At 64.9% G+C, this 45782-nt stretch carries 45 protein-coding genes, 1 tRNA gene and 1 pseudogene (1 of these 47 running past the window's edge); 14 read left to right on the top strand and 33 right to left on the bottom strand.

Going from position 1 to position 45782, the window contains the following annotated elements:
• The first annotated feature begins 184 nt into the window (after positions 1–184).
• From AC1DQQ_RS00490 to AC1DQQ_RS00475, 4 genes are read left to right on the top strand one after another with little or no spacing between them, the layout of a single operon-like run.
• A complete protein-coding gene (locus tag AC1DQQ_RS00490) occupies positions 185–1300 on the top strand; it encodes an ABC transporter permease (RefSeq protein WP_478027603.1) in 1116 nt (371 codons plus the stop codon).
• Complete coding sequence (locus tag AC1DQQ_RS00485; protein ID WP_478027602.1) at positions 1300–2103, top strand: ABC transporter ATP-binding protein; 804 nt, start codon at positions 1300–1302, stop codon at positions 2101–2103. The genes AC1DQQ_RS00490 and AC1DQQ_RS00485 overlap by 1 nt, the downstream gene beginning before the upstream one ends.
• The gene (locus AC1DQQ_RS00480; RefSeq protein WP_478027601.1) at positions 2103–3053 is read left to right on the top strand and encodes an MlaD family protein; all 951 of its coding nucleotides are present in this window, start codon (positions 2103–2105) and stop codon (positions 3051–3053) included. The genes AC1DQQ_RS00485 and AC1DQQ_RS00480 overlap by 1 nt, the downstream gene beginning before the upstream one ends.
• Position 3054: 1 nt before the next feature.
• On the top strand, positions 3055–3636 hold the full coding sequence (locus AC1DQQ_RS00475) for an ABC-type transport auxiliary lipoprotein family protein (protein WP_478039788.1): 582 nt from the start codon (positions 3055–3057) through the stop codon (positions 3634–3636).
• A gap of 176 nt (positions 3637–3812) precedes the next feature.
• Here the strand turns inward: AC1DQQ_RS00475 and AC1DQQ_RS00470 are convergent, their stop codons facing one another.
• Positions 3813–4229: a DUF2147 domain-containing protein gene (locus AC1DQQ_RS00470; RefSeq protein ID WP_478027600.1), complete on the bottom strand. Its 417-nt coding sequence runs from the start codon at positions 4227–4229 to the stop codon at positions 3813–3815.
• 131 nt (positions 4230–4360) lie between these two features.
• Positions 4361–5257, bottom strand: a complete 897-nt coding sequence (locus AC1DQQ_RS00465) for a peptidylprolyl isomerase (protein ID WP_478043963.1) — start codon at positions 5255–5257, stop codon at positions 4361–4363.
• Positions 5258–5345: 88 nt separating this feature from the next.
• On the opposite strand from AC1DQQ_RS00465, the gene AC1DQQ_RS00460 reads away from it, so the two are divergent.
• Positions 5346–5436, top strand: a tRNA-Ser gene (locus AC1DQQ_RS00460).
• A gap of 55 nt (positions 5437–5491) precedes the next feature.
• Here the strand turns inward: AC1DQQ_RS00460 and AC1DQQ_RS00455 are convergent.
• Together AC1DQQ_RS00455 and AC1DQQ_RS00450 are read right to left on the bottom strand one after the other, a co-directional pair.
• Positions 5492–6460, bottom strand: a complete 969-nt coding sequence (locus AC1DQQ_RS00455; protein ID WP_478043962.1) for a quinone oxidoreductase family protein — start codon at positions 6458–6460, stop codon at positions 5492–5494.
• A 45-nt stretch (positions 6461–6505) separates the two neighbouring features.
• Positions 6506–7045 carry a TetR/AcrR family transcriptional regulator gene (locus tag AC1DQQ_RS00450; protein ID WP_478043961.1) on the bottom strand — a complete coding sequence of 180 codons (540 nt, stop codon included), beginning with the start codon at positions 7043–7045 and terminating at the stop codon, positions 6506–6508.
• Positions 7046–7124: 79 nt separating this feature from the next.
• On the opposite strand from AC1DQQ_RS00450, the gene AC1DQQ_RS00445 reads away from it, so the two are divergent.
• On the top strand, positions 7125–8387 hold the full coding sequence (locus tag AC1DQQ_RS00445; protein WP_478043960.1) for an MFS transporter: 1263 nt from the start codon (positions 7125–7127) through the stop codon (positions 8385–8387).
• 13 nt (positions 8388–8400) lie between these two features.
• Here AC1DQQ_RS00445 and AC1DQQ_RS00440 read toward each other — a convergent pair whose 3' ends face one another.
• Positions 8401–8847, bottom strand: coding sequence for a DUF1348 family protein (locus AC1DQQ_RS00440; protein WP_478027595.1), 447 nt, complete (start codon positions 8845–8847; stop codon positions 8401–8403).
• 183 nt (positions 8848–9030) lie between these two features.
• Between AC1DQQ_RS00440 and AC1DQQ_RS00435 the strand changes: the two genes are divergently transcribed.
• Both AC1DQQ_RS00435 and AC1DQQ_RS00430 read left to right on the top strand, forming a co-directional pair.
• Complete coding sequence (locus AC1DQQ_RS00435; RefSeq protein ID WP_478043959.1) at positions 9031–10077, top strand: alpha/beta fold hydrolase; 1047 nt, start codon at positions 9031–9033, stop codon at positions 10075–10077.
• 46 nt (positions 10078–10123) lie between these two features.
• Positions 10124–10657, top strand: a complete 534-nt coding sequence (locus AC1DQQ_RS00430) for a cytochrome P460 family protein (protein WP_478027593.1) — start codon at positions 10124–10126, stop codon at positions 10655–10657.
• 156 nt (positions 10658–10813) lie between these two features.
• Here the strand turns inward: AC1DQQ_RS00430 and AC1DQQ_RS00425 are convergent, their stop codons facing one another.
• The 3 genes from AC1DQQ_RS00425 to AC1DQQ_RS00415 are packed head-to-tail and all read right to left on the bottom strand — an operon-like array spanning position 10814 to position 13324.
• On the bottom strand, positions 10814–11590 hold the full coding sequence (locus AC1DQQ_RS00425; protein ID WP_478043957.1) for an alpha/beta fold hydrolase: 777 nt from the start codon (positions 11588–11590) through the stop codon (positions 10814–10816).
• Between the two features lie 23 nt (positions 11591–11613).
• Entirely contained in the window at positions 11614–12027 is a 414-nt protein-coding gene (locus AC1DQQ_RS00420) for an organic hydroperoxide resistance protein (protein WP_478027591.1), read from the bottom strand.
• A gap of 28 nt (positions 12028–12055) precedes the next feature.
• Positions 12056–13324 (bottom strand): epoxide hydrolase family protein, encoded by a 1269-nt coding sequence (locus AC1DQQ_RS00415; protein WP_478043955.1) that lies wholly within the window; start codon positions 13322–13324, stop codon positions 12056–12058.
• 197 nt (positions 13325–13521) lie between these two features.
• Here AC1DQQ_RS00415 and AC1DQQ_RS00410 point away from each other — a divergent pair, with 197 nt between their 5' ends.
• From AC1DQQ_RS00410 to AC1DQQ_RS00400, 3 genes are all read left to right on the top strand, one after another.
• Positions 13522–14631, top strand: a complete 1110-nt coding sequence (locus tag AC1DQQ_RS00410) for a redoxin domain-containing protein (protein WP_478043954.1) — start codon at positions 13522–13524, stop codon at positions 14629–14631.
• A 13-nt stretch (positions 14632–14644) separates the two neighbouring features.
• Positions 14645–15487: an SDR family NAD(P)-dependent oxidoreductase gene (locus tag AC1DQQ_RS00405; RefSeq protein WP_478027588.1), complete on the top strand. Its 843-nt coding sequence runs from the start codon at positions 14645–14647 to the stop codon at positions 15485–15487.
• A 73-nt stretch (positions 15488–15560) separates the two neighbouring features.
• Complete coding sequence (locus AC1DQQ_RS00400; protein WP_478043953.1) at positions 15561–18383, top strand: ATP-binding protein; 2823 nt, start codon at positions 15561–15563, stop codon at positions 18381–18383.
• Between the two features lie 351 nt (positions 18384–18734).
• On the opposite strand, the gene AC1DQQ_RS00395 is transcribed toward AC1DQQ_RS00400, so the two are convergent.
• The 13 genes from AC1DQQ_RS00395 to AC1DQQ_RS00335 are packed head-to-tail and all read right to left on the bottom strand — an operon-like array spanning position 18735 to position 32589.
• Positions 18735–19163 (bottom strand): nuclear transport factor 2 family protein, encoded by a 429-nt coding sequence (locus AC1DQQ_RS00395; protein WP_478043952.1) that lies wholly within the window; start codon positions 19161–19163, stop codon positions 18735–18737.
• A 36-nt stretch (positions 19164–19199) separates the two neighbouring features.
• Positions 19200–20894, bottom strand: coding sequence for an acyl-CoA dehydrogenase family protein (locus tag AC1DQQ_RS00390; RefSeq protein WP_478043951.1), 1695 nt, complete (start codon positions 20892–20894; stop codon positions 19200–19202).
• A complete protein-coding gene (locus AC1DQQ_RS00385) occupies positions 20894–21403 on the bottom strand; it encodes a DUF3237 domain-containing protein (RefSeq protein ID WP_478043950.1) in 510 nt (169 codons plus the stop codon). Before AC1DQQ_RS00385 ends, AC1DQQ_RS00390 begins: the two co-directional genes overlap by 1 nt.
• A 15-nt stretch (positions 21404–21418) precedes the next feature.
• Positions 21419–22183 (bottom strand): SDR family oxidoreductase, encoded by a 765-nt coding sequence (locus tag AC1DQQ_RS00380; protein ID WP_478043949.1) that lies wholly within the window; start codon positions 22181–22183, stop codon positions 21419–21421.
• Positions 22170–22565, bottom strand: a complete 396-nt coding sequence (locus AC1DQQ_RS00375) for a nuclear transport factor 2 family protein (protein WP_478043948.1) — start codon at positions 22563–22565, stop codon at positions 22170–22172. Before AC1DQQ_RS00375 ends, AC1DQQ_RS00380 begins: the two co-directional genes overlap by 14 nt.
• A 29-nt stretch (positions 22566–22594) precedes the next feature.
• Positions 22595–23527 (bottom strand): NAD(P)H-binding protein, encoded by a 933-nt coding sequence (locus tag AC1DQQ_RS00370; protein WP_478043947.1) that lies wholly within the window; start codon positions 23525–23527, stop codon positions 22595–22597.
• A 24-nt stretch (positions 23528–23551) separates the two neighbouring features.
• On the bottom strand, positions 23552–25018 hold the full coding sequence (locus tag AC1DQQ_RS00365) for a carotenoid oxygenase family protein (RefSeq protein WP_478039758.1): 1467 nt from the start codon (positions 25016–25018) through the stop codon (positions 23552–23554).
• The gene (locus tag AC1DQQ_RS00360) at positions 25015–25890 is read right to left on the bottom strand and encodes an NAD(P)-dependent oxidoreductase (protein ID WP_478039757.1); all 876 of its coding nucleotides are present in this window, start codon (positions 25888–25890) and stop codon (positions 25015–25017) included. The genes AC1DQQ_RS00365 and AC1DQQ_RS00360 overlap by 4 nt, the downstream gene beginning before the upstream one ends.
• Complete coding sequence (locus tag AC1DQQ_RS00355) at positions 25887–26270, bottom strand: carboxymuconolactone decarboxylase family protein (protein WP_478039755.1); 384 nt, start codon at positions 26268–26270, stop codon at positions 25887–25889. The genes AC1DQQ_RS00360 and AC1DQQ_RS00355 overlap by 4 nt, the downstream gene beginning before the upstream one ends.
• Before the next feature lie 35 nt (positions 26271–26305).
• Positions 26306–27805 (bottom strand): aldehyde dehydrogenase, encoded by a 1500-nt coding sequence (locus tag AC1DQQ_RS00350; RefSeq protein ID WP_478043946.1) that lies wholly within the window; start codon positions 27803–27805, stop codon positions 26306–26308.
• Positions 27775–30225 carry a TonB-dependent receptor gene (locus AC1DQQ_RS00345; protein ID WP_478043945.1) on the bottom strand — a complete coding sequence of 817 codons (2451 nt, stop codon included), beginning with the start codon at positions 30223–30225 and terminating at the stop codon, positions 27775–27777. Before AC1DQQ_RS00345 ends, AC1DQQ_RS00350 begins: the two co-directional genes overlap by 31 nt.
• A 35-nt stretch (positions 30226–30260) precedes the next feature.
• Positions 30261–31862, bottom strand: a complete 1602-nt coding sequence (locus tag AC1DQQ_RS00340; RefSeq protein ID WP_478043943.1) for a GMC family oxidoreductase — start codon at positions 31860–31862, stop codon at positions 30261–30263.
• 37 nt (positions 31863–31899) lie between these two features.
• A complete protein-coding gene (locus AC1DQQ_RS00335; protein WP_478039749.1) occupies positions 31900–32589 on the bottom strand; it encodes a nuclear transport factor 2 family protein in 690 nt (229 codons plus the stop codon).
• 303 nt (positions 32590–32892) lie between these two features.
• On the opposite strand from AC1DQQ_RS00335, the gene AC1DQQ_RS00330 reads away from it, so the two are divergent.
• A complete protein-coding gene (locus tag AC1DQQ_RS00330; RefSeq protein ID WP_478039747.1) occupies positions 32893–33876 on the top strand; it encodes a LysR family transcriptional regulator in 984 nt (327 codons plus the stop codon).
• Positions 33877–34068: 192 nt separating this feature from the next.
• Here the strand turns inward: AC1DQQ_RS00330 and AC1DQQ_RS00325 are convergent, their stop codons facing one another.
• The 8 genes from AC1DQQ_RS00325 to AC1DQQ_RS00290 all read right to left on the bottom strand — a co-directional run bounded on the left by AC1DQQ_RS00325 (position 34069) and on the right by AC1DQQ_RS00290 (position 40031).
• Positions 34069–34239, bottom strand: coding sequence for a hypothetical protein (locus tag AC1DQQ_RS00325; RefSeq protein ID WP_478043942.1), 171 nt, complete (start codon positions 34237–34239; stop codon positions 34069–34071).
• Positions 34240–34334: 95 nt separating this feature from the next.
• Positions 34335–34742, bottom strand: coding sequence for a cupin domain-containing protein (locus AC1DQQ_RS00320; RefSeq protein WP_478027585.1), 408 nt, complete (start codon positions 34740–34742; stop codon positions 34335–34337).
• A gap of 204 nt (positions 34743–34946) precedes the next feature.
• On the bottom strand, positions 34947–35936 hold the full coding sequence (locus AC1DQQ_RS00315) for a Dyp-type peroxidase (RefSeq protein ID WP_478043941.1): 990 nt from the start codon (positions 35934–35936) through the stop codon (positions 34947–34949).
• Between the two features lie 108 nt (positions 35937–36044).
• Positions 36045–36830: an alpha/beta fold hydrolase gene (locus tag AC1DQQ_RS00310; protein ID WP_478043939.1), complete on the bottom strand. Its 786-nt coding sequence runs from the start codon at positions 36828–36830 to the stop codon at positions 36045–36047.
• Positions 36831–36970: 140 nt separating this feature from the next.
• Positions 36971–37744, bottom strand: a complete 774-nt coding sequence (locus AC1DQQ_RS00305) for an SDR family oxidoreductase (RefSeq protein WP_478043937.1) — start codon at positions 37742–37744, stop codon at positions 36971–36973.
• Positions 37741–38328, bottom strand: coding sequence for a glutathione S-transferase N-terminal domain-containing protein (locus AC1DQQ_RS00300; RefSeq protein WP_478043935.1), 588 nt, complete (start codon positions 38326–38328; stop codon positions 37741–37743). Before AC1DQQ_RS00300 ends, AC1DQQ_RS00305 begins: the two co-directional genes overlap by 4 nt.
• Positions 38325–39140: a sensor histidine kinase gene (locus tag AC1DQQ_RS00295; RefSeq protein ID WP_478027580.1), complete on the bottom strand. Its 816-nt coding sequence runs from the start codon at positions 39138–39140 to the stop codon at positions 38325–38327. The genes AC1DQQ_RS00300 and AC1DQQ_RS00295 overlap by 4 nt, the downstream gene beginning before the upstream one ends.
• 132 nt (positions 39141–39272) lie before the next feature.
• A complete protein-coding gene (locus AC1DQQ_RS00290; protein WP_478027579.1) occupies positions 39273–40031 on the bottom strand; it encodes an SDR family oxidoreductase in 759 nt (252 codons plus the stop codon).
• 430 nt (positions 40032–40461) lie between these two features.
• Here AC1DQQ_RS00290 and AC1DQQ_RS00285 point away from each other — a divergent pair.
• A pseudogene (locus AC1DQQ_RS00285) lies at positions 40462–41181 on the top strand (alpha/beta fold hydrolase); the annotation flags it as partial.
• 41 nt (positions 41182–41222) lie between these two features.
• Here the strand turns inward: AC1DQQ_RS00285 and AC1DQQ_RS00280 are convergent.
• The 4 genes from AC1DQQ_RS00280 to AC1DQQ_RS00265 form a co-directional block, all read right to left on the bottom strand.
• Entirely contained in the window at positions 41223–42848 is a 1626-nt protein-coding gene (locus AC1DQQ_RS00280; protein WP_478043933.1) for a sensor histidine kinase, read from the bottom strand.
• Positions 42842–43207 (bottom strand): response regulator transcription factor, encoded by a 366-nt coding sequence (locus AC1DQQ_RS00275; protein ID WP_478043931.1) that lies wholly within the window; start codon positions 43205–43207, stop codon positions 42842–42844. Before AC1DQQ_RS00275 ends, AC1DQQ_RS00280 begins: the two co-directional genes overlap by 7 nt.
• A gap of 82 nt (positions 43208–43289) precedes the next feature.
• On the bottom strand, positions 43290–43952 hold the full coding sequence (locus tag AC1DQQ_RS00270; RefSeq protein WP_478027575.1) for a response regulator transcription factor: 663 nt from the start codon (positions 43950–43952) through the stop codon (positions 43290–43292).
• A gap of 78 nt (positions 43953–44030) precedes the next feature.
• Entirely contained in the window at positions 44031–44417 is a 387-nt protein-coding gene (locus AC1DQQ_RS00265) for a hypothetical protein (protein WP_478039730.1), read from the bottom strand.
• Between the two features lie 167 nt (positions 44418–44584).
• Between AC1DQQ_RS00265 and AC1DQQ_RS00260 the strand changes: the two genes are divergently transcribed.
• Positions 44585–45782: the beginning of a sensor histidine kinase gene (locus AC1DQQ_RS00260; RefSeq protein WP_478043929.1), read on the top strand. 1916 nt of this gene lie beyond the right edge of the window; the window shows 1198 of its 3114 coding nt (coding positions 1–1198); the start codon lies at positions 44585–44587; its stop codon lies beyond the right edge, outside the window.

Below are 45782 nucleotides of genomic sequence, written 5' to 3'. Positions count from 1 at the left end.
CGGCATCCCACTCTATGTACCCCGCTCCATATATATACGCGTTGAAACGGTTTGGGGCACAGACCGATGCGGCGCGGTATAACAGCAAGCCGATCGACAAGCCGCGCACTATGGAACGACGCCGAACCAACATGCGCCACAAGTTATTGCCGATCCAATCGTAATCGCCCATGGATATAGGCGGATGAGCGCTCCAGCTGCCTTTACCGACGATTCTGCCGGCGGCACCCTCCGCTTCACCGGCAGTCTGTCGCTCGCGAATCTCGGCGATTTGCCCGAACGGCTGGCAACCTATGACGGCAAGGTCGAGCATATCGACCTGACCGGGATCGAGCGGCTCGATACGATCGGCGCGTGGACGATCCATCGGCTGGCGCAACGCACGGGCGCGGACATCAAGGGCCTGGACGCCGACGCCCAGCATCTGTTCGACCAGGTTCAGGCTGCCGACCAGCCGGTCGTGATCCGAGCCCAGCATGCCCCCGCTTTCTATCGCGTGCTGGGGGAAATCGGCGAAGCGACGATCCAGACGTTCAAGACGATGGTCGGCCTGCTCGGTTTCCTGGGTGCAACGACTTTGGCGTTCGGCGCGATCATCAAGAGCATCTTCGTGCCCCCGCGCCGCTTCCGCTTCAACGCGACGGTGCAGCGGTTCGAGGTGGTTGGCGTCTCGGCGCTCGGCATCATCGGCCTGATGAGTTTCCTGATCGGCATCGTCATTGCGCAGCAAGGCGCGGTACAGCTGCGTCAGTTCGGCGCCGAGGTCTATACGATCAACCTCGTCGGGCGCCTGTCGATGCGCGAGCTCGGCGTGTTGATGACCGCGATCATGGTGGCCGGGCGATCGGGATCGTCGTTCGCCGCACAGATCGGCACGATGAAGCTGACCGAGGAAATCGACGCGATGCGAACGATCGGCGTCTCGCCGATGGAGGCACTGGTCGTACCGCGCGTGATCGCGGCGGTGGTGATGATGCCGTTGCTCGGCTTCTATTCGGCGCTCATCGCAATGATGGGTGGCTGCCTGTTGTGCTGGATCGCGCTCGGCATCCCACCGGTCACCTATATCCAGCGCATCCGCGAAGTGGTGCCGATCAGCGACGTCTATGTCGGGATGATCAAGGCCCCGGTGTTCGGGGCGATCATCGCCATCGCCGGGTGTTTCCAGGGCATGTTGGTCGAGGCCGATGCCGAGCAGGTCGGCCTGCGCACCACCGCCGCGGTGGTCCAGGGTATCTTCCTGGTGATCGTGCTCGACGCGTTCTTCGCGGTATTCTTCTCGTCGGTCGGATGGATTTGATGGCGGACGACGACATCGTCATCCGCGTCCGCGGCTTGAAGAACAGTTTTGGCGAGCAGGTCGTGCACGAAGGGCTCGACCTCGACGTCCGGCGCGGCGAGATATTGGGCGTGGTCGGCGGATCAGGCACCGGCAAGTCGGTGCTGATGCGGTCGATCATCGGGCTGCAGGTGCCCGATGAAGGCGAGATCACCGTGTTCGGCGAACCGACGATCGACCTCGAGGAATATGAGGCGATGGAGATCCGCAAGCGTTGGGGCGTGCTGTTCCAAGGCGGGGCGCTGTTCTCGACGCTGACCGTCGCCGAGAATGTCCAGGTGCCGATCAAGGAATTCTACCCGGGCCTCGATCCCGCGCTGCTCGACGAGATCGCGTCGTATAAAGTGGTGATGACCGGCCTGCCCGCTGACGCCGGGCCCAAATATCCGGCCGAGCTGTCGGGCGGCATGCGCAAGCGCGCCGGCCTGGCGCGCGCGCTGGCGCTCGATCCCGAATTGCTGTTCCTCGACGAGCCGACCGCGGGGCTCGATCCGATCGGCGCCGCGGCGTTCGACGAGCTGACCTTGTCGTTGCAGCGCACGATGGGGCTGACCGTGTTCCTGATCACGCACGATCTCGACTCGCTTTATGCGATCTGCGACCGTGTCGCGGTGCTCGCCGACAAGAAAGTGATCGCGGTCGGCACGATCGACGAGCTGATCGCGTTGGATCACCCGTGGATCGAGGAATATTTCAAAGGCCCCCGCGGCCGCGCCGCGGTCGCGACGCAGGAAGCGGGCATGGGCAAGGCAGGGGCTGACTGATGGAAACGCGTTCCAATCATGTGCTGGTCGGCGGGGTCGTATTGATCCTGCTCGCCGTGCTCGCCTTGTTCATGGTGTGGATCTCGCGCTTCGGCGCCGAGGGCAAGCGCGAATACGACATCCTGTTCAAGCAATCGGTCGACGGCCTGGCCAAGGGCTCGGCGGTCAATTTCTCGGGCGTGCCGATCGGCCAGGTCAAGGACATCAAGCTCGACGCCAAGTCCCCCGAATTCGTCCGCGTGCGCGTGTCGGTCGACGACAAGACGCCGATCCTGCTCGGCACCACCGCCGCGATCCAGGGCAGCTTCACCGGTCCCTCGACCGTCCAGCTGGACGGCGCGCAGGCCGGCCGTCCGCTGATCGATTGCTCGAACAGCGCGTGCCCGTTGGGCGTGCCGCTGATCCCGGCCAAACCCGGCGGGCTCGGCGCGCTCCTGTCCAACGCGCCGCAATTGCTCGAGCGGCTGACGACGCTGACCGAGCGGTTGACCGCCTTGCTCAGCGACCGCAACCAGGCATCGATCGCCGGCATCCTCGACAACACCAACAAGCTCAGCAAGGCGCTGTCGGATCGCGGGCCGGAAATCGCCGCGACGCTGGCCGAGACGCGGATCGCGATCCAGAAGGCGGGCGTGGCGTCGCAGCAGATCGGCGATCTCGCCGCGACGACCAACGGCCTGTTGTCCAACGACGTCAAGCCAGCCGTCGGCAACCTCAACAAGGCGGTGGCGTCGGCGCAGAAGTCGATGGAGACGCTCGACGCCGCGATCGGCGATGCCCGGCCCGGCCTGCAGAGCTTCTCCAAACAGACCATTCCCGAGCTCGGCCAGCTGATCCACGATCTGCGCCAGATGTCGCAGTCGCTGTCCTCGGTGGCCGACAAGATCGATCGCGGCGGCGCCGGATCGATCGTCGGCAGTCCCAAGCTCCCCGATTACAAGGGCAAGTGAGATGACCAAGCGCCTTCTTCCCCTGCTCCTCGCCTTGCCGCTTGCGGGCTGTCTCAGCTTTGGCGGCAAGCCGCCCAAGGTGCTGCTGACGATCAACTCGACGGCAGCCTTACCCGTCGGATCGACGCAGAATTCGGCGAGCGCCAAGACCGTGACCATCCAGGTGCCGGTGGTGCCGCAATCGCTGGCGGTCGCGCGTGTGCCGGTGCAGACCGGCGACCAGCTCGCTTATGTCACCGACGTCGCCTGGGTCGAGGCGCCGCAGCGGCTGTTCGCCCGGCTGATGTCCGACACGATCGCCGCCAAGACCGGCCGCGTCGTGCTGACCCCGGCGCAATCGTTCAGCGACCCCGGCGCGCGCCTGTCGGGCGAGCTGCGCAATTTCGGGATCGACGGCAGCACGCACGAGGCAGTGGTGACGTTCGAGGGCTCGCTGATCCGGAGCGATGCGAGCAAGGTCGAGAAGAAGAAGTTCGAGGCGCGTGTGCCGGTAGCCCAGATCGACGCCAATTCGGTCGGCCCGGCGCTCAACCAGGCCGCCAATCAAGTCGCCGGCGAAGTCGCCGATTGGGTCGGTAGCTGAACTCTGTTCCCGCGACTCTAAAGCCCTCTCCCGCTTGCGGGAGAGGGTTTGGGTGAGGGTCTTCTTTCTTCTTCCGAGCGGTAAGAGTTCAAGAAGAAGAAAGAAGACCCTCACCCTCCCGCCGCCTCCGGCGGCGGGCCCCCCCCTCTCCCGCACGCGGGAGAGGGGATTCAAGTTCAGCGCGCGGCCATTGCGCCCGGGCTCGCGACGCGGCGCCAGATCTGCGCCTTGCAGAACAGCCCGCCCAGGATGCAGCCCTTGATGTTGAGCGTCTGCGCATCGACCATCGTGATCGTCGAATAGAAAGCCGATTGCATATCGGGGACATAGACCTGCCCGGCCCAATGCGCGCGATCGGTCGCGCGATAGCTGCGCAACAGTTCGGTGCCGATCAGCTGGTTCACGCCCTTCTTGCGCGCATCATCCTGCGCCTTGGGGCTTGCCCAGACGATCCAGCCGCAGATCTTGTCGCCGCACGACCCGGTGCGCACCTGGACCGTTCCCTTGGGATTGGCCCATACGCCATCGACCGATGGCGCCACTGGCGGGGTCTGGCCGGCAAGCGCCAGCGCCATGGTAAGCAGCGACAACATAGTGATTTCCCGATTTTCCCGCCTGACCCGGGCATTTCAAACTAATCGCGATATGGGGCGGCAATGCCGCGCCACTAGCGTGGACCATGGCAAGAATTCGTATGTATGCCTCAAGCCTTGCGATGCGCCGGTCAGGTCTTGCGACGTACTGGGACGGGCACGTTGCAGATATCCGCTCCGCCCGCGGGCACGGTGAAGAATGGCGGCTCGCGATTTTCGCGGGCGTGGAGATAGCGCGCGAAATCGCGGCTAGCGGGGGAGAGATATTCGAAATGCGGGCGCTCGCCCGCCGGCAAGGCGCTCGCCAGCCGTGCGCTGACGATCGGCGTCGGTTTCTGGCCATCGCCATAGAAGCCGAGCTTGCCGGTGCCGCGCTCGAGCGAGGACAGAGCGTCGAACCCCTCGATCACGCGCCCGACCAAAGCGATGTTGCGATCGAGCGCGCGCGGCGCATGGCCGATCACCGCGTAGAGTTCGGCGCTGCTGCCGACCGAGGGCGCGAGATCGCGGCCGACGCCGACCATGGCATAGCAATGCGTCAGCCAGCTGCGCTTGCCGTCGGACGCCGCCGGCCAGCCATCGGCGGTGAACCCGGCGAGCGAGGCGAAGCTGTCGGGCCGCGTCATGCGCACCACCGGCAAGCCCCCTGCCCGCGTATATTCGCTGGGCCCGCCATCGGCGACGCCATCGGGCAGCTTCTTCTTCTCGGTGACGTCGCCCCATTGCGCGACGTAATTGTCCTGGATGCGATAGACGCTGGTGTCGTCCCACCAGCGGCGATTGGCGAGGATCCGCATCCGCGCGACGTGCTGGGGCGCGAAAGCGGGCGCGAGCTGGATGATCACCTTGCGCCCGTTGGCCAGCGTGAAGATCAGAATGTCGTCATCCGCGATCGTTCGCCACGACGCGGCCGGCGCCTTGTTGGCGATCTCGGTCGGCGAGAGCGGCGGCGTGGCCGCGGGTTTTTTCGGGGTGTCGGCGGCGGGTTGGCCGGCGAGCGCGAGAGCGAGCGAGAGCAGGATCGGCATGACCGGAAGCTGCCACACCCCCGCCCGATCCGGCAAGCGCTTGCGTGGACGCGCGGGTATCTCTAGGGGCGACGCTTCCCGGCAATGCGGAGCGGTGGCCGAGTGGTCGAAGGCGCTCGCCTGGAAAGTGAGTATACGTCAAAAGCGTATCGAGGGTTCGAATCCCTCCCGCTCCGCCAGCCGGTCTGCTCTACCACGGAACGCCGCCATGCCCGAGCCGTGAGTGGGGCCCGCTCAAGGCATGAGCAGCAACTTGCCCGTTGTCGCACGGCTTTCCATCGCTTCATGCGCCTTCGCCGCATCCGACAGGCCGAACTCGGTCGCGGCGGCCACCCGCAACTTGCCTTGGCGAACCCAGTCGAACAAGCGGCTCGTGTGGGCACGCAACAATTCGGGCGTGGGAATGTGATCGAAGAACACCGCATAACCGAGCTTGATGCTGCGCGGCAGGCTCATGAGATCGATCCGGCCGGGGCCGCCGAGCACCGGGCCGAACCAGCACAGGGTCCCCGAGCGTCGCAAGGAAGCCAACGAGCCGTCAAAAGTCGTGGGGCCCGAACCGTCATAGACGACGTGCACGCCTTCGCCGCCGGTCAGCCGGAGCACCTCGGCAGCGAAATCGCCCTCGGCATCGACCACCACGTGATCCGCGCCCGCGGCCTTTGCCGCCTCGATCTTGGCATTACTCGAAACCCGGCCGATCACCGTGCCGCCGCGCAGCTTGATGATCTGGGTGAGTAATTGTCCCAATCCGCCCGCGGCCGCATGCACCAACGCGACATCGCCCGGCTGGACGGGATAAAAATCGGTCGCGAAGTGGCTGGCGGTCAAACCCTGCATCATCAGCGACGCAGCGGTGCGGTCGTCGATATCGTCGGGCACCGGCACGACCGAGCTGGCGGGAATGGCGATCCGCTCGACATAACTGCCCGGCGCATAGACCCAGGCAACGCGCTGTCCGATCGAGAGGTCCGTCACTCCCTCGCCTAGTGCAATTACACGCCCCGCGCCCTCGACGCCCAGCGCGCGCGGCAGCGGCGTCTCGTGCCACGCCATTCCCTGGCGCACACCCACGTCCATGAAATTGACCCCGCTCGCGGCGACCTCAACCAGCACCTCGCCGGGCCCCGCGACGGGGTTGGGCAGGTCCACCATCTCCAGTACTTCGGTCCCGCCGATCGCGGTCATCACTATGGTCTTCATATCGGACTCCTTGTTGAATGATCGTTCCAAAATTGGGCAAAAAAATCAGCGCAAGGCGCGCATCGCGAGATCGACCAAAGCGGGCAGATGTCCATCGGCGCCCGACCGTGCGGCGAGACGGATGCTGGCAATCGTCGTCACCAGGAAGGCCGCGAGTTGATCGAGATCGAGGTCAGCCGCAATGTCTCCCTGGTCCCTAGCCTTCACGAGTGCGTTCCTTACAGAGCGGGCCAGGATGTCGCCCGAAGCCTCGCGAATCTTCACCAGATCCGGTCGGGTGCAACCGAACTCGACGGTCGAGCCGAGACCGAGGCACCCTCTCCCCGCGTCCGCCACCACGCGATCAAGCATTGCGCGGATTGCGTCGACGCCCCTTTCGCGGCTCGCCAGCACCTCGCCGTGCGCGCGCACTTCCTGCTGCGAATAGTGACGGACCGCCGCCAGATAGACGCCCCATTTATCGCCAAACGTGTCGTAGAGGCTTTGCCGACCGATCCCCATCGCATCGACCAGCATCTGCGCGGACGCGCCCTCGAAACCATGCTCGCGGAACACCTCCACCGCAGCCTCCACAGCGGTATCCACGTCGAATTCCTTGGGGCGTGCCATGCCCATGAATTAATGTACTGGAACGATCGTTCAAGATGTGCTTGGGGAAATTCCAATGATTTTTCTGGCGCCCCGCATCCCGATGATCACCCCGAGCTGGTATCGCGATCTCGACCCGAATGGCCGGCGCGCGTTTCGCAGCACCTATGCCGGGTTCAGCATGGATGCGATGAACATCCAGCTCTATGCGTTCATTCTGCCGGTGCTGCTGACGCTCTGGCACCTCTCCCCTTCGGCCGGGGGATTGCTCGCGAGCGTCACGCTTGTCTCTTCGGCCGCCGGCGGCTGGCTGGCGGGCCTGCTCTCCGATCGGCTTGGTCGAGTGCGGTTGCTGCGGATCACCATTCTTTGCATGGCCGCCTCCACCATATTGTGCGGAATGGCACAGAATTACGAGCAGTTGCTCGTCGCCCGAATGCTTCAGGGTCTCGGTTTTGGTGCCGAATGGGCGGTCGGCGTGGTGTTCATGGGTGAGATCGCCGCAGCGGCGACGCGCGGTCGATTGGTTGGAACCGCGCAGAGCGCCTGGGCAATCGGCTGGGGCCTCGCGACCGCGACATCCGCGATCGCTATCGCCCTGCTCCCGCCGGAATTGGGCTGGCGCGCGACCTTTTTCGTGAGCTTGCCGCCCGCCGTCGCGATCTTTCTCGCCCGCATGCAACTCCGTGAATCCGCCACCTTTCTCGCCAGCGCCGGCGCCGATCGCTGGCATCGGATCTTCTCGCTCGAATTGGGCGGCAACACTGCCCGGGGTTCTCTGCTCGCGATCGGGACGCATGGCGGCTATTGGGCGCTGGCGACTTGGTGGCCGACAATGCTCAAGCTCGAACGCGGCATGACGACGGCCGAGACAGCCATCCACATGGCGATGCTCGTCGGCGGATCGCTCGCCGGCTATATGCTCGGCGCCACGCTCAGCGACCGGATCGGACGCCGAGCGACACTCGCGATCTTCGCGCTGGGCGGGATCGGGACGGTGCTGATCGCGACCGAACTGCCGGTGTCCGACGCCGCGCTGCTCGCGCTCGGCGTCCCGCTGGGGCTGTTCGCGATGGGCCTCTACAGCGCGATCGGGCCGGCGTTGAATGAGCTCTACCCGACGCGCTTGCGTGGATCGGGACTCGGCTTCTGCTACAATGTCGGACGCGGCGTGGCCGGCCTTACCCCTCTCGCGGTGGGCGGTAGCATCGCCGCTCATGGCATCGCGCATTCGATCGGCATCTACGTATCCATCGCCTATGCACTGGTGCTGGTCGCGGCTGCACTGTTGCGCGAAACCAGAGGCATGGATTTCACGCCGGCCGTAGAGGGCGGCTAGCCTCCGTTTCAAACTAGAAACCCAGGTCCGTCAGGCCCGGATGCTCGGCCGGGCGCGGTCCCGCCGGCCAACGCAGAGCACGCTCATGCTCCTGGATAGGATGCTCGTTGGCGGCAGTGAGCCGTCGCACGACCAGCCCGGCTCCGTCGAACGCGGTTTCCTCGCTGCCATAGACACGGAACCACGTGCCGCTGTCATTGTGGAATTCGGCGGCATGGCGCGTGCTGAGCCGGCGATCTCCCTCCGCCCAGATCTCGACGATCAGCCGGAGGTCGATCTCGCGACGCAGCTGGCGCTCGATAAAGGTGCGGATCTGCTCGCGACCCCAAAGGAAGTTCACGCGATTGCGCCACTGACAATCGATCGTGCTGGCGAGCAGGATCGCTTGCAGGTCACGCATGTTCCAGGCGTTTTCCGCGGCACGGACATGCTGCTCCATCGCCGGGCTGAAATTGGGCATCGGCCTTTCGATCCTCTCCGGAGTATCTGCGCGTGCTAGCCTGCTGGCTACTGGCTCCGCCAGTTAGGCGCTGTTAGTTTCCGAAGAGGCATCCCTGACAGCACATCATAGCGGTTAACGAGCGGCCATCGGTGCACCAGGCTATCTCGAGTGCCATTACCCCAACCACGAAAGGACTGAGTCGTGTCGAAGCCCCTGCCCGAAATCTCTACGTTCGATCGCCGCGGCTTCGTCCAGAGCGCGGCTGCGATCGTCGCGACGCTGACCGGCGCCGCGGGCGCCGCACAAGCGGCAACGGCGCCGCGCCGCGCTCCTTCGGCGCCCTCAGCTTTCGGCCCGCTCAAGCAGATCGATGCGGGCGTGCTCAACATCGGCTATGTCGAGATGGGCCCGACCAAAGGCCCGGCGGTCCTGCTCTTCCACGGCTGGCCTTATGACATCAACGCATTCGCCGACGTCGCGCCTTTGCTTGCCGCGCGCGGCTATCGCGTGATCGTGCCACATCTCCGTGGCTATGGCACCACCCTGTTCCGTTCGGCGGGGACGCCGCGCAACGCGCAACAGGCCGCGCTGGCCGCCGACGGGCTCGCGCTGATGGACGCACTCGGCATCGAGACTGCGATCGTCGCGGGATTCGACTGGGGTGCCCGCACGGCGGACATCATGGCGGTGCTCTGGCCGGAGCGGTGCAAGGCGCTGGTCTCGGTCAGCGGTTATCTGATCGGCAGCCAGGCGGGCAACGCCAAGCCGCTGCCCCCACACGCCGAACTGCAATGGTGGTACCAATTCTATTTCGCGACCGAGCGCGGCCGAGAGGGCTATGCCGCGAACACCAAGGCGTTCAATCGGCTGATCTGGCAGCTCGCCTCGCCTCAGTGGAAGTTCGACGCCGGGACCTATGACCGCTCGGCCGCGTCGTTCGTGAATGCCGACCATGTCGCGATCGTGATTCACAATTATCGCTGGCGCCTCGGTCTCGCCCAGGGCGAACCGCAATATGACGCGACAGAGGCCAGGCTGGCCGCCGCGCCGCCGGTGACCATCCCGTCGATCACCATGGAGGGCGACGCCAATGGCGCGCCGCATCCCGACCCATCGCAATATCGCGCCAAGTTCACCGGCCTATACGAGCATCGGTTGATCGCTGGCGGCATCGGCCACAATTTGCCGCAAGAAGCGCCAGCCGCTTTCGCCAAGGCCGTGCTCGACGTGGCGAAGCTCGCCAGCTGACCATCCCGTCGGGGCGTCCAGCTCCGACGCCTTCGAGGAGCACGCCATGAAGCATCTTTCCACCTGCGGCCTCGTGGTGGCGACCCTGGTGTTCGGGGTCTCCGCTATAGCTGCCGCCCAGCGCGTCGAGGATCGGGGTTCGCCAATCTATGGCGTGAAATTGCCCAAGGGCTATCGCGACTGGAAGCTGATCAGCGTCGCGCACGAAGCTGGCAAGAACAACGACATCCGTGCCATCCTGGGCAACGACATCGCAGTGAACGCCTTTCGCACGGGCAAGCGGCCTTTCCCGGACGGCGCGATCATCGTGCGGCTCGCCTGGCGATACGATTCGTCGCCGCGCAACGATAGCGTCTTCCCCGCTCCCCAATCCTTTGTCGCGGGTCCGCCGACCAATGTTCAGGTGAGCGTCAAGGATTCCAAACGCTACGCCGCGAGCGGCGGCTGGGGCTATGGGCAATTCGAGAATGGCGCCGCGAACCAGGACGCGACGCTCACACGATCGTGCTTCGCCTGCCATGTGAAGCTCGATGCGATCGACAAGAACGCCGACCTCGTCTTCACCGGCTATTCGCACTAGGTCCCGACCAGCAAAGTGCCCTGGACAGGTTAGCGGCGTGGGTGTTTTTCCTCGTCCGCAACAAGGAGAAGTACCCACGGCCGGCCCGCTGCGGGGCGAAGCCGACCGTGGGCATGGGCGCCGGCACAGGGGGGCTGGGACCGCCGGCGCCTCAACTCATTGGGCAGTCGCCGCCTTCTCGATCAGGCTGGCCACCGCCGGCGCGTTCGACACCATCACAACGTGCGAAGCGCCCTTCACCACCACCGTCCCGCGCGATTGGGCGCGATCGGCCATGAACTTAAGCGCGGCTGGCGGGATGTTCTTGTCCTTGTCGCCATAAATGAACCAGGACGGGATGTGCTTCCATGCCGGCGCGGTCGAAGCCTCGCCCAGCGCCGCATCGGCGATCGGACGCTGACCGGCAGCCATCAACAGCGCGCCGGCCGCCGGCACGTCGGCGGCGAACTGATCGTGAAAGCGCTCCTGGAGGATGTAGAGATCGTTGCCGCCGCTGGTGAGCTTGACCGGCGGGGCCAGCGCCGGCGCGAGCGTGCTGCCCGGGAACTTGCCGGTCAGGCCGAGCGCCGTCTCGCCCGCTTCCGGCGCAAAGGCCGCGACATAGACCAGCGCCCTGACGTTCGGCGCGCCTTCGGCCGCTTCGCTGATCACCGAGCCGCCATAGCTATGGCCGACGAGCACGACCGGGCCCTGGATGCTCTTGACCAGGTCGCTCACGACATCGGCATCGGCGCGCACGCCGCGCAGCGGATTGGGAGCGGCGACCACCGTGTAGCCGTCGCGCTCGAGCACGGCGATGACACCGTTCCAGCTCGACGAATCCGCGAACGCCCCGTGGACGAGCACTATGGTGGGCTTGGCCGTTTGGGCCAGCGCCGCCGGCGCCATCACGGCAGTGGCGAGCGCAAGCCCGGCGGCAATCCATTTCTTCATGTCATTCTCCTTTTGATTGGCGGTCAGACCAGCGTGACGACGGCATCGATATTGCCCTTGATCGCCTTGGAATAGGGACAAGTCCGGTGCGCCGCCTCGATCAGTTGGCGAGCGATCGCGGGATCGATCCCGGGAACGCTCACGTTCAGTCGGGCAGCCAGCGAATAGCCGTCCTCGCCCTGCCGCAGATCGACTTCGGCGTCGATCGCGAGGTCAGCGGGCAAGGCCATGCCCTTGAGCTTGGCGGCGATCGCCATCGCGCCCTCGAAACAGGCCGACCAGCCGGCGGCGAACAATTGCTCGGGATTGGTGCCGGCGCCGGGGCCGCCGGGGGTGGCGAGCTTGACGTCGAGGCGATCGTCCGAACTGCGGGCGGCGCCTTCGCGACCGCCGGTGACATGGACGCGGGCAGTATACAGGGTCTTGGTATCGGACATGAGACGTCTCCTTGGAGCGGGAAGTGAATCAGCGCAGCAGGCGGAAGGCGGCGCGCACTTGCTCGGTGAACAACTGGGGCTGCTCCCAGGCGGCGAAATGGCCGCCATTGGTCGCTTCGCTGAAATAGAAGAGATTCTTGTAACAGCGCTCGGCCCAAGTCCTGGGCGCGCGGAAGATCTCACCCGGGAACACGCTCACCGCGACCGGCAGATCGATGATGCCGCGCGCGTTGAAATTGTTGGTGTGATCTTCCCAGTAGATCCGGGCGGCGGACGCCCCCGTCCCGGTCAGCCAATAGAGCGAGATGTCGTCGAGGATCGCGTCCCGGCCAAGCACGCGTTCGGGCTGGCCGTTGCTATAGGTCCATTGCGCGATCTTCTCGTACATCCAGGCCGCCATGCCGACCGGCGAGTCGACGAGCGAATAGCCGATCGTTTGGGGGCGCGTGTTCATCATCGCGGCATAGGCCGAATTGTCGCGGTAAAAGGCTGCCAGCTGGTCGAACGCGCCGCGCTCCCTGGCCGACAGGCCCACCGGCGCGGGATCGCCGGCAGCAAGGATCTTGGCAATGTCCGCCGGAACCACCGCGGGCATGTTGAGATGAATGCCGATCAGGCCAGGCACGTGCTGGAGCGCCATGCGCTGCGAGATCACCGAACCGCAATCGCCGCCCTGGCTGACATAGCGGTCATAGCCCAGTCGCTGCATGAGCATGCTCCAGGCGCGGCCGATATGATCCGAGCCCCAGCCGATCTGCGTCGGCTTGGCGGAGAAGCCGAAGCCCGGGATCGACGGTATCACCAGGTGGAACGCGTCTTCGGCCTTGCCGCCATAGGCCGTCGGATCGGTGAGCGGCGCGATGACCCCGAGGAACTCGAGGACCGAGCCCGGCCAGCCATGGGTCAGGATCATCGGCAGCGCATGTTCGTGGCGCGAGCGGACATGAATGAAATGCACGTCGAGACCATCGATCTCGGTCATGAACATCGGCAGCGCGTTGAGCCTGGCCTCGATCTTGCGCCAGTCATAGCCGCGTGCCCAATAGCGCATCAGCGGTTCGAGCGTCTGGCGCCGCACGCCCTGGCTATCATCGCCCGCGGGCTGCGGGTCGGCCCAGCGGGTCTCGGCAATGCGACGCTGCATCGCCAGGATTTCAGCCGCGGGAATGGCGACCTTGAAGGAGCGGATGGCGCTGCCTCCGGCCTGCGCGCGCGCCATGGCAGGCATGGCGCCGAGCGCCCCCGCCACACTCGCGCCGACGACGAACTGGCGGCGCGAGGGTTGGTCTGCGAACATTGGCTTCTCCTCGTGATCTGGTCGCGGCCAAATCTAGCGAAGAAGGGGCGCGGCGCCCGTTAAGTGGAGCGATGCGGCGTTAGCCTTCACGCATCCGTTACGGCTTTCAGGAACTAACGCGCGGCCGCTCACAGCTAACAAGCGGTGCCGCGGCGCTGGCCTATATCGGCGCTGACCAGCAAGATGAGGCAGGTACCATGACCCTGAGACGTTCCCTCGGTTTCGCCGTCGCCGGCATCGCTGCGGCCGGCGCCACCACCGTCATCTGCTTCGGTGATGCACTCGGTCTCGTCCGTTCCCCGGCCAAGGCCGACGACTCCATCGTGTCCGCGCGCTTCGACACCCCCGCACACCCGATCGAGGTGCTGCAGGGCGCCAGGCCCTGGCTCACGCCCGTGCCGGACGGACCCAAGGCGCTCCGCGGCAAGGTCGTGGTGGTCAATTTCTGGACCTATTCGTGCATCAACTCGCTGCGCGCCCTTCCCTATCTTCGCACCTGGAGCGAACGATATGGGAGCAAGGGGCTCGACGTGATCGGCGTCCACGCGCCGGAGTTCGGCTTCGAGAAGAATCCGGCGAACGTCCGCCTCGCCACCAGCCAGCTCAGTGTCGCTTACCCCAACCTGCAGGACAATGATTATACGGCGTGGCGCGCCTTCGCCAACCAGGGCTGGCCGGGCATTTACTTCATCGACGCGAAGGGCAAGGTGCGCGGCTATCGCCTGGGCGAGGGCCGATATGACGAGGGCGAGCGGCTGATCCGCACGCTGCTCGCCGAGGCGGGGCATGACGTCTCCGGCGTCCCCATCGCTCCGATCGAAGGTACGGGAGTCGAGGCGCAAGCGGATTGGGCCGACCTCGGCTCGCCCGAAGCCTATATCGGCTATGACAAGGCCGCCGACTTCGCGTCGCCAGGCGGCTTCCGCAGCGACGCGCCGGGCAGCTACGCTTCCGCCGCGCGGCTATCGCTCAACCAATGGGACCTCGCGGGCAGCTGGAAGGTCGGCGGCGAATATGCGCTGCTCGACAGCGGCCCCGGCACCATCCGCTTTCGCTTCCATGCGCGAGACGTGCATCTCGTGCTCGGCGGCACGGCCGACGGCAAGCCGGTGCGCTTCCGCGTGACGATCGACGGCCGCGCCCCCGGTGCCGGCCACGGCGTCGATGTCGACGCGGCCGGCTGGGGCGAGGTCAGGGAGGACCGGCTCTATCAGCTGGTCCGCCAATCCGGCGCCATCGTCGATCGCACCGTCGCGGTCGAGTTCAGCCGCCCCGGCGTCCGCGCTTATGTTTTCACCTTTGGCTGATGGGAGCGGAACGATGACACGGACCTGGCTGGTGACCGGCAGTTCGCGCGGCTTCGGTCGCGCACTGTGCGAAACGATCCTCGATTCCGGCGACAATCTGCTGGCGACGGCGCGCGATCCGGTCCAGCTCGCCGGGCTGGGCGACGGACGCCCGGGCAAGCTTGCCACCGCCCGGCTCGACGTGACCTGCGAGGAAGACGCCGCCGCCGCTGTCGCCACCGCGATCGCCGAGTTCGGCACACTCGACGTACTGGTCAACAATGCCGGTTATGGCGATATCGGCTCGGTCGAGGATACGCCGCTCGATTCCTATCGCCGCCAGATCGAGACCAACCTGTTCGGCACGATCATCATGACCAAGGCGGTTATCCCGCACATGCGCGAGCGGCGCGCCGGCCATATCATCCAATTCTCCTCTGTCGGCGGTCGTCTCGGCGCACCCGGCCGCGCACCCTATTCGACGGCGAAATGGGGAGTGGAGGGCTTCTCCGAAGTGCTTGCGCAGGAAATGAAGCTGATCGGCGTGCGGGTGACGATCATCGAGCCTGGCGGCTTCCGCACGGACTTCGCCGGGGCCTCGACGACGCTCGACCCCGGCCGCCCGGAATATGACGCAGTGGTCGGCAATGCCGCGCGCATGCAGGCCGCCTATGATGGCAAACAGCCCGGGGATCCCCGCCGGGGCGCGCGGGCGATCCTCGAAATCGTCTCCGTGGACGCCCCGCCGCTCCGCCTGCCGCTCGGCAGCGATGCCATCGCCGCGATCGAGCGCAGTGACCGGACACGCCTCGACGAACTGGAACGCTGGCGGCCGCTCAGCATCTCCACCGATTTCCCGAAAGATCCGGGAGAATAGTATCTAGCCAAGGTTGAGGCGCGCCGTCGCTCGCGGCATGGATCGGTCGACCAGACAAGGGTAATGGCGGATCGTGGCGAACCTGGAACAGCAGCTTGGCGAAGGCATAGGTTTCGGGCCCTTCCGCCTGTCTCCGGGCGAGCGGCTGCTGACGAAGCGCGGCAAGGCGGTCGAGATCGGCGGACGCTCGTTCGATCTGCTCGTCGTGCTGACCGAGCAGCCTGGTCGCGTCTTGTCCAAGCGCGAGTTGCTCAAGCGCGTCTGGTCGGACGTAGTGGTGGAAGACGGCAGCCTGCGCTGGCACATGGCAAGCCTGCGCAAGTTGCTCGGCGATGGTGTCGACGGCGCGCGCTACATCGCGACCCAGGTCGGCGTCGGCTACGCTTTCGTCGCGCCGATCGAGCGGCAAGGCGACACGGCATCGCCGCGCCTGACCGACGGAGAATCGAGACCCGCTGGCGGCACCAATCTGCCTGCCCACCTGCCCCACCTGATCGGGCGTGAGCGCGACGTTGCCTTCCTGACGGAACGCATCGCCGATACGTCGCTCTTCTCGATCATCGGCCCGGCGGGCGTCGGCAAGACCTCGCTCGCGATCGAGGTCGGGCGCCAATTGGCCGGCAAATTCGACAACCAGGTCGCGTTCGTCGACTTCAGCATGATCGAGAATCCGGCAGTGGTCCCCTCGATGATCGCCGGTGCCATGGGGATCGCGGTGCAGAGCGAGGACCCGCTCGCGGTGATCCTCGGCCATATCCGCGATCGGGCCTTCCTGCTCATCCTCGACAATTGCGAGCACGTCATCGAGCCGGTCGCCAGCGTCGTCGAGCAGATCGTCGAGGCAGCGCGCCAGGCACGCGTGCTGGCCACCTCGCGCGAGCCGCTGCGGGTACGCGGCGAACATGTGCTGCGCCTCGATGCGCTCGGCTATCCTGAGGAATTGTCGGGGCTGACGCGCGACCAGCTCCTGGCCTTTCCCGCGGTCCAGCTCTTCTGCGAACGCGCCACCGCCGCCGACAGCGCGCTCGTCATCGACGAGGACGCTGCGCGGTTGATCGCGGAGATGTGTCAGCGCCTCGGCGGGATGGCGCTGCCGATCGAGCTCGCCGCGGTGCGCGTCGCGACGCACGGCGTGGCTGCCACCGCACGCCAATTGGGCGAGCGGTTCAGTCTTGGCTGGGCGGGCCGGCGGACTGCGCAACCTCGCCAACAGACGCTGCAGGCAGCGCTCGACTGGAGCTATGATCTGCTCTCCGGCGTCGAGCGCACCGTATTTGAAAGTCTATCGGTGTTCGTCGGCCCTTTCTCGATCGACGCTGCGCTGGAGGTAATCGCGGATGTCGGAATCGGATCGGACGAGATCGCCGCCGCGCTCGACTCGCTAACCTCCAAGTCGCTGATCGCGCCCGATCGTTCGCGACGCACCGACACCTATCGGCTGCTTGAGATGACCCGCGCCTATGCCCGGGCCAAGCTGTCGGAGCGTGGGGCGGAGAGACAAAGCGCGGTCGCCCGCCGCCACGCCGCCTTCTTCCTCGCCGAACTCGAGGCGGCGGAGGAGGAAGACGAAGGCATGCTGCAGGACGCCAAGCCCTTGCGGCAGCAGCTCGGCAACATCCGCAGCGCGCTCGACTGGAGCTTTGGAAGCAGCGGCGACCCCAGGATCGCCGTGCGGCTGGCCGCCGCCAGCGCGCCTGTCTTCCTCAATCTTTCGCACTTGATCGAGTGCCGCACCTGGTGCGCCCGCGCCCTTGCCGGGATCGACGAGGCGCAGCGCGATACCGGACTGGAACTGGAGCTCCAGGCGGCACTCGGCATCACCTTGATGTTCACCCGAGGCAATAGCGAGGCGGCGGGAGACGCGCTCGGCCGTGCGCTCGAGATCGCGACCGCGCTCGACGACAAATGGAATCAGCTGCGTCTGCTCGGCCGCCTGCACATCTTCCATGAGCGGATCGGCGAATATACGGCCGCGCTGCGCTATGCCGAGCAGGCAGTGGAAGTCGCCGAGATCATCGCCCTGCCCGAGGCGATCGGCGTGGCCTATTCGCTTTCGGGCATCTCACACCATCTCGCGGGCGACCAGAAGCGGGCTCGGCGAGACCTCGAACTTTCGCTGAGCAAGAGCCCCGCCTCGGCACGCAGCAGGACCATCCATTATGGCTTCGATCACCGGAATCGTTCCGGTATCGCCCTCGCGCGGACCTTATGGCTCTGCGGGCATGCCGACCAGGCCGGACGGCTCGCACGCGATGTCGTGCGCGAGGCAGCCGGCCTCGATCATTCGGTCACCCACTGCATCGCGCTGATCTGGTCGTTGTCGATCTCTTTGTGGATGGAGGACTTTGCTGTAGCTGAGGAGGATCTCGCGACATTCACCCAATGCGCCGAGGTCAATGCGCTCGGTCCTTATATTATTGCCGCGGCGGGCCTTCGCGGCGAGCTGGAGATCCAGCGCGGTCGCACCGGGGACGCGCTGGGCGCGGTCGAGGAAAGCCTCTCCCGGCTCCGCGCGGCGCGCTACGAATTGCTCACCACGCCATTCTCGATCGCTCTGGTGAAAGGCCTCATTCTGGACTCACGGCTCGACGAAGCGCGGGACCTCGTTGCCACTACCCTCGCCAATTGCGATGCGAATGGCGAGCGGTTCGCGGTGCCGGAACTGCTTCGCCTCAAAGCCGAGGTCGTGCGACTTAGCGAAGGAGCGCCCGACGCCAGCATCGTATTGCTCGAAGAGGCGCTCACGCTGAGCCGTGCGCAGGGCGCCCGCGCCTGGGAACTCAAGATTGCGATCGATCTCGCCAAGGCGCTCACTGCGGAGCAGAAAATGGAAGAAGCGACCGCCCTGCTCGAAGCCGTTTGGCCGGATTCGTTACCCGGAGCACTGTCAGGTTGATGGGGGCAGGCGATAGCGGGCGCGTATGAGCATAGATCAAGAGCGCCATCCCCTTAGTCTCAATCCTCGTCCGAGGTGCCCCTGATGTCATGTACGTGCGATTTCTGCTTGGTCCCGAAGCACCGAGGACTGCTCGCCGAGCGGCGCACCGACGGACGCTCGCAAGTTAGGCAGCTGTTCCCAAAAGCTGAACTCCATCGTCCAGAGAGCGGTTAGCGTTGGTCTGACAGCTCCGCCATTTCCTCTGACAGCGTTAGCGGTAAACCGTCATTTTCCCGAAACTGGCGGTTCCGCGCCATTTGCGCCACCGCGAAGAGACGGCTCCGCATTGGACTGCCCGCTCCCGCTCGGTTATTCGGCCAGGCCGGTAATGATCCTGCCGACTGGTTCGAGCACCGCGCAATCGGCACGGGAGAACCGGCCGTCCACCACTTGGTAATGGATGAATTGCCGCATCTCGACGACGTCACCCCGTTCCAGCGCGACAAGCCGCTCGAGTCCCTTTGCGGCGAGCATTTCCGCGGTCAGATCATGCCTTGCTTCCAGCCGAACCGTCGCCTCCAGCGCAACCGTGCCGTCGTCGCTGAGGAAACGGCTCAGCGAGATCGTTTCGTCCACATGCGCGTGGAAGAACGAATAGAAATCCCGAATCGCCCGGTGCCCCCGCAGCGCCAGGCCGGCAAAGGCGATTTCCGCGTCATCGTGGAAATGGGACAGGATGCCGTCATAGTCCCTCGCGTTGAACAGGTCGAGATAGGCAAGATATTGCTCGAGGTTCACGTTACTCTCCGTCGGCGTCGTCAGGCACGTTCCCAGTCATTCCCCGCCGGGCATTTCCAAGGGTGCCAGCCGCGCCTCGCCCAGCATCGCCAGTCGGGCGAGATAGTCGCTTCGCAAGTCGAGCTCCGCGAGGAAGAAGCGCGCGGCCATCACCATTTGTCGGCCGGTTTCGTCATCTCCGCCCAGGCGGTCGATGCGTGCGGCTACCCAGCCCTGGGCGGCGAGCTTGCAGAGGTCCAGCAAGGCGGTCGCGCCGGCCTCCGCGCGCCTGGGCGTCGCTTCCCATTCGATGAACGCCCGCGCGGTCTGCTCCAGCCGGTCTAGCGTGACGGCCAGCTGGGGCAGATCCTCGCTATCCTGACGCGCCAGCGCGACGAAGGCGGCGAGCCCCACCCCACGATCGCGCCACAGTCGGCGATGGACCAGATCGAGCGCCTGAATGCCGGTCGTTCCCTCGAAGATGGGGAAGACCCGAGCATCGCGCAGATAGCGCTCCACCGGCCATTCGCAGGTGTAACCGGCCCCGCCGAGCACCTGCACGGCATCGCTCGACACCTCGAACGCCGCCCAGGCGCTCCCATCCTTCACCAGCGGCAGCAGGAACTGCGCCAGCATCATCCATTCCTCGCGTTCGGCGGCATCCGTCGACCGTCCCACCAGCTCCATCACCATGGCAGCGATCAGGTTGAGACCGCGCGACAGCTCCACTTTGGCAGCCATCGCGAGCAACTGGCGCTGGACGTCGGCATGGGCGGCGATCGGCATCGCGCGCTGTTCCGGCGCTCCGCCCTGACGGCGGTCCTGCGCATAGCCCCAGGCTGCACTGAGCGCGGCGCTGGCCACGCCCGAACCCTGGGGCCCGCAGGCAAGGCGCATGAGCAGCATCATGCGGAACAGGTGCTGTAGGCCGCGGCCCTCCTCGCCAAGCAGGTAACCTTCGGAATCCTCGAACCCCAGCGCGCAGGTTGGCGACCCGTGCAGGCCCAGCTTCTCCTCGACGCGCCGCACCGCGATGCCATTGGGGGCGCCGTCCTCCAGCGTCGAAGGTACCAGGAACAAGCTGAGCCCCCGCGCGCCTGCCTTGTCGAGACTACGCGCCAGCATGAGGTGGCCGATGCGCGGTGCAAGATCGTGATCGCCGAAAGAAATCCAGCATTTTTCGCCGGAGACGAACCATCGCCCATCTTCCCGGCGCGCCCGGGTCCGGATCCGGCCGACGTCCGACCCGGCGTCCGGCTCCGATATGCAAATCGTCGCCGCCCATTCGCCACTGAGCAAGCGAGGCACCCACGTCTCGCACAGGGATTGGGGCGCGGTTTCGAGCAGCAGCGCCGCGCCGGAGCGTGCGGGCGTCGCCAGCATATAGAAGGCGGCCGAGGCGCGGTTGAACAATTCCTCGCAGGCGGTCACCAGCGGAAGAGGCAACCCCTGGCCCATCGGCTCGGCAACCGACATCGCCAGCCAGCCCATCCCGGCGAAAGCCTGCCACGCCTTCTTATGGGCCGCATCCGTCCGCACGCGCCCCTCTTTCAGGCGAACACCCTCGCGATCGAGTATGGTCCCCAACGGCTCGAGTTCGGTGTCGGCGAAGCGCGCGGCTTGTTCCAGAACCGCACCGGATATCGACAGGTCAAGCAGGCCGGGCGCCAGCTTATCGAGCCGGTCACGCAGCGGCAGGATCTCGAGGTGACGACGAAGGGCCTGCGCCTGGCCCGAATAAGAGAAATCCATCAAAGGAGCGCGAAATAACGGATGGTATTGCCGGTCAGCTGGCGCGTGCCGATGCCGACGACGACCGTGCTCATCAACCAGTCGTAGGGGCCGGTCTCGACCTCGAACGTCGGCGTCGTGCGCAGATAATAATCCCCGAACGGCACTGGCGGGCCATTTTCGAACATCCAGGCCTGGATGCGCGGGATCACGTCGGGCGCGCGGCCGGCGAGATAGCCCGTGTTCCGCATCAGGATGAGCGTGCCGTCATCGGCTTCGAGCATGTAGCGCGCGTCGAGCCCCAACACCTTGTCGGGCCGGAACAGCGCCCAATCGGCGCCGCTCTGCGGTACGACCCGGCCGTTGAGGTGCGGTCCTTTGATCGTGCCGGTATCGAGATAGGTCGCGCCACGCCCCGCGCCGCTGGGCATATTCTGGATGTTCTGGATGTTCTTCCAGGACAGCGCGATCTCGAACAGGAACTCGAAACGCGGTGCGTCGGGAAGCGAAGTCTGGGCGAAATAGGGCATTGTGCAAATCCGATTTCAGAAGCTGACGGTACCACCATCGACCAGGAGGTCGATGCCAGTGATGAAACTGGACCGGTCGGAAGCGAGGAACAAAACGGCGTCCGCCGCTTCCTCGGGAGAGCCGAACCGGCCCATGGGAACGGTCTCCTCGATCATCCGGCGGAAACCGGCGATCTGCTCCTCGTTCATGTCGCCGCGCGTAATCAGCGGCGTGTCGATCGGGCCCGGGCTGAAACAATTGACGCGGATGCCGCGCTTGACGAATTCCACGCCGAAATTGCGCACCAGCGCGCGCAGCCCCGCCTTGCTCGCCGCATAGACGCTGTTGCCGGGCAGGCCCTTGCAGTGCCCGATCGACGAAGTGAGGATGACCGAGGCCCCCTCGCGCAACAGATCGGACGCAAGCTTGACCGCGAAATAGGGGCCCTTGAGGTTGGTCAGCATGATCTCGTCATAGAATGCCTCGTCCACCGCCTCGACCGGGCGAAAGGCCCCGGTTCCGGCATTGACGAGGAGCACATCGATCCGTCCTTCGCGCGCGGCGATCGATTCCATCAGCGCGCGCGTGGCATCGAGATCGCCGATGTCCGCCTGGACGACGCGGCCCCGATCGCCGAGGTCGCGCGCCACTCCGGCTAGTGTTTCCGGATTGCGGCCGGTCACGATCACCCAGCCGCCCTCACGCGCGAAAGCGAGCGCGGCGGCCCTGCCGATACCGCTGTTGCCGCCGAATACGACCACCACCTTGCCGGCGAAGCTGCCCATGTCAGAAGATGCCATTGTCGTTGGCCGACGTCCCGGAAATCGGTTGCATCGCGTCCCAATGCTCGGCGATCCGTCCATCCGCGATCCGGAAGATGTCGATCACCGCGTTGCCGGGCGTGCCCGGCTCGATCACGACATGGACGTGGGCGATCACATGGTCGCCATCGGCGAACAGGCGTTTTACCTCATGGTGCGCGTCGGGCGAGGCGTCCCGCGCCCAGGCCAGGAAGTCCTTGAGCCCCTGCGCTCCGGTCCTGGCCACCGGGTTGTGCTGGATATAATCCGCCGCGAAATAGGCATCGACGCTGGCCGGGTCGAGCGGCTCAAGCACATCGTCATAGACGGCGCGGACAAGGCGAAGGTTTGCCTCCTCGGCCGCCGAATAGACGCGCGTCACGCGATCCTGCTCGCTTCGCATCGGCACGATCAGGCGGCCGATGCGCCGGCGGTGGCGTGCCGGGCTCCGGCCCTGATTTCGAACAATGCGCGAAGGCTGCGAGGCTTGCGACCGGTCAGCCGTTCGAAGTCATCGGATTCAACATCGAAGAAGCCATCACGGATGGCCACTTCCAGGCTGACGATATCGTTCGAATTCCACGGATTGTCTCCGACGACGAGATTGTCGACGGGCTCGCGGGGAACCCCAAGCGCGTCGAAGATCGCATAAAGGCCCGTCTCGTCGGTGACGTCGAAGCGCACCGGCTTCCCCATGAATTCTGCGGCCAGCGCCGCCACTTCACGGAATGGGAGAGGTGCGGGGCCGGTGATGTCATAAGCCCGGTTTGGCTCGCCCGCGCCCAGCAGCACGGCGACCGCTGCGTCCACACAGTCTTCGCGCCAGACGAACGGCATCCGGCCGTCGCCCGCTACCGACACCATCACCCCCGAGGCGGCAACCATTGGCGCGATCACGTCGGTGACGGCATCGGCATATTGCGCGTCGCGAAGCGATGTCCAGTCCAGCCCGGACTGCCGCAGCAACGCTTCGGTGCCGCGATGATCGGTCACCGCCTCGGACGGATTGTCGGGATCGCCCGCGCCGAGGAACGAGGTGTAGATCACGTGCCGCGCGCCAGCCTTACGCGCGGCATCGATCGCCGCGCCGTGCTGCGGCACCCGCTTGCCGACGCGAGTTCCGCTGATCAGCAGCATCCGCTCGGCCCCGGCCAGCGCTGCCGGCAGGCCCGCCGGATCGTCGAAATCGCCCTTGCGCACGATGCAGCCGCGCGCCGCGTAATCCGCCAGCTTTGCCGGCGTGCGCGACAGCAGAATCAGGTCGTGCGGGGCGATGGTTTCGAGCAGGCGATCGGTCGCCATCCGTCCGAAATGCCCCGATGCGCCGGTGATCGCGATCTTCATGCCGTTGCTCCCTTCATTGCCGTTTCAGTCTTCGCAATGATGATCGAGCCGGACCCGTGGCACCCAGGTGCCATGAACCTGCTCGCAGGTAGCGAAGGGCATCAACACCTTGGCGACCGGCCCCTTGGCGATCGCGTCGGCTTCGAGAATCCAGACCTCCTGCGCGACCTGGCCTTCGCCCAGGATCCGGTCGACCATCAGCAACAGCCAGCCGCCATGACCCGGGTCGCGCGCGGGAACGTGGACCGGCTCGTTGAAGCCAAGGCCCGGCCCTTCCGAATAGCTTTCCAGCGAACCGTCGGCGAGCGAAACCCGCAACAGGCAATTGAAGAGCAGTTCGCCCGGACCGTTTTGGAACATCGTGATCTTCGCCGGATCGACGGTGAGGTACCAGCCGCGATCATAGGCTTTACCGGCATCGGCAGGGACGATCAGCGGCATCTCGCCGAAGGGTCCGATCTTCCATTCGGCAATACCGGCCTCGGGATCGGCAAGGTCCATCGTCCAGCGGGTCAGACCGCCATCGACCGGGATGTCCAGCCCCGAATCCTGGGTGATGAACGGGATCAGGTTGGTGACCGCCATACACTGGTCGAGATGCACCTTGGTGCCTTCGGTGAACGCGTTCATCACGTGATAGCTGTGAACGCCGACGGGTCCCCTGAACCAGACCAGTTCCTCCACCTTGCCGTAGCGCGGCATCACTCCGATCCAGCAATGATCGTTCTGGTCATGGATCCAGTGCGGACCGCCTTCTTTCAGCCGGGCGAGATCAGCCTTGGTGGGGTAGACAGTGAAGATCGCATGGTCGCTGGTGATCGCGAAATCATGCATCAGCGCGCAATATGGCGCGTCGAACCATTGTTCGGAGACCAGTTCCCCCTCCGCAGAGACCACGCAATAGGAGACGGTCGGACTGGCGAGGCCGTTCGCTTCATAGCCGAACAGGAAAAGCTCGCCGGTGTCGGGATCGATCTTGGGATGCGCGGTCAGCGTTTCCGAGCGCAGCTTGCCGCCATAGTTCCACTTGCCGATCGTCTCGAGCGTGCCCGGGTCGATCCGATAGGGTAACCCGTCCTCCTTCGACATGAACAGCCGCCCGGCATGATAATAAGGCGTCGTGTTGGCGACGGTCCCGTTCACCCCCTCGGCCAGCGGATCGTTGGTGTAGGGATTGCGGTAGCGCCCGAACAATGATCGACCGGCCTTCCGTTCGGCCAGGAAGCGGTCGGTATGTACGTAACGGATGCCGCAGTTCACGCGGCCGTGCTTGAATTCGATCTTGCTGATCATGCCGTCGCGCGACAGCACGACGTCGTCGGACCGCATCGGTACGTAGGCCGGATCGTGGACGGCGCGGAAGAAGGCGCCATCAATATCCCCCGGAATCTCGCCTTCGACATAGATGTCATGGGCGCTGGCCTCGATGTGCCTGGGCCGGTTGAGCCCCAGATAGTGCACGGTATCGGGGTAGCTGGGCGAAATGTTCATGCTTCCCGCTCCAGGTTATGCCGGACGAACTTGTCATATTCGGAAAAGTCGGCCGCGGTGCCGAGCGCTGCGAGCGCGTCGCTCCACTGACGCATGGTGGCCTGCAACATGGGCAGGTTCAGCGCCATGCCGTCACGCATCCCGTCGGCGAGACCCACGTCCTTGGCCATCAGCGCGAGCGCGAAGCCCTGCGCATAGGTCTTGGGCAGGACATGGTTGCGCACGACCGTCTCACCTACCGCGCTGCGGCCGGTCGAGCTGTTGATGACGTCGAGCAGGGTAGCGGGGTCGAGCCCGAAGCGCTCGCCCAGCGACAAGCCCTCGCAGGTCGCGGCCAGCGTGCAGGCAGCGATCGCCATGTTGATCGCCTTGGCGGCATGTCCCGCGCCCAGCTCGCCGACCGGCACCACCCGCGCGCCCAGGCATTCGAGGATCGGCATGAGCCTGGCCAGCAGCGCCTGGTCCGTTCCGCCGACCATCAGCGTCAACTTGCCTTCCCGTGCCAGCGGCACGCCGCCGGAGACGGGCGCATCGACCAGTCCGATGCCAAGCTGCTTCAGATCCGCGCCCAATTGGACCGTGCCGCCCGCTTCGGACGAGCTGCAGTCGATCACGATCGTGCCCGGCTTCAGAACCGAGGCCACATCTCCCTGTCCCAACAGGACATCGCGCACGATCTGGCCAGTGGGCAGCATGGTGATGACCACGTCCGCGCCGGCGGCCGCTTCGCGGGGCGTACCTCCCCAGGCCGCGCCGAATTCCGCGGCAAGCGCGGCATTGGCATCCGAAACGCGCAGGTCGAAGCCTCCGTCGATGAGGCGCCGAGCCATCGGCTGGCCCATCATGCCCAGGCCGATGAAGGTCACCTTCATGCCTTGGCTTCCTCGATCTCGGTGAACGCCGCTTCGGCGGCGCGCAGCGCGGTGAAGCTGGCGGGAACGCCACAATAGATCATGGCGTGGAGCACCAGGGCGCGGATTTCCTCCATGGTGAGGCCATTGGTGACGCCCGCCTTGACGTGCATCTTGATCTCCAGCTCCTTGCCCTGGGCGATCAGCATCGACAGCGTCGCCAGGCTGCGGTCGCGCCGGCTCAGGTCGGGATTGCCCCAGGTCTCACCAAAGCAATAGCGCGTCATCAGGTCGTGGAACGGGCGGGTAAAGTCGGTCGCGTTGTTCCACGCGACTTCGGCCAGCTGAGGGCCGAACATCTCGCGGCGGACCTGCATGCCTTTTTCGAACATATTCTCCATGTTGGTCTCCGAGGATTTCGAGGCGCGTGATCGGTTCATAAAATGATCGACTTGGTTTCGGTGAAGGACAGCAGCCCGGCTTCTCCGCCCTCGCGGCCCACGCCGGAATGCTTGAAGCCGCCAAACGGCAGCGACGGATCAAACTGGAATCCGTTGTGCGCCATGGTGCCGGTGCGGACCTGCCGCGCGATGCGATAGGCACGGCCGGGATCGGCACAGAAAACCGCGCCATAGAGGCCGAAATCGCTATCATTGGCGATGCGGACCGCCTCGGCCTCGTCGCTCGCGCGCAGGATTGTCAGTACCGGGCCGAAGACTTCCTCGCGGGCGATACGCATCTCGGGGCGCACGTCGATGAACAACGTCGGGTCGAAATACCAACCCTTGTCCATGTGTGCGCTGGGTGATCCGCCCAGGGCCAGCGTGGCACCCTCCGACCGGGCGATGGCGACATAGTCGTCCACCCGGTCGCGCTGGCGCCGCATCGCCAGCGGCCCCATCCGCGTGGCGGGATCATCCGGATGACCAACGGTCACGCGTGCCATTTCCGCGCGCACGGCCTCGCAAAGCCGATCGTGGACGGCGTCGACGGCGACAACCCGGCTCAGCGTGGCGCAGACCTGGCCCGCCGACATGGTGATGACATTGGCCAGAATGGCGGCGGCCTGCGGGATGTCAGCATCCTCCAGCACGATAGCCGCGGATTTGCCGCCCAGTTCCAGCGTGCAGCGCGCGAACCGCTCGGCGCAGGCCATGCCGATCGTGCGCCCCGCCGCCACGCTGCCGGTGAAGCTCACCTTGTCGATCGCGGGATGGCGGACAAGAGTGTCGGAGGCGGCACGATCGGCGCAGACGAGATTGACGACGCCGTCGGGAATGCCGGCCTCCTCGATCGCCTCGGCCAGGATATAGGCCTCGATCGGGGTTTCCGGTGCCGGCTTCATCACGATCGTGCAGCCCGCGACCAGCGCGGGTGCGACCTTGCCCGCCATGATCCCGAAGGGATTGTTCCACGGCGCGATCGCGGCGACGACCCCGGCTGGCTCGCGCACGATATGCGCGCGACCCTGGCCATCGAAGCGCGGCACCTGCCGATCCCAGGTGAAGGTTTCGGCCAGCCCCGCATAATAATCGAACCAGAATTTGCCGCCGCCCACGACGATCGGCGCAACCGAAGCGAGCGCGCCGATCTGCTCCACCCAGGCGCGCGCAAGCTCGGGCAGCCGCCGGTCGAGAATTTCCGCGACTTTGCGCACATAGCCGGCGCGCTCTGTCGGCGTCTTTTCGCTCCAGCGTCCGTCGTCGAAGGCCCGACGCGCGGCTTGCGCCGCGCGATCGACATCCTCCGGCCCCGCTTCGGCGATTTCGGCGATCGTCTCCTCGCTATGCGCGGAAACGATGGCCAGCCGGGAACCGGAGGTCGGCGGCACCCAGCGCCCATCGACAAAGATGCGATCGGGGTGCGCCACGTGCGGCAATGCTGTGTTCGGGCTCGCCATGGCGATCAGAAGTTCCGTCGCACGGTGATCGACCATTCGCGGGGTCTGCCCACCGTTCCGGTCGCCACTCCATAGGTCGCGTTGTAGCTGGTACCGGCGTAATAGAATTTGTTGGCGAGGTTGGTGACCGCCAGACTGAGCGACCAGTCCTTCTTGGCATCCTGATAGGTCAGGCGCGCGTTGAACAGGCTGCGCCCCGCTACCAGATCGAGCGGCGTATTGACCGCATTGTAGTAGAAGCTCGACTGATAGCTCCAATCGAGCCGCGGCGTCAGCGTACCGGTGTCACCCAGGTCGACGGCATATTCGATCGATCCCGACGCCTGCCACTTGCTGTTGAACGGCGCCTTCATGTCCGGCGTGATGCCGGTGTTAGGGTTGACCGACGTATAGTTGAAATCGAGATAGCCCATCGAGCCCTCGATCGTCAGGCCCGCCATCGGCTTCAGCGTGCCTTCCAGTTCGACGCCCTTGACATGCGCATTGCCCGCATTGGCGATCGCCGCGCAGGGGAATGGATCCGCGAACGCCGGACAGACTTGCAGGGCGAGCTGCATATTATTGTATTTATTGTAGAATGCTGCGCCATTGAGCCGTAGGAGACGATCGAAGAGGTCGGACTTGAAACCGACTTCGTAGGTCGTCAGCGTTTCTGGATTGAACGGCCGCACCTGGCTGGCGAAATAGGGCCGCGGGTTGATGCCGCCTCCTTTGTAGCCGGTCGATACCTGGGCATAGGTCATCAGCGCCTTGCTCCACCGGTAATTGACGCCGATGCGGTAATCGACCCGGTCGCCCGAATAGGTCGACGAGGTACCGTCAAGCCCGAGCAACAGGATGTTTTCCGGAAAATTGGCCGGCGAAATCGCCGAGCCGTCGGCGTTGCGACGCCCGAAAGTGTAGCTCTTCTTGTCTTTCGTATACCGGACACCCCCGATGATATCGAGCTTGTCTGTCGCGTGGAGTTCGAGGTGCGCGAACGCCGACTTGCTGGTGTTCTTGACGGGATCGTCGTTCAGGAAATCGAACGCCACGTTGGGGATCTGGACCCGGCCCGTGAGCAGGTCGGTTGCATTGTAATAATATCCGCCGATGGTGAAATCGGCGACGGTTCCCACCTTGCCCGACAAGCGTAGTTCCTGCGTGAACTGCCGGTGGCTGTAACCGAATTGTTCGAGCAGGATTTCCAGCGGCGAGCCGTCGAGGTCGAGTCCAGTGGTGCCCTTGGCCGAACGATAGGCCGTGATCGACTTCAGGCTGAGATTGGCGCCGAGTTGATAGTCGATCGTCCCCGCGACACCCCAACTCTTCACATGGCTCGTCGGGCTCGTCGAAAACCCTCCGGGCGCCAGCTGGAGTTGGGGAAAAAAGGTAAACGGCGGAACGGGCGGGAAGCCCGAATCGTAATTCCCGCCGCTCGAATAGGTGGCGTAGGACGTGTAGCAATGCGCGCAAGTGATGAAGCGGCTGTCGAACGGTACGCCGCCGGTGGGATTGGCCGCATCATAGCTCCGGATGCCCGGGTTGTTGGCGTAGACGAGTTTCGTCGCGACCTGCTGTGAATCGTTCTGCGCGAAATCGCCGACAAGATTGATTTCGAGCGGCGAGCCCGATGGCGCGATACGCAGGGCGCCACGCAGCGCCTTGACGTCGACGCCGCCTTCGGTCCCCAGCTTGCAGTCGTTGCTGCCCCCCGTCGGCGGAAGGCTCCCGCTGGGATTGACGCACCCATAATCGAGCAGCGTCATATAGCCGTCGGTGTGCTTGGAGACTCCCGAAAGCCGCAAATAGACGCCATCGCTGACCGGGATGTCCGCACTGGCGCGAAGGTCGATTCGGTCGAACCGGCCATAGGTGCCCTCGATGAACCCGCCACCGTTGGCGTCGGGCTTGGCCGAGAACAGCTTGATCGCGCCGCCCAGCGAGTTCTTGCCGGCCAGTGTCCCTTGCGGACCGCGCAGTATCTCGACCCGGTCGAGATCGGTCAGGTCCATGACCGCGCCATAGGTGGTGCCGTAATAGACGTCGTCGATATAGACGCCGACGCCCGGTTCGAGCGCGAAGCTCGAGTCCGACTGGCCAATGCCGCGGATGAAGGCGGCGACTGCACTGCCGTTGAGGCCTGTCGCCGGGGAAAGATTGACGTTCGGCGCCGTCCTGCCGACATCGGTGATGGAGGTTTCGCCCCGCGCAGCGAGTTCGTCACCCGAAAGCGCGGTGATGGCGAGCGGCGTCACCTGCAGCCGCTGGCCGCGGAACTGCGCGGTGACGACGATATCATTCGCCTGGTCAGTGGCGGTGTCGTTCGCTGCCGACGCTGCCTTCGACTGATTATCAGCCGACGGCTGCGACTGGGCCATGGCCGGTTGCACGAACGTGACCGCCATGGCGGTCGTAGCGGCAGCAACGCACAACCCGGCGCGAACGCCAATCCGCTTTTCCTTCATCTTCCTCATCGCCCTCTCCCAGATTCACTTTATTTTAGATTATCTTATTGAATTAGTTTGATAATATGATCTGACGCCTTCTCTCCGATCATGATTGCGGTGGCGTTGGTGTTGCCGATCGGCAGCCGCGGCATCACGGACGCATCCGCTATCCAGAGCCCTTCCACGCCGCGCACCCTGAGGTCGGGGTCGACGACCGATGCCGGGTCCGATCCCATTCGGCAGGTGCCCACCGGGTGGTAGAGTGGCACCGAGGCCGCCCGGACATAGTCGCGCAGCGCTGCGCCGGTGACATCGCGTCCGGGCCGTAATTCCAGTTCGATCGACCCGGCGATGGCCGGCTGCGACAGGATTTCCCGCGCGATCTCGACCCCGCGCGCGATGCGCTCCACGTCGCCGTCACTACCCAGCAGGCGATGCCTGATCATCGGCGGGTCTTCCGGCCGAGCCGAGCGCAGGCTGACGCGACCGCGTCCTTCGGGGCGGGCGAGACAGACCGTGATGGTGATGGACGGGCGCTTGAGCAGAACGGCTCGTCCGTTCGGACCGAATTCGAACGCGAAGGCCGTCATCGAGACTTGCACATCGGGTATCGCTTCGTCGGGTGAGGTCCGTACGAACGCCTGGGCGTGGCACATCGACGAGGTGAGCACGCCGCTGCGGCGGAACAGGAAATCGAGCCCCTGACCAAGCGCGGCGAGGCCATTGATGTCGCTGTTGATACTGCGCGCGCGCGTGCCAACGATCAGGTGCGTGCCGACATGATCCTGCAAATTGCTTCCCACTTCCGGGCGGTCGGCAATGCAGGCGATGCCATGGCGCTGCAATTCGACGGCCGGACCGATGCCCGAGAGCATCAGCAGGCGCGGCGTGTTGAGTGTTCCGGCCGAGAGCACGACGCCACGACGCGCCTTGAGCACCAGTTCCTCACCACCCCGTCGCACCACGACGCCGGTCGCGCGGCCGTTCTCGATCAGCACGCGCAAGACTTCCGTTTCGGTCATGACCTGGAGAGCGGATCGCTCCAGCGCCCCCCGCAGGTAGCCGCGCGCGGTGCTGCATCGCAGCCCGCCGGCCTGCGTGGCCTGCGAATAATCCGTTCCCTCTCCCGGATTGGCGCCGTTGTGATCGGGATTGCGCGGAATGCCATGGGCCTGGGCCGCCGCCACGAACTGGTCGATGATCGGATAGGAAATGCGGTTATCGGAAACGCCGATCGGCCCCGCATCGCCACGCCAAGCGTCGCCGCCCCGGCTATTGGTTTCCATCCGCCGGAAATAGGGGAGCACGTCGTCGAACGACCAACCCGTCGCCCCCCGTTCAGCCCAACCGTCATAGTCGCGGCGATGGCCCCGCACATAGATCATGCCGTTGATCGCGCTGCCGCCGCCGAGGCGCCGGGCCGCGGACCAGAAGTCCTGTCGTCCGCCGACGGAATCGTCCGGTTCGGCCACGACACCACGGTCGTAAGCGGGGTTGTTGACTACCGCGACGGTGAGCGCCGGCACCATGCAACGGATGTCGACATCGGATTTGCCGCCTTCGAGCAGCAGGGTGCTCACGCCCCTCTCGGCAAGGCGGGCGGCAAGCGCACTACCGGCCGATCCGCCACCGACCACGATGATATCAGGCACCAGCTCGTTCATCGCGCGAAGGCCCTCGACATCTGGATGCAGGAGCCGGTCACCGTCCGGCCTCCACGGCGCCGCTGGCCGGTACCCTCAATGGCACGCCCGTCACGGGATGGGTGAAATGCCAGGCGGAGAATTGGCGGCCGAGTTCCGGATCGATCGGCCGGCTGGGCAGGTCGGGTGGAAAACTCTCGCTCGGCGGCGTCGATCGAAACCAGATCTTCTCGCGCTGGAGCAGAGCGTAATAGGTCATGGCGACGCTGATGCCCTTGATCTTCCAGACCCGGCCCTCCTTGACGTACTCGTTCTCGTAGATACCGTCGGCAAGGAGGAAGAATTCGGTGGTGGGCGGGGAATTGCCCTGCACTTGCGCCCGTGCCCGGACGCGGGCCGAGCAGCCATCGGGGGCAATGCTGATGACCGGCTGCATCTGGACGTGGTTGATCACTTCGTCCTCGAGCAGGCCCCAGCGCCCCTCGCCCAGCACGTCGAGAAGGAAGGTCCGGATGCGCTCCTTGCCGCGGTAACGGCCGCGCTGGCCGATCTCCATCCACGGCTCGTCGTCGGTGAAGAGGTCGGCCATTTCGTCGAACATGCGATTGTCGATGAGATAGCCATAGGCATATTGCAGCCGCTCGATCGCTACCCGATCCTCGAGCCGTTCGACCTCGATCGCGAGACGATCGATCCGTGATTGCTGGCGTGTGGCCAACGTCTCGAGCGCCTTGATCCGCTTTTCCATGTGATACCGCACGGACCAGTCAGGCCCGCGGCGATGAGCGGCGATCCGTCGACCCGCTCGCCGCCAGCCTATCGCGGGCTACCGCGCCGCATTTACCCAAGCACAGGCCGATAGTGTCGCCGTGAAACGACATTCACCCTCTCCTCCATCGGCCGCATCGTCAATTTTGTATGCGCGGCCTACAATTGAGGAGGATGTAGATTTTCCGGACCCTTCCCAGAATTGCGATTCATCGGATATGGTGTAAGGTATTACCCTTACACCCTTGGCAAAGGGTGAGGGAGAGGATCGGGCAGTATCCGCATGGCTTCGCGCATTACCTTGAGGCAGCTGGAAATCTTCCTCTCCGTCATTGAGCATGGCAGTTTCCGACGTGCGTCCGGCTTTCTGGGCATGTCAGCGGTGGCAGTCAGCGAGCATATCAGGGCGCTCGAAACACGCTTGCGCACGGAATTGTTCGATCGCAGATCGGGAAGCTCGCCGGTGCCGAATATGGCCGGACAGATCGCCGCTGAGCGCGCTCGCGAAATCATGGCGTCAGTCGAGATGCTCGAGGCCGATCTTTCGCCCGAAGCGAAACGGCAAACCTGGCGGCTGGGGCTGATCCCGTTCCTGGCACGGCATCTCGCCGGTCCGATCTCGGACATACGCAAGCGCTTTCCCGAGCGTAATATCGTTACCGAGATCGCCGATCAGGACCATGCCGAAATGACCGAGATGGTTGCCAAGGGCGTGCTGGATATAGCCTTGCTGATCGGCGACACCGCCTCGATGGGGCAGCCCGCCACGGGGGTGGAGCAGCATGTGATCATAGAGGAGCCGCTCTCGATCTTTGTCGGATATTCACACCCCCTGGCCGCCCGCTCCAACCTCACCCAGTCCGATCTGCTAGCTTTCCCGATCCTCAAGCTCTCGGCCAGCCACCCTTTCCGGAAAATGGTGGACTCGTCGCTCAGACACGCCGGGCTGGCCGGTCTCAAATGCGATGTCGAGACTGACGACTATCTTGAGATATTGACCATGGCTTCTGCTGGGGAAGGGCTGGCATGCATGTTCACCGAAACCGGCTCCCATGACGCCATAACGCACCGGCTGGCGCCGCTCGATCTGGCATTCTCTATTCCGCCGCTCGAGGCGCTGCTCCTGACCGGGGCGGAATGCCGTCACAACCAGCACCTGCGCATCGCCAGCGAGTATCTTGCGAACCAATACCGGTTCGCCGCCGCCACGGCGCGCAGACAGCACTGGCACAGTCTGCGATCCAATCTGGTGCCGCCACCACATTAGCGCAGTGGGCTTGTCAGACAAACGTGAAGGACAAGGAATACCAATCGGCCACTTGGGCCGATTGGCGTTTACTAGCGAGCTACCCCCGCCCCTCATAAACCGAAAATCCATCGTGGGGAGACCGGTTCGCGTTAGACTGACAGCTCCGCCAGTCGCCTCTGTCATCAGGCGCCGGGACGCCGATCTCGCCCCTTATTCTCTCGCATCGATGTCACCAATCTCCTGAAAGAGCAGATGAATTCGCTCCAGATAGGCATCAGCGAGATTGAAATGGGCAATGGTCACTTCTCGATTGACCGCCTGCTTCGCTTGCCTGATCTCCGTTCTGACGCGCTGCAAATAGTATCTGATGTTATCGGGCATGGCGCATGCTCGCTTCGTTGATAGGTTCGGCGAAGCAGGATGACAGCGGGTAACGCTTCAACCGACCGAGCTGGGCAAACCGTCTCGAGTTCAATTCAGGTCGCCGGCACCGCGACAGGGTTGTTGCTGCCTTTCAGCAGGACGACGAGGAACTTCGCGGGCTTGGTCCGGCTGGCGTTACGGCCGATCGTATGCACGTCGGTGGGGCCTTCGTAGAAGGTTTGCCCCGGCGTGAGCGTGACGGTCTTGCCCCCACGCACGCCCATCACGATCGAGCCCTCGAGCACGTAGACGAAAGCGTGCGCATTGTGACGATGCACGGGATCGACGGCACCCGGCGGATAGACGACCGTAAGCACCAGCGCTTCTTTGCCGGGATAGTCGGCAAGTGCTTTGGTCATCAACTCGGTGACGATCGCTGCGGGTGGGGTCGGCTTCGCCGGAGCGGCGCTCGCGGTGAGCGCCAGCAGCAGCAGGGGAGCGGAATATCTGAAAATGGTCATCGTGCTATCCTCGTTGCTCGCCCTGCGGGAATGATCTTGTCCGTGCTTCCCGCACAGCGTTGAGACGAGTGGTAGATCGCCTGGAAACGCGTCTTGTCGCTATCGTCCGGATGGATGCTGGCACCTCGCGAAATGACAGGCGAACCTGACCCTTGGTGCAGGCTCGATGGCGCTATCTACTCCCCGCCGATCATTCGAGAACGATCAAGCCAGCGGTGTTATTTCCGGCGTCGCCTGGGCGAGCTTTTCGAGCGCGGGGCGCGAGGGCGCGAAAAATGTCGTGCCGGTCTGCGGCGTCGAGAAGTCCAGCAACCGATCATAGGCGCCGGGAGGATCGCCGATATACATGCGGCGCAACATGAATTCGATGACCCAGAGAAAGCGGGAATAACCGATGAAGTAGGTCCCAAACTCCTTTCGGCCCGGCTGGCCGAACGGCATGTTGTCGCGCAGGATGTCGTGCTCGGTGCCTGCTGCATCGACAATGGTCGTCAGCGATTTGTGTGACTTGCGAGGGGCGTCGTCGTCATCGATCTCGACATTGTCGAACTTCCTTCGACCGATGATCTCCTCCTGCTGTTCGGTGGAAATCCCGCTCCACGCACCGAGATCGTGCAGGTATTTCTGCACCACGATGTAGCTGCCGCCAGCGAAGTCGGGATCTTCCGACCCTATCAGCGCGGACGCCGGCAGATCGAGCCCCGTTGGGTTGGCCGTGCCATCGACAAAGCCGAGCAAGTCGCGCGCGTCGAAATATCGAAAACCTGATACCTCATCGATAACAGTGACGGCATCGCCAAGACTTTCGAGCAAGAGGCGTTCGAACTCGAAGCACATGTCGGCACGTTCGGCGCGAATATGGAAGAGCATGTCTCCTGGCGTCGCCGGGGCCGTGTGAACGGGGCCATCGATCGGTTCAAAAGGCTTCAGTTCCTTTGGCCGCTTGCCAGGCTGAAGACGATCCCAGAAATCGCTGCCGATCCCGGCAATGCACGACAGCCGGCCGGAAAGATCGCGAAAGCCCACCGTCTTGACGAGATCGTCGAGCCCGCCAAGGACCGAGCACACCGTCGCGAGAGGCCCCTGCCCGCTCGCGACGGTTACCACCAGGAAGATCGCCGAAGACGATAGCGGGGCGTCGATGCTTTGCGCATCGATCGGTACCCGGTCCCAATTATCCCCCGCCATCGTCATTCACCTCTCTAAGTGAGCTGGTTGTCCGTCAGCGGGTAGCCGCTTGCCGGTCAGGTTATGGTGATCGCCGGCGGTGGCGCAATATCGAACCCCCGCGCGGAGCGACCCTCATTGAGCCTTCGCTGCCTCCTCGATCAGCAAGGCGACCTTGTCCGGCTGCGAGATCATCAGCGCATGCGACGCTCCTTCGACGACCACCGTTTTCTTTGCCTTCGCCCGCTCGGCCATGAACTTCAGCACCGCGGCGGGGATGTTCTGATCGGCAGACCCGTAGATCATGTAAGACGGGATCGTCTTCCACGAGGCGACGCCGGATGGCTCGCCCAACGCGGACAGCGTGATCGGGCGCTGCGTGAGTGCCATCGTATCCGCCTGTGCAGTCGGTACATCGGCGGCGAACTGGGCGTGGAATTTGCCGACCTGGATATAGAGATCCTCATCGCCGTCGGGCAGCGCGACCGGCATCAGGGCATTTCCCAGCGTGCTGCCGGGGAATTTCGCCGATAGGGTAAGGCTGGATTCCCCCGTGTCCGGCGCGAATGCGGCGACATAGACCAGCGCCTTGACGTTGCCATTGCCATTGGCCGCCTCGGTGATCACCGGCCCGCCATAGGAATGGCCGACCAGCACTACCGGTCCCTTGATCGAGCGAACGACCGCGGAAATGGTGACGGCGTCGCTCTTGACGCCGCGAAGCGCATTGGCGGCGGCGATAACCCGGTAGCCATCCTTGCTGAGCTTCGCGACGACGGCATTCCAGCCGGACGAGTCCGCGAACGCGCCATGTACGAGGACGACCGTGGGCTTCTCCTGTCCGGCCTTGGCTTGAGCAGCTGCTGGACCAGGATGAAGCAGGGTCGCGGCGACAATCAGGCCGCCAAGATTCTTGAGCATATATCCTCCTTGAACGGCCAGAACTGGCCTTGGAAATCAGATGCTCCGGGCGGTTTTCGAAACCAATCCGACGAAGGTATCGGCGGCTAATCCCTTGGGTAGGTCGGGGTACGCCGGGGGTATGGACAAACCTGCCAGCCTCAATGGGACGGGCTCGACACCCATTCCGGCTGCAGGCTCTGACGCAGCCAATCGTCGAACGTTCCTCGAGCGATAAGTGCATCCGGCCCGGGAAGCAGGGATCGTTCGCCCAGCTCCGCGCCAAAGTAGCGAGCATGAATATCGGCGACAATCTGCCGGCCATCTTCATGAGCCGCGGCGATGTCAGTCGCGACCTCGTCAAGACGCAGCAACTCGGGTCCAGCGACCTCCACCGTGGCGTTGAGCGCAATGCCCAATACCACCTCGGCAAGGGCATCGGCGACGTCGTCACCAGCGATCGGCTGCACCAACGCAGGAGATATCGCGATCTCGGTGTCGGTGCCGGCCTGCACCACGGCGCTGACGAACTCGAAGAACTGCGTCGAGCGGACAATGGTGAAGGGAATCCGCGACGCCTTGATCAGGTCTTCCTGGGTTTTCTTCGCGCGGAAATAATCGATGTCCGCCAGGCGATCGACGCCGACAATCGAGAGCGCGATATGGTGCCGGACGCCCGCTTCTCGGCCGGCTTGCAGGAGATTACGGGTCGAGGTCTCGAAGAATTGCAGCGCATTGTCGCCCTCCAGCGAGGGCACGTTCGAAACATCGACCACCGTGTCCGCGCCGATCAGGGCGTCCGCCAATCCCGTGCCGGAAACCGTATCGACGCCAGTGGTCGGAGAGGCCGGAAGCACCCAATAGTTCCGCTGGCGCAAATTCCTGACCAGTCTCGAGCCGATGCGGCCGTCACCGCCGATCACGACGATCTTCATAATCTGAGGCTTTCTTCGGCAAGGGCCCGGCGAACTGTCTCCCGCTCCGCCACGCGTTCGAAATAGCCGTGCATTTCGGGCGATATCCGCACGCCGAACGCCTTGGCCCAGCGCAGCATGACGAACAGATAGGCGTCCGCCACCGTAAAGCGCGGTCCGAACAGATAGAGTTCGTTGATCTGGTTTTCGACAAGATCGAGCCGCTGCGCGACCACCTCGCCGGCAGCCGCTTTCGCCGCATCGTTCGCGTCGTGGTAATAGGGTTTGAACGCAGCATGCAATTCGGTCGACAGCCAGGAAAGGATTTCGACCAGGCGAGTGCGACCAAGCGGCCCGCCCGGCGTGAGCTCGGGATCGCGATCCGCGAGCAGCGCCAGGATCGCTACGTTCTCGGTCACCGCGTTGCCGTCGTCGAGCACGAGCATGGGCACATAGCCCTTGGGATTGATCGCCGAATAATCGTAGCCGCTCTCGGTGATCTTCGAGTTGAGATCGACCCGTTCGAATTCGGCGGGAAGCCCCGCTTCATGGAGCGAAATGCGCACCGAAAGGCTGCATGCTCCGGGGGAATAATAGAGTTTCATTGGTCTCGTTCCTCTGAAGTGGGTTGGGTCCGAATGACTGAGCTGGTCCCGCCGGCGCCGGCTGCCGGCAACCGCAAGGCCATGGTGGTGCCAAGGCCCGGTTCACTATCGATGGTGATCTCGCCGCCAGCGTCGCGGACGAAGCGTTCGACCATCGGCAAGCCAATGCCCCCGAGCCCGTCAGCCTTGGTGGTGAAGAACGGATCGAAGATGCGTGCGATCGTCGCTGCCGACATGCCGACGCCGTTGTCGACGACGCGTATTTCGACCGCGGTCGACTGCTGATCGCTCCGTATCGATCGCGCGGCGATCACGATGAAACCACCACCGGCAACGGCATCGCGCGCGTTGAACACGAGGTTCAGGAGCGCCCGGCGCAATCCGATCGGATCGCAGCGCAGATCGGGCAGCCCCGGCTCGATGTCGGTTTCGAGGATCAGGCCAGGCTCGTCCATCGCGATGATCAGCGCCGCTACGTCCGAAAGGCAAGTCGCGACGTCGCTACGCTCGCCGGGAATCGCGCGGTCGCGGACAACCTCGATATTCTGTCGAACGAGTGCGCCGGCATGTTCCAGGCAGCTTCTCGCGCGGTGCAGGATCGGCCCCGAGCGCGGCGCGGGCATGTCCGGCGCCCTGGCTAATATGTTGATGGCCGAATAGGCGATCTGGATAAGATTCCCGAGATCGTGGATCAGCCCGGCGGCAGCAACCATTGAGCCGTCATGGAGGCCGCCCGACGTCACTCGACCGGCTTCGTCGAGGATCGTGACATCTTCCACGCCGTACGCACCGGGGACGGGTCGGAATTTCATGAGTCCTGCCCTTTGCAAAATAGGATGCGAGGCACGCTCGGAAGGGGGACGCGTGCCTCGCATCCACCGGTGGTCAGGCGGCTGCTGCCACCGGCTCTTCGACCGCATCCGCGGGTGCGGTCGATTGGCGACCTATCGCCGCGGCGGCGGAACGTTGGCCAGCCACCAATCGAACCTGGTCGAGCCGAGCTTTGCGTTCGGTCCGGGAACCAGCGTCCGCTCGCTCACCTTCACGCCGAAATAGGGCGCATCGGGATCGGCGATCACCTTGCGCGGGTCGCCGTCATGGGCGAGCGCCATACGAACCGGCTCGTCCAGCGTGAAGGTGTCCGGTCCGGCGATCTCGATCGTATCGTTCGCGGGCTGGCCCATTGCCGCCTCGGCAATGGCGCTCGCCACGTCCTCCGCCGCCATCGGCTGGAAGAGAACGGGCGGCAGATGCACGTCATCGCCCTGCATCGAGAATCCTGCGATCGAGCGGACGAACTCGAAGAACTGGGTGGCGTGGATCAGCGTGTAGGGGATCGGCGAGCTCTTGATCATCTCTTCCTGGGCGAGCTTGGCGCGGAAATAGCCGCTGTCCTGCAAGCGCTCGGTGCCGACCACGGAAAGCGCGACATGATGCTTGACGCCGGCCGTAACCTCGGCCGCCTTGAGGTTCTTGCCGGCGGCCTGGAAGAAATCCATTGCCGCCTGATCCTCGAACGACGGCGAGTTGGCGACGTCGACGACGACGTCGGTACCTGCCAGCGCCTCGGCCAGTCCCTCGCCGGTGACGGCATTGACGCCGGTATTGGGGGCAGCCGCGATCGCGTCATGGCCGTGCTGCTTGAGCTTCTCGACAGTCTTGGATCCGATCAGGCCGGTCCCGCCGATAACGACGATCTTCATGCTGTTGCCCTCCGTGGCGACGTGGAATGGCGGCAACATCACGCAGTTGGGCCGCCGCGGCCATCATGCGTACTGCGGTGTGGCACTCGCCATATGGCAGGCGAACCTCGCCCTTGGTGCAGGTCGGACGCACCTTATTGTCGTGTTTCTGGTTAGTGCCAAAGCGGTCGGTGCAGGCGATGCGTCGCTAGGCGAGCGTTTCTCCTCCTCTGGCCTCGATGTGCCTCACCCTGCGTCCAATCGTTCGCCAGCGCGCAGGCTCATAGGCGTGCGGCGCTGAAAGGCGTCCCATGGCGGGCCGCCAGACGCTCATTCAAGGAGACCCGCGGTGCCGATCTTCACCACCAGCGATGGACATGAGATGCACTACAAGGATTGGGGCACGGGCCCGGTGATTACCTTCTCGCACGGCTAGCCGCTCAGCTCGGACGCCTGGAGCATCCAGATGCAGTTCCTCGCCGAGCAGGGCTATCGCTGCATCGCACATGATCGCCGCGGCCATGGCAAGTCGGCGCAGAGCAGCGCCCGCAACGATATGGACGGCTATGCCGACGACCTGGCCGAATTGTTCGACGCGCTCGACCTGCGGAACATCGTCATGGTCGGCCATTCGACCGGCGGCGGCGAAGTCGCGCGCTATATCGGCCGCCACGGTGCGAAGCGCGTCAAGAAGGCGGTGCTGCTCGGCGCTGTGCCGCCGGTGATGGTGCAAAGCGAGGCCAATCCCGAGGGGCTGCCGATCGCGGTGTTCGACGGCCTGCGTCACGACATCCTCGCCAACCGCTCGCAATTCTACAAGGACTTCGCGATCCCCTTCTACGGCGCCAATCGCGAGGGTGCGAACGTGCCGCAGAGCCTGCTCGACGAGTTCTGGCTGATCAGCATGCAAGCGGGTCTGAAGAACGCCCATGACTGCATCAAGGCATTCAGCGAGACCGACTTCACCGAGGATCTGAAGAAGGTCGACGTGCCTACATTGATCGTCCATGGCGAGGACGACCAGATCGTGCCGATCGCGGACTCTGCCTACAAATCAGCCAAGCTGGTAAAGGGAGCGCAGACGCTCTTCTATCCCGGCCTGCCCCACGGCCTGACCGCCACGCATGCGGACCGGTTCAACGCCGATCTGCTCTCATTTCTGCGCAGCTGAGGCGCGAAGCGTCCGGCGGTGTCCCCAGCGCCGCCGGACGTTCAGGCGGGAATCGAGGGCAACGAGAAATGGAAACAGGCACCGCCCTGTTCATGGTTCGCCGCCGCTATCGCCCCGCCATGCGCTGCGATGATCGACTGGCAGACCGCCAGGCCGATGCCCATCCCTTCCGCCTTTGTGGTGAAGAAGCCCTCGAACACGCGATCGAGATCCTCGGCAGCGATGCCGGGCCCCGTATCGCGGATCGAGAACCGCACACCCCCCGCGTCATCCGGGCCGGTGGCAAGCTCGATCCGGCCCTTCTCGACGCCCGTCAGGGCCTGGAGGCTGTTGACCAGCAGGTTGACCACGACCTGCTGGAGCTGGACGCGGTCACCGAGCACAGGCGGCACGCCGATATCGAGCCGCACCGAGAGCAGGATCGCCCTGGTCTCGACATCGTGGCAAACGAACATCAGCGCCTCCTCGACCACGGCGTTGAAGTCGAGAGGCGCCTGCTCCGGCACATGGCGCGAGGCCATGCCGCGGATACGCTGGACGATCTCGCTGGCATGGCGGGCGCTGTCGGCAACGCGCCGGGTGAGCTGCTCCACCTTGGCGAGGTTGGGATCGTCGCGAGACAGCCAGCGCAGGCTCGTCTCGGCGTTCATCGCGATTGCGGCGAGTGGCTGGTTGACCTCGTGCGCGATCGAGCTGGCAAGCTCGCCCAATGTGGAGATGCGCGCGGCGCGGGCATATTCCTCCTGGAGCTGGCGGAGCTGCGCCTCGGTGCGCAGCCTCTCGGTCACATCCTCGAAGGTGAGCAGAGTTACGTCCAGCCGCTCCGGCGGCGTCGGAAAGGTAACGGTGAGTTCGACGTCGAGCAGCCGGCCGTCGAAGGTCTCGAGCTTGATCAACTCGACATGGCTGCGGTGCCCCTGGAAATGAGCGATGACGACGTTGCGCGCGGTCTCGGGCGACCGGGCGAAGATGAAGGCGACCGGGCCGATCAGCTCCTCGACTCCGCTCGTCCCCATCAGCCGCGCAGCACCGCCATTCGCGTCGGTCACGCGCACGATCGCGCAAGCCTGTTCGACCAGCTCGGGACGCGCGTCGAGATGTGCGACGATGTCCGTCACGCCCTCCGCCCGCAACTGGTAGAAGACAGCGCCCATTGGTCGCGCGTCGACCTGGAGCAGCGCGCCGGGCAGATGGTGAATCAGTCGGCGATAGCGCTGCTCGCTGGCGCGTACCGCCCAGAAAGAGCGGTCGTCGGCAAGCTCGCCATCCACCTGCACCCACACCGTGTCGGCCGCGCCCGGCGCGCCCCACACAGTGAGCGTGGAGTCGCGCAGCATGAAGGAATTGACCGCCTGCGTGCGAGCAGCGTGCGCCGGATCGGTGACCACCGCGACGATCAGCGCGGCGACTATATTCCAGCTTTCCTGAGGGCAGAAATTGGCGACCGGCTGTCCGAGAATGATCTCGCGCGCCGACGGGGCGCCGACCAGGTCGAGGCTGCGGGTGTTGGCGTCGACGATGCGCGCGCCGTGGAGCAGCGCCGCGACCCAATCCGCCCAGTCGCCCCCGGCGGCGACGGTGTCGATCAGCGCGCGGACCTGCGACAAGTCAACTCGCCAGCAGGCCGCCTCCGCCGCGTCGTGCACCAAGGCCGGACCGGTCAGCATCGCGGGAGGACCGCCTTCAAGGTATCGAGCAGCGCTTCGTCATCAACCGGCTTGGTGAACCAGCCGGTGGCGCCGCCCTGGAGCGCGCGGGCGCGCAGCACTTCCTCGTCACACGAGGTCACATAGATTACCGGCATTGCCGAACCGCCGGCACGCAGCCGGCGCTGCAGCTCGATCCCGTCGATCTCGGGCATGCGGACATCGGTGATCACGCAGTCGAAATCGCCACATGCCGCGAGAAAGGGTGCCGCTCCCTCGAAGGTACGCGCAAGCAGTCCCTCCACCTGGAGCAGATCGAACAGCGCGTCGCGGACGGCCTCATCGTCATCCACGATCGCGATCACCGATAGTCTGGACAAGCGAAGGGTCCTTTTCGACGCGCAAGCCGCGCCCGCCTCCGGATGTCGCTGAATTTTCAGCGCGTCGGTACCATACCATGGTCTAGGTCCCCTCGTGCCTTAGGTGTTCGGGCAGCAGGTCCCAGGCGCGGATCAGCTCGCCGACCGTATTGGCCACCATCTTGCGCATCACGCTGCTGCGATGGAGTTTCACCGTGACTTCGCTGATGCCGAGGTCGAAGGCGATCTGCTTGTTGAGCCGGCCCTGCGCCACCTGGCGAAGCACCTGTCGCTCGCGCGGGGAAAGCGTGCCGTAGCGATCAGCGTGCAGCTTCGTGACCTGCGCGCCGACGCGCTGGGCGAGGTCGCGCGCTATGCCGAGTGCCACCGCGTCGAGCAGCGACTGATCGCGCACCGGCTTGGTGAGAAAGTCGATCGCGCCGGCCTTCATCGCCTGCACGCTCATCGGGATATCGCCATGCCCGGTCAGGAAGATGATCGGCTTGGCGTTGCCCGCGGCGGCGAGGTGCTGCTGCAGATCGAGCCCGCTCGATCCCGGCATGCGAACGTCGAGCACCAGGCAACCGGGCCGCTCGGGCAACTTCGCCTCGAGCAATTCGCGCGTCGAGCCGAAGCCGGCCGCGTCGATCCCTACCGAGAGCATCAGCTCCTCGATCGACGTGCGGACGGCGGCATCGTCATCGACGATCACCACCAGCGGTCGATCCTGGTCGGCCGGCCGGTTCATCTGCAGTCCCTCGTTCATCATGCGACCTCCGGGCTGGCGTGGCTGGAGACAGGAGAACCTCTCATGACGGGCAACCGGGCATAATCCCGAACCCGGTTAGCCCGGACCTCCCCGTTCCGGGGACCGCGGCTCGAGCCGGATCACGCGGCGACCATAGAGATGCGCGTCGATCGACCAGGCGCCGGGGCCGAGCAGCACCAGCGCTACCGCACCACCCGTGCAGCCGACCAGGAACCAGGTGAGATCGTCTCGCGCGCTGCCGATTCCGATCACCAGCACGATGGCGAGCAGCAATGCCGCCGCCCGCGCGCCGAAACCCAATACAAGCGCCAGCGCGATCGCTGCCGCCCCGAGCCCGATCGGCACCGTGATCGCCGGCGCGGGCCATAAACGGGCGAGCGCCGGAAACGCGATCGCGGCATAGGATAGTCGCAGGAGCAACAGCGCGACGCCGAAAAGGCCGTCCGGATAACGTAAGATCAATTTGGGCACCTACCGGCGATAGCCCCTTTGCGGATGCCAGCCAGCCTTCGCTCCGGGGATTTTCCACTCCCCCATTCGGGGGTAGCATCACTGGCGCCTGACGGCGAAGGCCGGGTTGCTTCGGATTTGGCTCAGGAGGGATCCCCGAGGGAGTTGCTGGAACGACAATGCAACTGATCAGGGTCTTTCTTGCTGCGGCGATGCTGCTGCAGCCGGTCGCCAAGGCGGCGGCCAGGCCCGATGCGGGTTCGCCTCGCCTGATGGCGCATTACACCCACCAGCGCTGGAGCGAGGAGAGCGATGCGCCGCGCCCGGTGTTCGCGCTGGCGCAGGATCAGCGCGGCTATCTATGGATCGCCGCCGCGGCGGGGCTTTTCCGCTTCGACGGTATCCGCTTCGAGCCGGTGAGCGCCGACATGGACCTTGTCGCCCAGGGCGCGCCCTCGGCGGTGCTCGTCCGGCGCAACGGCGAGGTCTGGACCAATTTCGAGCGTACCGGCCGCTTCGCCGTCTATCGCGACGGCCGGCTGCGGCTGCTCGACGCACCGCCGTCGCCCGATCGCGTGCTGGCGATGCACGAGACTGTCGATGGCACGATCTGGGTGCTGACAGAGAAGATAGGATTGCCCCTGCTGCGATACCGGGCCGGTCGCTGGGCTTCGTTCGGCACGAAAGCAGGCGCACCGCTCGACAATCCATTCAGCATGGTCGTCACCACGGACGGGACTGCCTGGGTCAGCTTTGCCCTGTCGGGCAAGGTCGCAAGAGTGCGCCCCGGCGCCAGCGGGTTCGAGTTCATCCACCACGACGCCGGTGCCCAGGGGCGCTTGTCGCTGGATCCGCAGGAGCGTGTCTGGATCAGCGACATGCACGGCAGCTATCCGCTGACCGGGCCGGGCGGTCGGGGTGCCCCCCCACCCCTTCGCTACCCCTATGCGACCGATGCCGGCGAGATTCGCGGGTGGCCGCGCTTCGATCGCGAAGGAAATCTGTGGATCGCCACTTATTATGGCGGGCTGCAACGCGTCACTCGGCCCGATCCCCGCGGCGCCGCGACCAGGGCCGAGGCCGCTGCGCGAGTGGAGCGCTTCACCGCCCGCGACGGCTTGTCGTCGAACGCCACGACCCGGATCTTCCAGGACGCGGAAGGCAATGTCTGGGCCGGCACCCAGAACGGGCTCGACCGGTTCTGGCCGGCGACCCTGCGCTACGAACCCGGGCTTGCCCAGCCCGCCGCGTACGGCGACCTGTTGCTGCGTGCATCCGACGGCAGCGTCTATATCGGGGAAGCCGCGACCGTCTATCGCGTACGGCCAAACGCTAGGCCCGAACCGATCTTCCGGAGCCCTGACAACGAGCCGCGTA

This window comes from Sphingomonas sp. P4_G3, from assembly GCF_056401105.1.
Note: the sequence above shows the minus strand (reverse complement) of the source record. Positions and strands in the feature narration are given on the sequence as shown.

Coding starts and splice junctions, on each gene's coding strand:
- AC1DQQ_RS00425 (WP_478043957.1), bottom strand. CDS start 11,590: ATGAAGAAATGGATTGCCGCCGGGCTTGCGCTCGCCACTGCCGTGATG.
- AC1DQQ_RS00380 (WP_478043949.1), bottom strand. CDS start 22,183: ATGGCATCTTCTGACATGGGCAGCTTCGCCGGCAAGGTGGTGGTCGTA.
- AC1DQQ_RS00310 (WP_478043939.1), bottom strand. CDS start 36,830: ATGCTCAAGAATCTTGGCGGCCTGATTGTCGCCGCGACCCTGCTTCAT.
- AC1DQQ_RS00295 (WP_478027580.1), bottom strand. CDS start 39,140: ATGAAATTCCGACCCGTCCCCGGTGCGTACGGCGTGGAAGATGTCACG.
- AC1DQQ_RS00270 (WP_478027575.1), bottom strand. CDS start 43,952: ATGAACGAGGGACTGCAGATGAACCGGCCGGCCGACCAGGATCGACCG.
- AC1DQQ_RS00315 (WP_478043941.1), bottom strand. CDS start 35,936: ATGACGATGGCGGGGGATAATTGGGACCGGGTACCGATCGATGCGCAA.
- AC1DQQ_RS00305 (WP_478043937.1), bottom strand. CDS start 37,744: ATGAAGATCGTCGTGATCGGCGGTGACGGCCGCATCGGCTCGAGACTG.
- AC1DQQ_RS00440 (WP_478027595.1), bottom strand. CDS start 8,847: ATGCCCAATTTCAGCCCGGCGATGGAGCAGCATGTCCGTGCCGCGGAA.
- AC1DQQ_RS00335 (WP_478039749.1), bottom strand. CDS start 32,589: ATGGAAAAGCGGATCAAGGCGCTCGAGACGTTGGCCACACGCCAGCAA.
- AC1DQQ_RS00410 (WP_478043954.1), top strand. CDS start 13,522: ATGACCCTGAGACGTTCCCTCGGTTTCGCCGTCGCCGGCATCGCTGCG.
- AC1DQQ_RS00350 (WP_478043946.1), bottom strand. CDS start 27,805: ATGGTCGATCACCGTGCGACGGAACTTCTGATCGCCATGGCGAGCCCG.
- AC1DQQ_RS00320 (WP_478027585.1), bottom strand. CDS start 34,742: ATGACCATTTTCAGATATTCCGCTCCCCTGCTGCTGCTGGCGCTCACC.
- AC1DQQ_RS00480 (WP_478027601.1), top strand. CDS start 2,103: ATGGAAACGCGTTCCAATCATGTGCTGGTCGGCGGGGTCGTATTGATC.
- AC1DQQ_RS00415 (WP_478043955.1), bottom strand. CDS start 13,324: ATGTTCGCAGACCAACCCTCGCGCCGCCAGTTCGTCGTCGGCGCGAGT.
- AC1DQQ_RS00385 (WP_478043950.1), bottom strand. CDS start 21,403: ATGCCCTATTTCGCCCAGACTTCGCTTCCCGACGCACCGCGTTTCGAG.
- AC1DQQ_RS00280 (WP_478043933.1), bottom strand. CDS start 42,848: ATGCTGACCGGTCCGGCCTTGGTGCACGACGCGGCGGAGGCGGCCTGC.
- AC1DQQ_RS00330 (WP_478039747.1), top strand. CDS start 32,893: ATGGCTTCGCGCATTACCTTGAGGCAGCTGGAAATCTTCCTCTCCGTC.
- AC1DQQ_RS00390 (WP_478043951.1), bottom strand. CDS start 20,894: ATGGATTTCTCTTATTCGGGCCAGGCGCAGGCCCTTCGTCGTCACCTC.
- AC1DQQ_RS00365 (WP_478039758.1), bottom strand. CDS start 25,018: ATGAACATTTCGCCCAGCTACCCCGATACCGTGCACTATCTGGGGCTC.
- AC1DQQ_RS00345 (WP_478043945.1), bottom strand. CDS start 30,225: ATGAGGAAGATGAAGGAAAAGCGGATTGGCGTTCGCGCCGGGTTGTGC.
- AC1DQQ_RS00405 (WP_478027588.1), top strand. CDS start 14,645: ATGACACGGACCTGGCTGGTGACCGGCAGTTCGCGCGGCTTCGGTCGC.
- AC1DQQ_RS00490 (WP_478027603.1), top strand. CDS start 185: ATGAGCGCTCCAGCTGCCTTTACCGACGATTCTGCCGGCGGCACCCTC.
- AC1DQQ_RS00475 (WP_478039788.1), top strand. CDS start 3,055: ATGACCAAGCGCCTTCTTCCCCTGCTCCTCGCCTTGCCGCTTGCGGGC.
- AC1DQQ_RS00340 (WP_478043943.1), bottom strand. CDS start 31,862: ATGAACGAGCTGGTGCCTGATATCATCGTGGTCGGTGGCGGATCGGCC.
- AC1DQQ_RS00370 (WP_478043947.1), bottom strand. CDS start 23,527: ATGAAGATCGCGATCACCGGCGCATCGGGGCATTTCGGACGGATGGCG.
- AC1DQQ_RS00290 (WP_478027579.1), bottom strand. CDS start 40,031: ATGAAGATCGTCGTTATCGGCGGGACCGGCCTGATCGGATCCAAGACT.
- AC1DQQ_RS00470 (WP_478027600.1), bottom strand. CDS start 4,229: ATGTTGTCGCTGCTTACCATGGCGCTGGCGCTTGCCGGCCAGACCCCG.
- AC1DQQ_RS00485 (WP_478027602.1), top strand. CDS start 1,300: ATGGCGGACGACGACATCGTCATCCGCGTCCGCGGCTTGAAGAACAGT.
- AC1DQQ_RS00300 (WP_478043935.1), bottom strand. CDS start 38,328: ATGAAACTCTATTATTCCCCCGGAGCATGCAGCCTTTCGGTGCGCATT.
- AC1DQQ_RS00355 (WP_478039755.1), bottom strand. CDS start 26,270: ATGGAGAATATGTTCGAAAAAGGCATGCAGGTCCGCCGCGAGATGTTC.
- AC1DQQ_RS00455 (WP_478043962.1), bottom strand. CDS start 6,460: ATGAAGACCATAGTGATGACCGCGATCGGCGGGACCGAAGTACTGGAG.
- AC1DQQ_RS00420 (WP_478027591.1), bottom strand. CDS start 12,027: ATGTCCGATACCAAGACCCTGTATACTGCCCGCGTCCATGTCACCGGC.
- AC1DQQ_RS00325 (WP_478043942.1), bottom strand. CDS start 34,239: ATGCCCGATAACATCAGATACTATTTGCAGCGCGTCAGAACGGAGATC.
- AC1DQQ_RS00360 (WP_478039757.1), bottom strand. CDS start 25,890: ATGAAGGTGACCTTCATCGGCCTGGGCATGATGGGCCAGCCGATGGCT.
- AC1DQQ_RS00445 (WP_478043960.1), top strand. CDS start 7,125: ATGATTTTTCTGGCGCCCCGCATCCCGATGATCACCCCGAGCTGGTAT.
- AC1DQQ_RS00430 (WP_478027593.1), top strand. CDS start 10,124: ATGAAGCATCTTTCCACCTGCGGCCTCGTGGTGGCGACCCTGGTGTTC.
- AC1DQQ_RS00465 (WP_478043963.1), bottom strand. CDS start 5,257: ATGCCGATCCTGCTCTCGCTCGCTCTCGCGCTCGCCGGCCAACCCGCC.